This is a genomic window from Streptomyces sp. NPDC111507, assembly GCF_055638955.1.
In genome coordinates this window covers 354,756-411,974 of sequence record NZ_JBVKBU010000008.1, presented here as the reverse complement: position 1 = coordinate 411,974, position 57,219 = coordinate 354,756, and the positions used below count along the sequence as shown (strand labels likewise).

47 protein-coding genes and 4 pseudogenes (2 of these 51 running past the window's edge) are annotated in these 57,219 nt (G+C 68.6%); 27 read left to right on the top strand and 24 right to left on the bottom strand.

Annotated features, from left to right (window positions below):
* From ACZ7M2_RS31245 to ACZ7M2_RS31225, 5 genes are all read left to right on the top strand, one after another.
* Positions 1-12 carry the 3' portion of an FAD-dependent oxidoreductase gene (locus ACZ7M2_RS31245; RefSeq protein ID WP_471598147.1) on the top strand. 1,137 nt of this gene lie to the left of the window's left edge, so 12 of the gene's 1,149 nt are visible here — the last part of the coding sequence; its start codon lies beyond the left edge, outside the window; the stop codon is at positions 10-12.
* 425 nt (positions 13-437) lie between these two features.
* Positions 438-1,664, top strand: a complete 1,227-nt coding sequence (locus ACZ7M2_RS31240; protein WP_471598146.1) for an acyl-CoA dehydrogenase family protein — start codon at positions 438-440, stop codon at positions 1,662-1,664.
* A gap of 5 nt (positions 1,665-1,669) precedes the next feature.
* On the top strand, positions 1,670-2,902 hold the full coding sequence (locus ACZ7M2_RS31235) for a CaiB/BaiF CoA transferase family protein (RefSeq protein ID WP_471598145.1): 1,233 nt from the start codon (positions 1,670-1,672) through the stop codon (positions 2,900-2,902).
* Between the two features lie 402 nt (positions 2,903-3,304).
* Positions 3,305-4,294, top strand: a complete 990-nt coding sequence (locus ACZ7M2_RS31230) for a 3-hydroxyacyl-CoA dehydrogenase NAD-binding domain-containing protein (protein ID WP_471598144.1) — start codon at positions 3,305-3,307, stop codon at positions 4,292-4,294.
* Positions 4,291-5,196, top strand: a complete 906-nt coding sequence (locus ACZ7M2_RS31225; protein ID WP_471598143.1) for a YncE family protein — start codon at positions 4,291-4,293, stop codon at positions 5,194-5,196. The genes ACZ7M2_RS31230 and ACZ7M2_RS31225 overlap by 4 nt, the downstream gene beginning before the upstream one ends.
* 278 nt (positions 5,197-5,474) lie before the next feature.
* Here the strand turns inward: ACZ7M2_RS31225 and ACZ7M2_RS31220 are convergent.
* Together ACZ7M2_RS31220 and ACZ7M2_RS31215 are read right to left on the bottom strand one after the other, a co-directional pair.
* Positions 5,475-5,834, bottom strand: a pseudogene (locus tag ACZ7M2_RS31220) (sigma factor); the annotation flags it as partial.
* On the bottom strand, positions 5,831-6,763 hold the full coding sequence (locus ACZ7M2_RS31215) for an NAD-dependent epimerase/dehydratase family protein (RefSeq protein WP_471598142.1): 933 nt from the start codon (positions 6,761-6,763) through the stop codon (positions 5,831-5,833). The pseudogene ACZ7M2_RS31220 and the gene ACZ7M2_RS31215, both read right to left, overlap by 4 nt.
* Before the next feature lie 824 nt (positions 6,764-7,587).
* Here ACZ7M2_RS31215 and ACZ7M2_RS31210 point away from each other — a divergent pair.
* Both ACZ7M2_RS31210 and ACZ7M2_RS31205 read left to right on the top strand, forming a co-directional pair.
* Entirely contained in the window at positions 7,588-7,854 is a 267-nt protein-coding gene (locus ACZ7M2_RS31210; protein ID WP_471598141.1) for a hypothetical protein, read from the top strand.
* A gap of 452 nt (positions 7,855-8,306) precedes the next feature.
* The gene (locus tag ACZ7M2_RS31205) at positions 8,307-9,710 is read left to right on the top strand and encodes an SLAC1 family transporter (RefSeq protein ID WP_471598140.1); all 1,404 of its coding nucleotides are present in this window, start codon (positions 8,307-8,309) and stop codon (positions 9,708-9,710) included.
* Positions 9,711-9,841: 131 nt separating this feature from the next.
* Here ACZ7M2_RS31205 and ACZ7M2_RS31200 read toward each other — a convergent pair whose 3' ends face one another.
* The gene (locus ACZ7M2_RS31200) at positions 9,842-10,297 is read right to left on the bottom strand and encodes a DUF6884 domain-containing protein (RefSeq protein ID WP_471598139.1); all 456 of its coding nucleotides are present in this window, start codon (positions 10,295-10,297) and stop codon (positions 9,842-9,844) included.
* Positions 10,298-10,709: 412 nt separating this feature from the next.
* Here ACZ7M2_RS31200 and ACZ7M2_RS31195 point away from each other — a divergent pair, with 412 nt between their 5' ends.
* Positions 10,710-13,484: a multifunctional oxoglutarate decarboxylase/oxoglutarate dehydrogenase thiamine pyrophosphate-binding subunit/dihydrolipoyllysine-residue succinyltransferase subunit gene (locus tag ACZ7M2_RS31195; protein ID WP_471598138.1), complete on the top strand. Its 2,775-nt coding sequence runs from the start codon at positions 10,710-10,712 to the stop codon at positions 13,482-13,484.
* Positions 13,485-13,694: 210 nt separating this feature from the next.
* Here the strand turns inward: ACZ7M2_RS31195 and ACZ7M2_RS31190 are convergent, their stop codons facing one another.
* Positions 13,695-14,489, bottom strand: coding sequence for an SDR family NAD(P)-dependent oxidoreductase (locus tag ACZ7M2_RS31190; RefSeq protein WP_471598137.1), 795 nt, complete (start codon positions 14,487-14,489; stop codon positions 13,695-13,697).
* Between the two features lie 244 nt (positions 14,490-14,733).
* On the opposite strand from ACZ7M2_RS31190, the gene ACZ7M2_RS31185 reads away from it, so the two are divergent.
* Positions 14,734-15,036, top strand: coding sequence for a hypothetical protein (locus ACZ7M2_RS31185; protein WP_471598136.1), 303 nt, complete (start codon positions 14,734-14,736; stop codon positions 15,034-15,036).
* Here ACZ7M2_RS31185 and ACZ7M2_RS31180 read toward each other — a convergent pair.
* Together ACZ7M2_RS31180 and ACZ7M2_RS31175 are read right to left on the bottom strand one after the other, a co-directional pair.
* Positions 15,018-15,548 carry a GNAT family N-acetyltransferase gene (locus tag ACZ7M2_RS31180; RefSeq protein WP_471598135.1) on the bottom strand — a complete coding sequence of 177 codons (531 nt, stop codon included), beginning with the start codon at positions 15,546-15,548 and terminating at the stop codon, positions 15,018-15,020. The two genes, ACZ7M2_RS31185 and ACZ7M2_RS31180, sit on opposite strands and share 19 nt — an antisense overlap.
* Positions 15,549-16,102: 554 nt before the next feature.
* Positions 16,103-17,350 carry an MFS transporter gene (locus tag ACZ7M2_RS31175; protein WP_471598168.1) on the bottom strand — a complete coding sequence of 416 codons (1,248 nt, stop codon included), beginning with the start codon at positions 17,348-17,350 and terminating at the stop codon, positions 16,103-16,105.
* 205 nt (positions 17,351-17,555) lie between these two features.
* Here ACZ7M2_RS31175 and ACZ7M2_RS31170 point away from each other — a divergent pair, with 205 nt between their 5' ends.
* Both ACZ7M2_RS31170 and ACZ7M2_RS31165 read left to right on the top strand, forming a co-directional pair.
* Positions 17,556-17,690, top strand: a complete 135-nt coding sequence (locus ACZ7M2_RS31170; protein WP_471598134.1) for a hypothetical protein — start codon at positions 17,556-17,558, stop codon at positions 17,688-17,690.
* 96 nt (positions 17,691-17,786) lie between these two features.
* On the top strand, positions 17,787-19,304 hold the full coding sequence (locus ACZ7M2_RS31165; protein ID WP_471598133.1) for an aKG-HExxH-type peptide beta-hydroxylase: 1,518 nt from the start codon (positions 17,787-17,789) through the stop codon (positions 19,302-19,304).
* 55 nt (positions 19,305-19,359) lie between these two features.
* On the opposite strand, the gene ACZ7M2_RS31160 is transcribed toward ACZ7M2_RS31165, so the two are convergent.
* On the bottom strand, positions 19,360-20,076 hold the full coding sequence (locus ACZ7M2_RS31160; RefSeq protein ID WP_471598132.1) for a LuxR C-terminal-related transcriptional regulator: 717 nt from the start codon (positions 20,074-20,076) through the stop codon (positions 19,360-19,362).
* Between the two features lie 509 nt (positions 20,077-20,585).
* On the opposite strand from ACZ7M2_RS31160, the gene ACZ7M2_RS31155 reads away from it, so the two are divergent.
* Complete coding sequence (locus ACZ7M2_RS31155; RefSeq protein WP_471598131.1) at positions 20,586-21,698, top strand: ABC transporter substrate-binding protein; 1,113 nt, start codon at positions 20,586-20,588, stop codon at positions 21,696-21,698.
* A 537-nt stretch (positions 21,699-22,235) separates the two neighbouring features.
* On the opposite strand, the gene ACZ7M2_RS31150 is transcribed toward ACZ7M2_RS31155, so the two are convergent.
* From ACZ7M2_RS31150 to ACZ7M2_RS31125, 6 genes and pseudogenes are all read right to left on the bottom strand, one after another.
* On the bottom strand, positions 22,236-23,480 hold the full coding sequence (locus tag ACZ7M2_RS31150) for a ricin-type beta-trefoil lectin domain protein (protein WP_471598130.1): 1,245 nt from the start codon (positions 23,478-23,480) through the stop codon (positions 22,236-22,238).
* A 315-nt stretch (positions 23,481-23,795) separates the two neighbouring features.
* Positions 23,796-24,875, bottom strand: a complete 1,080-nt coding sequence (locus ACZ7M2_RS31145; protein ID WP_471598129.1) for a sensor histidine kinase — start codon at positions 24,873-24,875, stop codon at positions 23,796-23,798.
* Positions 24,868-25,596 (bottom strand): response regulator transcription factor, encoded by a 729-nt coding sequence (locus tag ACZ7M2_RS31140; protein ID WP_471598128.1) that lies wholly within the window; start codon positions 25,594-25,596, stop codon positions 24,868-24,870. The genes ACZ7M2_RS31145 and ACZ7M2_RS31140 overlap by 8 nt, the downstream gene beginning before the upstream one ends.
* A gap of 92 nt (positions 25,597-25,688) precedes the next feature.
* Positions 25,689-26,393 carry a VanZ family protein gene (locus ACZ7M2_RS31135; RefSeq protein ID WP_471598127.1) on the bottom strand — a complete coding sequence of 235 codons (705 nt, stop codon included), beginning with the start codon at positions 26,391-26,393 and terminating at the stop codon, positions 25,689-25,691.
* A 219-nt stretch (positions 26,394-26,612) separates the two neighbouring features.
* Positions 26,613-27,008, bottom strand: a pseudogene (locus ACZ7M2_RS31130) (IS5/IS1182 family transposase); the annotation flags it as partial.
* Positions 27,009-27,099: 91 nt separating this feature from the next.
* Complete coding sequence (locus ACZ7M2_RS31125; protein ID WP_471598126.1) at positions 27,100-27,942, bottom strand: hypothetical protein; 843 nt, start codon at positions 27,940-27,942, stop codon at positions 27,100-27,102.
* A 539-nt stretch (positions 27,943-28,481) separates the two neighbouring features.
* Between ACZ7M2_RS31125 and ACZ7M2_RS31120 the strand changes: the two genes are divergently transcribed.
* Positions 28,482-29,072 carry a hypothetical protein gene (locus tag ACZ7M2_RS31120; RefSeq protein ID WP_471598125.1) on the top strand — a complete coding sequence of 197 codons (591 nt, stop codon included), beginning with the start codon at positions 28,482-28,484 and terminating at the stop codon, positions 29,070-29,072.
* 191 nt (positions 29,073-29,263) lie between these two features.
* Here the strand turns inward: ACZ7M2_RS31120 and ACZ7M2_RS31115 are convergent.
* Positions 29,264-29,393: pseudogene (locus tag ACZ7M2_RS31115) on the bottom strand (IS5-like element IS4811 family transposase); the annotation flags it as partial.
* A 232-nt stretch (positions 29,394-29,625) separates the two neighbouring features.
* Here ACZ7M2_RS31115 and ACZ7M2_RS31110 point away from each other — a divergent pair.
* From ACZ7M2_RS31110 to ACZ7M2_RS31100, 3 genes are all read left to right on the top strand, one after another.
* Positions 29,626-30,735: a protein kinase family protein gene (locus ACZ7M2_RS31110; protein WP_471598124.1), complete on the top strand. Its 1,110-nt coding sequence runs from the start codon at positions 29,626-29,628 to the stop codon at positions 30,733-30,735.
* Between the two features lie 90 nt (positions 30,736-30,825).
* On the top strand, positions 30,826-31,236 hold the full coding sequence (locus ACZ7M2_RS31105; RefSeq protein ID WP_471598123.1) for a DUF5958 family protein: 411 nt from the start codon (positions 30,826-30,828) through the stop codon (positions 31,234-31,236).
* Positions 31,237-31,347: 111 nt separating this feature from the next.
* On the top strand, positions 31,348-31,866 hold the full coding sequence (locus ACZ7M2_RS31100) for a S1 RNA-binding domain-containing protein (RefSeq protein ID WP_471598122.1): 519 nt from the start codon (positions 31,348-31,350) through the stop codon (positions 31,864-31,866).
* Between the two features lie 347 nt (positions 31,867-32,213).
* Here ACZ7M2_RS31100 and ACZ7M2_RS31095 read toward each other — a convergent pair whose 3' ends face one another.
* The 3 genes from ACZ7M2_RS31095 to ACZ7M2_RS31085 all read right to left on the bottom strand — a co-directional run bounded on the left by ACZ7M2_RS31095 (position 32,214) and on the right by ACZ7M2_RS31085 (position 33,729).
* Positions 32,214-32,390, bottom strand: a complete 177-nt coding sequence (locus ACZ7M2_RS31095) for a hypothetical protein (RefSeq protein ID WP_352049713.1) — start codon at positions 32,388-32,390, stop codon at positions 32,214-32,216.
* Positions 32,391-32,494: 104 nt separating this feature from the next.
* On the bottom strand, positions 32,495-32,833 hold the full coding sequence (locus tag ACZ7M2_RS31090) for a cupin domain-containing protein (RefSeq protein WP_471598121.1): 339 nt from the start codon (positions 32,831-32,833) through the stop codon (positions 32,495-32,497).
* Positions 32,830-33,729, bottom strand: coding sequence for a hypothetical protein (locus ACZ7M2_RS31085; protein ID WP_471598120.1), 900 nt, complete (start codon positions 33,727-33,729; stop codon positions 32,830-32,832). Before ACZ7M2_RS31085 ends, ACZ7M2_RS31090 begins: the two co-directional genes overlap by 4 nt.
* 651 nt (positions 33,730-34,380) lie before the next feature.
* On the opposite strand from ACZ7M2_RS31085, the gene ACZ7M2_RS31080 reads away from it, so the two are divergent.
* Entirely contained in the window at positions 34,381-35,160 is a 780-nt protein-coding gene (locus tag ACZ7M2_RS31080) for a hypothetical protein (RefSeq protein WP_471598119.1), read from the top strand.
* Positions 35,161-35,737: 577 nt separating this feature from the next.
* Positions 35,738-36,613 carry a DUF3592 domain-containing protein gene (locus ACZ7M2_RS31075; protein ID WP_471598118.1) on the top strand — a complete coding sequence of 292 codons (876 nt, stop codon included), beginning with the start codon at positions 35,738-35,740 and terminating at the stop codon, positions 36,611-36,613.
* Here the strand turns inward: ACZ7M2_RS31075 and ACZ7M2_RS31070 are convergent.
* Positions 36,606-37,025, bottom strand: coding sequence for a hypothetical protein (locus ACZ7M2_RS31070; protein WP_471598117.1), 420 nt, complete (start codon positions 37,023-37,025; stop codon positions 36,606-36,608). The genes ACZ7M2_RS31075 and ACZ7M2_RS31070 overlap by 8 nt on opposite strands.
* An 18-nt stretch (positions 37,026-37,043) precedes the next feature.
* On the opposite strand from ACZ7M2_RS31070, the pseudogene ACZ7M2_RS31065 reads away from it, so the two are divergent.
* From ACZ7M2_RS31065 to ACZ7M2_RS31055, 3 genes and pseudogenes are all read left to right on the top strand, one after another.
* A pseudogene (locus tag ACZ7M2_RS31065) lies at positions 37,044-37,402 on the top strand (transposase); the annotation flags it as partial.
* A gap of 50 nt (positions 37,403-37,452) precedes the next feature.
* Positions 37,453-37,935: a WapI family immunity protein gene (locus tag ACZ7M2_RS31060; protein WP_471598116.1), complete on the top strand. Its 483-nt coding sequence runs from the start codon at positions 37,453-37,455 to the stop codon at positions 37,933-37,935.
* Between the two features lie 231 nt (positions 37,936-38,166).
* Positions 38,167-38,907 carry a DUF1963 domain-containing protein gene (locus ACZ7M2_RS31055; RefSeq protein ID WP_471598115.1) on the top strand — a complete coding sequence of 247 codons (741 nt, stop codon included), beginning with the start codon at positions 38,167-38,169 and terminating at the stop codon, positions 38,905-38,907.
* Between the two features lie 274 nt (positions 38,908-39,181).
* On the opposite strand, the gene ACZ7M2_RS31050 is transcribed toward ACZ7M2_RS31055, so the two are convergent.
* The 6 genes from ACZ7M2_RS31050 to ACZ7M2_RS31025 all read right to left on the bottom strand — a co-directional run bounded on the left by ACZ7M2_RS31050 (position 39,182) and on the right by ACZ7M2_RS31025 (position 47,218).
* The gene (locus ACZ7M2_RS31050; protein WP_471598114.1) at positions 39,182-39,751 is read right to left on the bottom strand and encodes a YrhB domain-containing protein; all 570 of its coding nucleotides are present in this window, start codon (positions 39,749-39,751) and stop codon (positions 39,182-39,184) included.
* 962 nt (positions 39,752-40,713) lie between these two features.
* Positions 40,714-41,235, bottom strand: coding sequence for an adenylyl-sulfate kinase (locus tag ACZ7M2_RS31045; protein WP_471598113.1), 522 nt, complete (start codon positions 41,233-41,235; stop codon positions 40,714-40,716).
* A gap of 115 nt (positions 41,236-41,350) precedes the next feature.
* Entirely contained in the window at positions 41,351-42,910 is a 1,560-nt protein-coding gene (locus tag ACZ7M2_RS31040) for an MFS transporter (protein ID WP_471598112.1), read from the bottom strand.
* Positions 42,911-42,967: 57 nt separating this feature from the next.
* Entirely contained in the window at positions 42,968-44,320 is a 1,353-nt protein-coding gene (locus tag ACZ7M2_RS31035; protein ID WP_471598111.1) for an alpha/beta fold hydrolase, read from the bottom strand.
* 151 nt (positions 44,321-44,471) lie between these two features.
* On the bottom strand, positions 44,472-45,332 hold the full coding sequence (locus ACZ7M2_RS31030; RefSeq protein WP_471598110.1) for a PaaX family transcriptional regulator: 861 nt from the start codon (positions 45,330-45,332) through the stop codon (positions 44,472-44,474).
* An 842-nt stretch (positions 45,333-46,174) separates the two neighbouring features.
* Positions 46,175-47,218 carry a LacI family DNA-binding transcriptional regulator gene (locus ACZ7M2_RS31025; RefSeq protein ID WP_471598109.1) on the bottom strand — a complete coding sequence of 348 codons (1,044 nt, stop codon included), beginning with the start codon at positions 47,216-47,218 and terminating at the stop codon, positions 46,175-46,177.
* Between the two features lie 332 nt (positions 47,219-47,550).
* Between ACZ7M2_RS31025 and ACZ7M2_RS31020 the strand changes: the two genes are divergently transcribed.
* The 6 genes from ACZ7M2_RS31020 to ACZ7M2_RS30995 form a co-directional block, all read left to right on the top strand.
* Positions 47,551-48,498, top strand: a complete 948-nt coding sequence (locus ACZ7M2_RS31020) for a carbohydrate ABC transporter permease (protein WP_471598108.1) — start codon at positions 47,551-47,553, stop codon at positions 48,496-48,498.
* Complete coding sequence (locus ACZ7M2_RS31015) at positions 48,495-49,316, top strand: carbohydrate ABC transporter permease (RefSeq protein ID WP_471598107.1); 822 nt, start codon at positions 48,495-48,497, stop codon at positions 49,314-49,316. The genes ACZ7M2_RS31020 and ACZ7M2_RS31015 overlap by 4 nt, the downstream gene beginning before the upstream one ends.
* Before the next feature lie 31 nt (positions 49,317-49,347).
* Positions 49,348-50,610 carry an ABC transporter substrate-binding protein gene (locus tag ACZ7M2_RS31010; protein WP_471598106.1) on the top strand — a complete coding sequence of 421 codons (1,263 nt, stop codon included), beginning with the start codon at positions 49,348-49,350 and terminating at the stop codon, positions 50,608-50,610.
* A gap of 172 nt (positions 50,611-50,782) precedes the next feature.
* On the top strand, positions 50,783-53,821 hold the full coding sequence (locus ACZ7M2_RS31005) for an alpha-L-rhamnosidase (protein ID WP_471598167.1): 3,039 nt from the start codon (positions 50,783-50,785) through the stop codon (positions 53,819-53,821).
* A 91-nt stretch (positions 53,822-53,912) separates the two neighbouring features.
* Entirely contained in the window at positions 53,913-56,726 is a 2,814-nt protein-coding gene (locus tag ACZ7M2_RS31000; protein WP_471598105.1) for a family 78 glycoside hydrolase catalytic domain, read from the top strand.
* A gap of 235 nt (positions 56,727-56,961) precedes the next feature.
* Positions 56,962-57,219: the 5' end (the start) of a glycoside hydrolase family 43 protein gene (locus ACZ7M2_RS30995; RefSeq protein WP_471598104.1), read on the top strand. The gene runs 1,254 nt beyond the window's last position; only the first 258 of its 1,512 coding nucleotides appear in the window; its start codon is at positions 56,962-56,964; the stop codon falls past the right edge of the window.

The following is a 57,219-nucleotide window of genomic DNA, read 5'->3' as shown; positions in this document are numbered from 1 at the left end:
TCCCAGCCCTGACATCGCGGGCGCGGCTCCGTCAACCGGCCGAACGGTCAATCCTTGGGCCCTGACCTTCTCTCAGGTCTGCCGTGGCGACCGGCCGCCGCTCCGGCGCGCTTGTCCGTCTCCTCCCTGGCCCGGGCCAGACGCCTGTAGCGACCCTGCGTTGACCCGCCGTGACGGCGGTGAAGTGGACCAGGATCCAGCGCACTCGATGCGCTGGATCCCGTATGCGGCGCCTGGTCAGGGCGTGGATGTCCCCGGGTGGGGACGGGCCACTGGAGTGGTCCGTGGCGACAACGGCACTCGTGCGCGGCGCGGGTCCGGGGGACCAGCCCGGGATCCGCGTTTAATCACGCCGGAGAACCGAGACGTCAGGAGCGGAGAGCGCTGACGGGCGTGGATCTCCGGGTGACGCCCCACAGCGCTTGAGGGAGATTGCAATGACTGGCACAACGACCTTGCCGACACCGTCCGGTCCCTGCCTGGACAAGGGGCTGCTGCCCGCCGACTTCTACGCCTACGAGGACCTGCTGTCGGGCGGGGAGCGGGAGAAGCTCGAGTCCGTCCGCGAATTCCTCCGCACGCAGGTCGCACCCATCGTCGACGACCACTGGGCCCGGGCCGAGTTCCCCTTCCAGCTGATCAGGGGCTTCGGGGGGCTCGGTCTGATGGACTGGGCCGACCCGGACTCCCCGGAATCCAAGCCGAGCAACCTCCTCGCGGGCTTCCTCGCGCTGGAGTTGGCGCATGTCGACGCGTCCGTGGCCACGTTCGTGGGCGTGCACACGGGTCTGGCCATGGGCACCATCGTGACCTGCGGCTCCGACGAACAGAAGCGTCGGTGGCTGCCGGAGATGAGCCGCTTCGAGAAGATCGGCGCCTTCGGGCTGACCGAGCCGCACGGCGGCTCCGACGTGGCCGGGGGACTGCAGACGACCGCGCGCCGTGACGGCGACGAATGGATCCTCGACGGCGCGAAGCGGTGGATCGGAAACGCGACGTTCGCGGACCTGGTGGTCGTCTGGGCCCGCGATGTCGAGACCCGTCATGTGCTGGGTTTCGTCGTGGAGAAGGACACTCCAGGGTTCACCGCGACGAAGATCGAGAACAAGATGGCGCTGCGGATCGTGCAGAACGCCGACATCGTGCTTGACGGCTGCCGTGTTCCGGAGGCCAACCGGCTCCAGAACGCGAACTCGTTCAAGGACACCGCCAAGATCCTGCGCCAGACGCGCAGCGGTGTGGCGTGGCAGGCGGTGGGAGTGATGTTCGCCGCCTACGAGATCGCCCTGCAGTACGCGAAAGAGCGCGAGCAGTTCGGGCGCCCGATCGGGGCCTTCCAGCTCGTGCAGGACCTGCTAGTGAAGATGCTCGGCAACGCCACGGCCTCGTGCGGGATGATGACGCGCCTGGCCCAGTTGCAGGACGCCGGGGTTTTCCGCGATGAACAGTCCGCCTTGGCGAAGGCCTACTGCACCGTGCGGATGCGCGAGAGCGTGGGGTGGGCGCGGGAACTGCTGGCAGGCAACGGCATCCTTCTCGACTACAAGGTCGGCCGCTTCGTCGCCGACGCCGAGGCCATCTACTCGTACGAGGGCACGCGGGAGATCCAGACCCTCATCGTCGGACGCGCCGTCACCGACGGCCTGAGCGCCTTCGTGAGGTGACGACGATGACCACCGAATCAGTCTTCACCGGCCTGAAGGTCCTCGACGCGTCGAGCTTCATCGCGGGACCGGCCGCGGCCACCGTGCTCTCCGACTTCGGAGCGGACGTCATCAAGATCGAGCCACCGGGAAAGGGCGACCCCCAGCGGAAGCTCAGCTCCGTGCCGCCCAGCCCCCAGGCACGGGCCAACTACAGCTGGCACCTCGCCAACCGCAACAAGCGGGGCATGGTCATCGACCTGAAGGCGCCGGCGGCCACCAAGATTCTCAAACGCCTGGTCGAGTGGGCCGATGTGGTGATCACCAACTTCCCGCACGGCACGCGCGAGAAGCTGCACCTCGGCTACGACGAGGTAGCGGGCTGGAACCCGCGGGTCGTCTACGCCGACATCACGGGCTTCGGGGACGCCGGTCCCGACGCCGGGCAGCCGGGCTTCGACCTGACCGCGTACTGGTCGCGCAGCGGGCTGTTGGCCTCCACCCGGGACGCGGGGGCCCCGCCGACGGTCCCGGTCTGGGGCAGCGGCGATTACATGTCGGCGATCGGGATCTACGCGGCGATCGTGACCGCCCTCTACCGTCGCGAGCGGACGGGACAAGGGGCCAGCGTCGGGACGTCACTGCTCGCCGAGGGGGTCTGGGCCACGGGAACGCTCGTGGCCGGAGCGCTCGCCGACGGCACCCCGTTCGAGCTGCACGACCGGAAGGCGCCGGCGAACCCGCTGATCAATCCCTACCGGACCGCGGACGGCGAGTGGTTCATGCTCGTCACCTCAGCTCCGCACTGGCCGGGACTGACCCGGGCCATCGGGCACCCCGAGCTGCTCGAGGATCCCCGTTTCGCGGACATCGAGGGCTTCGTCAAGAACTCCACCGCGCTGACCGAGCTGCTCGACGCCGAGTTCCGCTCCCGGCCCTTCGCCCACTGGAAGGAGGCACTGACCCGGGAACGTGTCACTTACAGCCTCATCCAGACACCGGAGGAGGCCGCGCGGGATCCGCAGCTGCGCGCGAACGACATCGTCGTACCGCTGGAAGGAGTCAGCGGGCTGGAGTACACCGTCAACAGCCCGGTCAACCTGCGAGGCGTCGCGAAAGTCCCGGCGAAGCGGGCACCGGACCTGGGCGAGCACAATGACGAGGTCCTCGCCGAGCTGGGATTCAGCCCTGCGGAGATTGCCGAGCTGCGCGCCGAGGGAGTGATTCCCGGCCCGGCGGAAGCCGAGGGGGCGCGATGAGCGCGGCGCCCGACGCGTCCGGCGTAGTACTCCACGAGCGCCGCGGCAGGCGTGGGCCGAGGTCGTACGTGGTCCCGTGACGGCAGAGGGCGAGCTGGTCAGACCGCGGTGCCTACGTCCGCTCCACGTGGCCGCCGGCACTGCTCACGGGTGAGCCGCTGAACGCCGCCGAAGGCGGCCGTCAAGGAGGTCCTGCGCGAAACGCAGGGCCCGAAGGCGAGCGACGTGTTCAGACACCAGGACGAGCTCACGCGCGGGTCGGCCGCCGACTAGGACGCGCGGGAAGGGGCACGGGCGTTCGCTGAGAAATGTGCCCCCACCCGGCGCGGCCGCCTGATGCCGGCCACCTGAGCCGCATTCCCCCGCAGCCCGTGTCCGACCTTCAGGAGCAGTGAACCAGCCATGAACGCACACAAGCCCGTCCACCGCGTAGCGATCGTCGGCACCGGCACGATCGGCGCGAGCTGGGCGACGCACTACCTCGTCCGAGGCTTCGACGTCACGGCGACGGACCCCGCCCCCACCGCGGAGACGGCCCTGCGGTCGTATGTGGAGGCGGCATGGGACACGGCAGCTTCGATCGGCCTCGCGCCCGAAGCGTCGCCCGATCGCCTGGGCTTCACCACGGACATGCGTCAAGCCGTCGCGGACGCCGATTTCGTACAGGAGAACGCGCCGGAGCGTCCGGAACTCAAGGTGAAACTGTTCGCCGACATCGACGACGCCACGCCGCCGGACGCGATCATCGCGTCGAGTTCCTCGGGCATCACGATGAGCGTCATCCAGGCCGAATGCCGGCGTCCGGAGCGGACCGTCATCGGCCATCCCTTCAATCCGCCGCACGTCGTTCCGCTGGTCGAGGTCGTGGGCGGGACGAAGACCGCCCCGGAGACGGTCCGGGACGTCATGTCGTTCTACGCCGCGATCGGCAAGAAACCGATTCACCTCAAGAAGGAGCTTCCCGGGCACGTCGCCAACCGTATCCAGGCCGCGTTGTACCGAGAGGTCGTGTACCTGGTCCAGGAGGGAGTGCTCGACGTGGCGGACTCCGACGACGCGGTGTCCTGGGGGCCGGGGCTCAGATGGGGCGTCATGGGTCCCCATCTGCTGTGGCATCTCGGCGGAGGAGAGGGCGGCATTCAGCACTTCATGGACACTCTTATGCCGCGGATGGTGGCGTCCTGGCAGGACCTGGGCATCCCCGAGTTCACGCCCGAACTCAAGGAGAAGATCGTGGGCGGCGTCCTGCAGGAGGCGCACGGCGACTCGGTCGATGAGCTGGCCGCCCGGCGCGACGCGATGCTGTCCGCCCTGCTGGCCGTGCGGGCCGAGCACGACCCGCTCGGCCCGCGGAGCGCCGCAGCAGGTCGCCCGGCGAAGGAGGAGTCGTGACGCGGCCTCAGGAAAGACTGTTCGTGCTCGAGGCCAGCAGCGGCGGTCGCCTGTTCTCCGTGAACCCCGACGGCTCCGACAAGAAGGTGATCGTCACCGGGTGCAGGATCCCCGACGGGGTCGCCGTCGATGTCACGGCCGGGCACATCTACTGGACGAACATGGGCCGTCCGCCGGAGAACGACGGCTCGATCGAACGCGTGGACCTGGACGGAGGCAACCGGACGACGATCGTCCCGAGCGGTGGCACCCATACGCCGAAGCAACTCCACTTCGAGGCCGCCGGCCGGAAGCTGTACTGGGGTGATCGCGAAGGCATGCGCGTGATGCGCTGCGACCTCGACGGCCACAACGTCGAGACCCTCGTACAGACGGGACAGGGAGAGGACGACCGCCGCGACGAGACCAAGTGGTGCGTGGGAGTCGCCGTCGACCCGGTCGGCGGACACCTCTACTGGACACAGAAGGGTCCGAGCGACGCGGGACTCGGCAAGATCCTGCGAGCCGGAATCGACCTGCCCGTTGGGGAAAGCGCGGCCGAACGCGGCGACATCGAGGTGCTGTTCGACGGGCTGCCCGAGCCGATCGACCTCGAGCTCGACCTCACGAAGCGCATGCTGTACTGGACGGATCGCGGGGACCCGCCGCGAGGCAACAGTGTGAACCGCTCGCCGGTGGACGCGTCGGAAGGGCGGCGGACACCCGAGATCTTGGTGACCCACCTCATGGAAGGCATCGGCCTCGCCCTCGATCCGGACGAAGGTCGCATGTACGTGACCGACCTCGCCGGGAACGTCTACGCGGCCGACCTCAACGGATCGAACCGGAGCGAGATCCTCATGCTGCAGGGCAACCTCACCGGCATCGCCCGTGCCGTGCTGCCGACCGGAGCGAAGGGATAGGCCGTGTCTGACTGATCGCGCCCGAATCACGCCCAATTCCCGCCCGGCGTCCTCCGGGCGGACGGCGCTCCTTGCCAGACACGGCCGAGCCAGGGGTGGAACTCGACGCCTGCGGTGCTCAGCCTGGCGCCTCGACGCCGTCAGTGAGGAGGCGCAGCACATGCCGCATCAGTAGCGCCAGGCGGCCGGGCGCGCGAAAAGGCCGCAGGCCCCGGGCGCGACTCAGCTCACCGCCCGCTTCACGAGCGCACTGATCCGCGCCTCCACCTCGGGCGTCAGACCGCACGTTCCAGCGGGCTGAGCCGTTCCAGCAGCAACAGGGATGCCATCGACAACGTGTCGGCCAGTTCCGCCGAGTGCTCCGGGTCCTCGTACGGGTCGGTGAGCAGCGGCTCGGGGAACCACGGCCCGACGTACTCCTCCCGCCGCAGGCGGGCCGAGCGCAGCACGTCGATCGAAATCCGGGTGACCACGGCCGAGAGGAACGCCTTGGCCGACGTGGGCCGGGTCGCGGAGAGCTCGTAACGCAGCCAGGTCTCCTGGACCGCGTCCTCGGCCTCGCTCACGCTGCCCAGGATCCGGTAGGCGATCGAGAACAGCAGGGGCCGCAGCTGTTCGAACTCCTCGGTCCGGGTCACGCCAGGCCTTCTTTGAAGCCCTGTCGCCACGACGGATAGCGCGGCTCCCAGCCGAGCTCACGCTTGGCCTTCGCATTGGAGAAGCCGCGCCCGTCGGTCATCATCGTCACCACTACCTGTCCGGCCAGCAGCCGGGCCAGCCACGGGGGGATGCGCACCGGCCGCTTCGCCCCCGCGCACGCCGCGAGATGGGGCAGCCACTCGCCGGCCGGGGCCGGGTCGTCGTCGACGATGTTGAACACGCCCCTCGCTTTCTGCTCGACGGCCAGGACGGTGGCGCTCGCCGCGTCGTCGAGATGGATCCAGGAGGCATAGCCGGTGCCCTTGCCGACCAGCGGGAACTGCCGCTTGCGCACGAGTACGACCTGGTCGTCGGTGGCGTCGGGCCCGTAGAACGCGCCGTATCGCAGCACCGCGCCGCCGGTGCTGGTGACGGCATCCTCGACGTGGCGCAGCGCTGCCATCGCCGGGTGCGCGGGAGTTTTCTCGTGCAGGTCCAGCGGGTCCTCCTCGGTCTTCACCCAGCCGCCCTCGCGGATCCCGTTCCAGTTGGCGTAGCCCTGCGCGACGAAGTGCGGCACGCCGGTCGCCTCGGCGGCGGCCAGCAGGTGATCGGTTCCCTCGGTGCGCAGCCTGATGGTGGGCAGGGACCAGCGGTCGAAGTGCTTGAGGTCGGGCTTGCCGGCGTGAGCCATGCTGATCCCGGTCATCTGGTGCACGATCACGTCCGGGCGGGCGGCCGCCACCGCTTCGCCGACGGACATCGGGTCCAGTCCGTCCATCACGACGCCGTCCGCGCCCAGTTGCTCTACGAAGCCGAGCTTGGCCGTGCTCGTAGTCGTGGCCGTCACCCGGTGACCACGAGCCACGAGCTGCGGCACCAGCCGCCGCCCCAGCACTCCACTGCCGCCTGCCACGAACACCCGCATGACCATCACCTTTCTGCTTGCGGATTGTGTCTTCGACGATCTGAGACGAGACAGCCCCGCCGTTCTGTGACATCGGAGGGCGCGGGAGGGAAATAGCGAGGAGGAGGCCGCCGGTGCCGCCCGGGCACGGGTCGAGGCGGGGTCGGGCCCGCCGCACGTCGGCCGGCCGTCAAGCCGTCATGAAGGGCCCGGGCTGCCGACCCGGCGATCAGCCGATGAGCGCGGTTGACGAGCCACCGGCCGACTGAGTCAGGGCCCCTGCCCTTCCCTGGCGAGAGGGGCGTGCGCACGGTCGCGACCTGGTTCGTCATCGACGGCGCGGCGCCGGCAACGGCTGTGTCAGCTGCACCGAGCGCAAGGTGGTGACGCGGCTCGCCAGTGGCGGTGATCCCGATCAGTACACCGTCCCCCTGCCCGAGGCACTGCGGATCATCAGCCACATCCCCGGCACGGGCCTCCCACCCCCTCACGCGACCTGGCCGGTCGGCCGCGAGTCAGGCCAGTGCCTGGGACATCACCTGGCCACAGCCCCTGGGGAATGACGTGAGCGTCGGCGTACGGGCGCCGGGATCGTCGGTCCGGGAGTGCGGGCGCGTACGGAGTGCTCTAGCGTCGTATGAGCGAGGGTGGCCGACGCCGGGCCGATCGGGTCTCGGAGGAAACGCACACCACCCGCACGACTGGCACGGCACACCGCCTGCTCGACCCCTGTGGTGCTCGATCCCCGGGGGATTCCGTCTCGCGCGTTCGCTCGCCGCCGCCCCCGCCCGCGGTTCGGCGCGCCCAGGACCGCGTGATCCGACCCAGAGAGCAGGTGCATCCTCATGCGTCGTTCGGCTTGTATTCCCAGTGTTCTCGCCGGCCTGGCCCTCGCCCTGGGCGGTACCGTCATCGCCGCACCAGCCGCCCACGCGGACATCGCGGCCTGCGAGAACCTTGTCCAGAACCAGGGCACCGAGGTCACGGACGCCGTCCGGATGGGGTGTTACGTCGGCCTGGTGGGCGACCAGAACGGCTGTGCCGGCGATCTGGCCCGGGCCGGGGTGGCGGACGCCGTCGCCACCGAGGCGTGCCGCCTGGCCCCGCAGTAGTTCGCTGCACTCGAGGAATGGGCCGCGTGCTCCGGAGACCGTCGCGGGCCTCAGGACGGACGGTGCTCGGTGGCCGGGTTCGAAGAACCGCCGCCCGTCTACGCAAAAGGCTCCGATCGGCGACCGCCGCGCTGCCGGCCCTCGCCGCCGCCGGTGCCGACAGCCGCTCAGCACCAGAACATGCCCCGCATTGCGAGCCATCAGCGCCGCAGTCACTGAACAATGACGAACTGTCAGGTGAGGGTGTCTTCACGGGCAAGTCGAGGTCTCCGGAATCACGGTCGGCAGTCGGCCGACCGAGGTGCCGCCATCCCGGCCGGTACACGGTCGCGGCCGGCAGGGTCGGTCCCGCGGGACTGCCGCACTGTGGCGGTCGCTCGATATGTGCTGCAAGCCCCTCGCATCTGGACATGACCGGCGGTGCCGCCCCAGCCCCGCCATAGGTTCGGGTCATGAATTCCTCCTCGTCCGCCCGTCCCTTGCCGCCTGCCGCAGACACACCCACGCGTGCGGTATTCGGTCCCAGCTGGTTCGCGGCGGTCATGGGCACGGGCATCGTCGCCAACGCGGCGGTCACGCTGCCCCGGAGCTTTCCCGGGCTGCGGACCTTCGCCACGGCCGTCTGGCTGGGTGCCGCGCTGCTCCTGATCCTGCTGGCCGTCGGTTACCTCAGGCAGCGGGCGCTGCGGGTACACGCGGCTGATCCGGTGGCGGCCCAGTTCTTCGGCGCGCCGCCGGTGGCGCTGCTCACGGTGGGCGCCGGGGCGCTGGTGTTGGGGCGGCGGCTGATCGGGCTCGAGGCGGCGCTGAGTGTGGACTGGGTGCTCTGGTCACTCGGTACGGTGCTCGGCCTTGTCACCGCGTGCACGGTGCCGTATCTGATGGTCACCCGGCACCGACACGCGCCGGACGCGGCGTTCGGCGGCTGGCTGATGCCCGTGGTGCCGCCGATGGTCTCCGCCGCGACGGGCGCGCTGCTGGTGCCCCACGCACCGGCCGGGCAACTGCGGCTCGCCCTGCTGCTGGGGTGTTACGCGATGCTGGGGCTCGGCTTCGTTGCGGCGCTGCTGGTGCTGGCCATGATCTACGGGCGCCTGGTGCACCACGACGTACCTGCCGCAACAGTGGTGCCCACGGTGTGGATCGGCCTGGGGGCGTTGAGCCAGGCGGTGACGGCGCTCGGCGCGCTGGCCGCGGTGGTGCCGAGCGCGTTGCCCGCGCCCTACGCGCGAGGCGCCGCGGTCGCCGCGTTGCTGGGGGGAGTGTCGGTATGGGGCTTCGCCATGTTGTGGCTCGCGCTCGCCGCGGGGCTGACGGCACGGACGGTCCGGGGCGGGCTGCCCTTCGCACCCACGTGGTGGTCTTTCATCTTCCCGGTGGGCGCCTGTGTGACGGCCACGAGCGCTCTCGCGGCGCGGACCGGTTCGCAGCTGTTCACATGGGTGGCTGTCGTGCTCTACGTGCTGGTGGTCCTTGCCTGGATGGTGGTGGTGAGCCGCTCCCTGCGTTACGCCGCCGGACACGTGCGCCGCCGACCCGTCATCGAGCACCGGCACCGCCGGCCGGCCGAGCCCGACGCGCGCCGGGGCGTGGCGTCCGTGCTCAAGGGCACCGTCCGCAGCAGCACCACGGACGGCGGCCCGGTTTCCGAGGCCCGAGTCACCCTCCTGGACCCGGCGGGCGACGTCGTCGGCATCGCGCTCACCGCCGAGGACGGCTCGTACGCCTTCACCGGTCTCGAAGCCGACCAATACACCGTGGTCGCTGCGGGGTACCCGGCCCGGGCAGCATCCCTCACCCTGGATGCGGCCGGCCAGGACGCCTTTGATCTGACGCTGGCACACGACGAGGGATGAACGGCTCTGTCACGGACGGGCCTGCTCCGTGCGTTCGGAGCGGGCCCGCCGTGGCATTCGCGTGATCATGGGCGCAGGGCCGCGCGGCTGCCGGCCGCGGCCGGGCCCCCTTCTCGCAGCGGCACGTGGTGTCACATCAACTGCTGGTCATTTGCCTTGCGCAGTACGGTGAGCCGGGCCATTTGCTCACCCATGCCGCGTGTCCCGGCCAGTGGTGTGCGGGCGTGTGGCCAGATGGCGTGGACGAGGGCGGCATGCCGTGCGCCGCCGAGGGCCACAACGGGGTCGAGGAGCAGGATGTCACGCACCCTGGCCTGCTGCAGGAGGGCTTGGGTCGTGATGGCGTCGGCAGCGCCATGAGGGGTGTCGTACGGGTCGATGACGTCGTCGAGGTCGAGCAGGCCGTAGCGCGCGGAGAGGATGAGCAGCCGGTCGGGCCGCAGCGCATCAGCCGCCTTGCGGCACGCACGGTGATAGGAGCCGACATACAGGTCTGCCGCTCGTGCGCGCTGGCCCAGTTTGCGGCTGCCGCACGGGATGACGACGAGTTCGGGTTGGAAGCAGTCGAGGTAGTCGTTCGCTGTCATGCCTGTTGTCCTGCCTGTTCATGTGTGACGTCTGCGGTGCCGGCGCTGGATGTGCGTGGTGCGGGTCTCTGGGGGAGGGGGTCGCGGTGTGACGACGGAGTGTGCCGCAATCACTTTTCACCTCAGGGCGCGCGGCGGCCGATGATCAGGGTTCGGCTGTGCGCGGAAGCATTCCACGCGGAGGCCGCCTTACTGCCGCGATGTCCTGATGTGACGGCGTTATGGCATTCCCGGGTGTATTGCTCGGATCTCGCTATGCCATAGCGTCGGTGCTGCGAAACGGTCAGACGGTTTCGCCCCACGACGGATACCCAGCGGACGGGAAGTCCGCAGGCACGATGAATGACGACCGGGCGGTCCGGCCGTGTCCGTCATCGGTCACTCCGAATGAGGAAAGAAGGCGATCCACCCAGTGGCATCGCAATCACGCGCCGGACAGCCGGCACTCCACGGGCTGGAATTCGGCATCAACGAATGGCTCGTGGACGAACAGTACGAGCGATACCTGCACGACCCCGGCTCGGTCGACCGGACCTGGAGGGAGTTGTTCGCCTCCCCGATCCCCGCGGCCCGCCGAGAGACGCGCAACGGCCCGACGACCGTGCAGGAGAGCACGGACGAGGCGGCCGTCAAGGCCGTCAAAGCGGTCCGCGTTGCCGCGCTCATCGAGGCGTATCGAGTCCGCGGACATCTGGTGGCCGATACCGACCCGCTCACGGCAGGACGGGGGGCCGCGCATCCGGAGCTCGAACTCACGGCATTCGGGCTCCGGGACGATGACCTGCAAAGAGAGTTCGTCGTCGACGGGTTCTCGGGGCAGGCCACCATGACGCTTCGCGATGTGCTGAATGCGCTGCAGGAGTCGTACTGCCGTACCGTCGGCACCGAGTACATGCACATCCAGAGCTCCCAGGAACGCCGCTGGATACAGCAGAGGATCGAATCACCTCAGCCCCCGCCGGACGTCGCCGAACAATTGCAGATTCTCTACCGGTTGGGTGCGGCCGAGGCTTTCGAGACGTTCCTGCAAACCAAGTACGTGGGACAGAAACGGTATTCACTCGAAGGCGGCGAGTCGGCGATCGTGCTGCTCGACGCGCTGCTGCTCCGCTCCATCGGACACGGCGTGAGGGAAGCCGTCATCGGTATGGCACACCGGGGTCGGCTCAATGTGCTGGCCAACATCATCGGCAAGTCCTACGCGGAGATCTTCCATGAGTTCGAGGATGCGGGGGACATCCGGTCGGTCCAGGGATCCGGCGACGTGAAGTACCACCTCGGTGCGGAAGGGACCTACCGTGCGCTGGACGGTGGCATGATCGCCGTGTGCGTGGTGGCGAACCCCTCGCACCTGGAGCTCGTGGGGCCGGTGGCCCAGGGGGTGGTGCGCGCCAAGCAGGACAAGGCAGCAGACGGTGGCGAAGCCTTCCCCGTCCTGCCGATCGCCGTCCACGGCGATGCCGCGTTCGCCGGTCAGGGCGTGGTCTTCGAGACGCTGAACATGTCCCAGCTGCCCGGCTACCGCACCGGCGGGACGGTCCACATCGTCATCAACAACCAACTCGGCTTCACCACCTCGCCCGCCAACGGCCGTTCGAGCGCCTACGCCACCGACGTGGCACAGACCGTCCAGGCCCCCATCTTCCACGTCAACGCAGACGACCCCGAGGCCGTGGTCCGGGTCGCGCGCCTGGCCTTCGACTATCGTCAGGCGTTCCACAAGGACGTCGTCGTCGATCTGATCTGCTACCGGCGCCACGGGCACAGCGAGGTCGATGATCCTTCCATCACGCAGCCGGCGATGTACGACCGCATCGACGCCAGGGCTTCGGTGCGCAAGCTGTACGCCGAGGCGCTCGTCCGTCGGGGAGACATCACCGAGCGGCAGGTGGAAGGCGCCCTGCGGGACTATCAGTGCCACCTTGAACGGGCCTTCACCCAGACCCGGGCGCGTCCGGTGCCCCCCTCCGTGAAGCCCGTGAACCCCGTGAACGCCACGACCGCCGTGAACGCTCAGCATTCGGCCGCCTCCCAGGCGGCGACGGCGATCACGGAGGCCACCGCTCGCCAGGTGATCGCTTCCCAGACCGCTCTGCCGGGAGGTTTCACCGTGCACCCGCGTGTTCTTCCGCAGCTCCAGAGGCGGACCACGATGCTGGATGCGGGAACCATCGACTGGGCCACCGCGGAAACACTGGCCATCGGCTCCCTGTTGCTGGACGGGGTTGCGGTGCGGCTGGCCGGGCAGGACTCCCGCCGTGGCACGTTCGGCCAACGACACGCCGTGCTCACCGACCGGCGCACCGGCGTGGAGCACACGCCACTGAGCTCCCTCGGCTCGCGGGCCGCCGACTTCGCACCCTACGACTCGATGTTGTCCGAACTGGGCGCGCTGTCCTTCGAGTACGGCTACTCACTGGCGCGGCCCGACGCGCTGGTGCTGTGGGAGGCCCAGTTCGGCGACTTCGCCAACGGAGCGCAGGCCGTGATCGACGAGTACATCGCGTCATCCGAACAGAAATGGGGCCAGCGCTCCGGGGTAACGCTGTTGCTGCCGCACGGCCTGGAAGGGCAGGGACCCGACCACTCCTCCGGGAGGATCGAGCGTTTCCTCCAGCTCTGCGCGCAGGGGAACATGACCGTCGCCATGCCCTCCCTGCCGGGCAACTACTTCCATCTGCTCAGGCAGCAAGCGCTCGACGAGCGCAGAAGGCCACTGGTCGTCTTCACCCCGAAGTCGATGCTGCGCTCGAAGGTGGCTACCTCCGGGCTGACGGAGCTCACGATGGGCGCGTTCCGCGCGGTCCTACCGGATGAGACGGCGGACACCGCCCGGATCAGGCGTGTGCTCGTGTGCTCGGGCAAGGTCTTCTACGACCTCGACGCCCATCGACGAAGCGCCGGCCTGTCGGACACCGCGATCGTCCGCCTTGAGCGTCTCCACCCGTTCCCCACGGAGGAGCTGGGCGCGGAACTCGCCCGCTTCCCCGCCGGGGCCGAGGTGCGATGGGTGCAGGAAGAGCCGGAGAACCAAGGCGCCTGGTCCTTCGTGGGGCCCCATGTGCACCGGCTCGCCGGCCGTCCGGTCGTATGCGTCAGCCGCCCGCAGGCGCCGGCTCCCGCCGTGGGTTCTGCGCGCCGGCATGTCGGCGAACAGCAGGACCTCGTGACGTCGGCCTTTCACTGACCGTGCCGCGCCCAACGGTTCGGATGACGGGTTCCCTGCCGTGCCGGGTACCCCGCCATCGCGGGGGCACCAACGGCCGGAACACGGAGCGCCTCACGGGACGAGTGCCTCCGGTAGGTGGACATACCGCTTCGATGGCTAGGAGCAGCGAGGCGAGTACAGGGCCTCGACCAGACCGCGGACTCATGGGTGATGGGGTTCGGGCCATCCCTAGGGGAGGATGGAATCGACGTACCCTCCATCGACCCGCAGTGCGCCGCCTGTGGTGGCGGACGCCAGGTCGGAGCTCAGGTACACCACCATGTTGGCGATCTCCTCAGGCTCGATCAGGCGCTGCAACAGCGACTGCGGGCGGTGCTCTCGCATGAAGGCTCGCTGTGCCTCGTCCCAAGGAAGGTCACGGTCGACGAGTTGGTACACGAAATCCTCCACACCAGCGGTGTGGGTAGGGCCGGCGATGACGGAGTTCACGGTGACGCGGGTCCCTGAGGCGTGCTTGGCGAAGCCACGGCTGACGGCGAGCAGGGCGGTCTTCGACATGCCGTAGTGGATCATCTCGGCGGGAATCACCACCGCAGAGTCACTCGCGATGAACTGGACGCGGCCCCACCCCCGTTGGATCATCTGCGGCAGATAGGTACGGGTGAGACGGACGGCGGCCAGCACGTTCACTTCGAAGTAGCGACGCCATTCGTCGTCCGTGATCTCCAACGGGTCCTTGGCGCCGAAGATGCCGAGATTGTTGATGAGGATGTCGACGTCCGGCAGGGCTTCCCGAGCGGCGACGGCGCCCTCCTCGGATGCGACATCGGCGGTGACCGGACGGAAGTCGCCGTCCGGCACGTCGGCCTTGAGCTGTTTGACGGACTCCTCGACCCTGCCCCGGTCGCGGCCATTGACTCCGACCCGCGCGCCGGCCCGCGCGAGTCCGGCCGCGATTGCGGCTCCGATGCCTTGGGTGGATCCCGTCACCAACGCGGTCCGTCCCGTGAGGTCCAGGCGCATGTCTTTTCCTTCCCGACGTAGGCTCGGCGGCTGTCAGCCGTCATGGCACTTCTTCTCCTCGGAGGGCCCGATCATGTTCGGAAGCCCTGGGATGGGGCAGTACGGGTGACTGCCGACGACGCGTTCTCGTCTTCGCTGATGACGAACTTCCTGTCACCTCTGGGCCCGCTCGGACCATGCCGGCGGCCTCGTCCGCGTCGGAGTCACCGACTTCGCCAACACCGATTCCTATGGCCAGGGCTGGATGGTCGAGACTGACATCGACCCATCGGCGTGGGACGAGCAAGTCACTGTCCTGATGGACTTCGAAGCCGCACACCGTCCACTCACCGAACGCGGTGTCAAGGTCAGTGGCATCCGGCACAAGTCACCGATCGACGACTGGAAAGGCGACTGGGCGTCGGGCCCCGACCCCGACCGCCGGGACGACACCCTCTTCGCCGACTTCGCCGTCCCGGACGGCAACCCCTGGACGCTCCCGGAAATCGGCCGAATCAGCGACAGCACCAGACCTGTTGCGCACGTTGGCTACAGAGTGATCCAGTAGCGGCGCTTGATGCCCGCATTGGTTGTGCGGACATCTTCCAGGAGGCCACCGTTGCGTTCGATGCTGCGCGCCGACGCGACGTTGTCGTCGTCGCACGTGACGAGGACTCGATCCAGGCCGAGCGCACGGGCCTCTGGTAGAACCGCCCCGAGAGCCCAGGTGGCCAAGCCGCGTCTGCGGAAGGAAGGCCGGATGCTGTACCCGATGTGACCGCCGATGTCGAGCAGAAGGGCGTTCAGGTAGTGCCGTAGATCAACGGCCCCCAGATAGCTCTCGCCCTCGACGATCCACCAATGGGTCGCATGGACGCGCTCCTCCCCGACGGCAACCGAGCTGTCCGACTGCTGTCGCAGTCGTTCGACCCACTCCGAGAAAACCTCGGGGTTGTCGAGGTCGGCATCAGGAGCGAGACGCAGGCCCGTCCCGTCCTGATGGGCACCCGGAGACCACTCGTCACGCGCCGTGAGCCATGACGAATGCAGCCGACCTGTGGGTGCGATCAGTTCAGGCATACGGGCGACGCTAGCACTCGTTCGTCTCCCGTGATCACGGTTTTTCCCGCTGGGCTGCGGGCGTGTGCCGGCCATGCGGCGAGGGCGGGGTTGCGCAGGTGGGTCACCGCCTGGACCGCGCGCTGGAGGCCAGTGCCGCGTTGCCGACGGCAGTCGCGGTAGATGGTGTAGTGCCGCATGCGGGCGAAGACACGCTCGACGCGGGCCCCATACCCGGAGATGCTCCGCGTTGTCTGCTTCCTGGCCGGTGCACGTAGAAGATGCCGCCCCTGGCCGTAGTGCGGCAGTTCCAGCCGTGGGTGATGGTGCGCCGCTCGCAGGCGATCGTGCCGTGCCTGTCCGGTCGGTGTCGCTGCCATGCGCAAGAGCGCCGCGCTCCTGCACCGGCTTCCACGGGCCGGCTTCGGCATCCGTACCTGATCGTTCCTCGAGCACCGTCCGTCGCCGACACCGTAGCCTCGTCCCGCCAACGCCTCGGTGTGCAGGTGGAGTTGTGGCTCGCTGTACAGCTGAGCCCCTGGTTGCCATGGCGTCAGGCCCACAAGGGTCCGGCCCTACTGGCCGCCTCCCGTGCGCCACGGGGTGACACACCTTGCCACGCACACCGTTGCGAGACCGGCGAGCGCCATGGCCACGCCGACGCCGGTGAGCTCGGCGACAGCCCCGAACACGACCGGTCCGGCTCCCTGCACGGTCATCAGCCCGGCGGTGAGCAGACCGAACGCCTGGCCGCGGCTGACCTCCGGGACCGCGTCGAGGAAGGGGCGTTGGAGTCCGAGTGCGTAGGCGAACCCGGTTCCGGTGACCAGCAGGAGGCCCGCGCACACCACCCATGGCGGATCCAGCGCGAAGCCGGCCAGCGGCAGGCCGACGACCACCACCAGCGCGGCGACCAGGCGTTCCCGTACGGCGGGACGGACGGAGCGGCCGACGGCCAGGTCACCGGCGAGCATGCCGACCGGCAGACAGGCCAGCAGCAGTCCGGCCGAACCAGCGGGCATGCCGCGACCGCCCGCGAACGGGACGATCAGGCTCTCGGCGCCGGCGACAAACGCGGGCGGCAGCCACTGGGCGAGCAGGAGCGTGCGGACCCTTCGCTCGGCGAGCAGCTTCGTGTTGCCGGACCAACTATGGCGCAGTACCGAGCTGACGCCCTGCCGCGGTCCGTGCTGTACGGCCTGCTCGGGTGCGGGCAGGTCGGGCAGCCGGAAGCGGACGACGACCGCGGCGGCCAGGTAGGCGCCCGCGCTGAGCAGGAGTGAGGTCCGCGGGCCAAGGAGCTCGACCGCGGCACCGCCGCCGGCCAGGCCGAGCAGTTGTGCCGCGGACGCGGACATGTTGGACAACGAGCGTCCCAGGACGTAGGCGTCACCCGTGAGCGTCTCGGCGATGAGTCGGTTGGTCACGCCGCTGAAGGTGGGGGTCACGCAGGCCACGGCGGCGATGACGACCAGGATCGCCACCACCGGTAAGTGGGCCATCCCCATGACAGCGGCCGCCGCACACTGGAGGCCGTATCCCGCGGTGACGAGCCGGCGCGGTCGGGCGCGGTCGGCGAGCGAGCCGAGGAAGAGCGAACCGGCGAGCTGCGGCAGGAAGCCGACACCGAACGTCAGGGCGCCCAGCAGGGGTGAGCCGGTCGTCGCGAAGACGAGCACCGAAAGGGTCATGATCCGCAGCGAGTCGGCCGTGACCGTCAGGGTCCGGGTCACGAACAGCAGCCGGAAGCGCCGGTTGGCCAGTACTTCCCGATACGTGGCGCGTCGTTCCGGGGTGAGGGCGGGGGCGGAGGTCACGGGCAGCAGCGTGCCGGGCGCCCCGCGACCCGGTCCGCCGTTACACCTGAGGCGTAAGCCCATCAGCGTGCCTGCCGGGGCTTGGGACAAAATTCAGGACATCAGTCCCATCGGTACGGGACGCGGGGTGCCGGAGAATGACACGTCCGGGCAGGATGCCGTCCGCCCTGCCCGGTCCTGCTCCGTCCACGGACGACCGAAGGGACCGGACATGCTGGTAGACCACATCGAGACGCCCGACCTGGCTCCGCAGACCTACCTTGATGACGAAGTCCCGGAGGTTGCCGTCGACGCACCGGAGGAGCGCGCCTGGCTCCCGTCGTACCAGGCGGTCCGGACCGCCTGACGCACAGCGCGTCCCGTCGGCACCGGGCCCGAGACAGGGCCCGGTGCCGATGCCTTACGTCCATGTCCGCCGCCCGACCACGAAGGACGGTCCTCGTTGCCCGCTTCACCTTCCGCCGCCGAGCCGCTCACCGACCGGGTGGCGCAGGCCGACACCATGCTCTGCGCCGATCGGCAGTTCGGCGACTCCGCCGCCATCGGCGAGCGCAACCTCGCCCGGTTCCGGCTGGGCCTGACCATGCTGGCGCGGCATGACGGCGAAGCAGCGGACGTGCTGCGGACAACGGCCGCGGCGGCCGACGAACATCTTCGCCCGCTGCTGTACGACCCGGTGCTGCGCAACTGCTTCGAGGTCGACCTCGCGCGACTGGAGAGCGGCGGACTCGGACACAGCTCGTTCGGCGCCTACGTGAGCGGTTACGTGCCGGCCTCGGCGGCGGACGCCCCGACCTCCACGGGGCCCTGCGAAGCCCTCATCCGTCCGCACCGGAGTGCCTGGCCCGGTCTCGGGGACGCCTGGGTGCTGACCGAGCCGACGCCACACGGCAGTTCGCAGGAGATGCTGGCCGGGCGCCTCATGGAGTTGTACCGTGGCGCGCTCGGCGACAGCCGGGCGGCAGCCCCGGTCGATCCGGCGGACAGCGTCAGCGCCGTCCTGCGGGAGGGCGCGGAACTCCTCGCGACTCTGCTGCCCGCCGCGGGAGCCGGTGTACTCAGCCACGTCACCATGGTGGGCTTCACCCACAGGGAGAGCGAAGAGGGCCCCCTGCAGTCCATGTCCGGCGGCGACCCGCTTCCCTCGACGGTGCTGCTGGCGCCCGAACGCTGTACGTCTCCATGGCTCGCCGCAGAGAGCCTGCTGCACGAGGGCGCCCACCTCAAACTCTTCGACGCGCTCCGTACGGGCTCCGTGGTCAGGAATGCCACCGAGCGTGTCCCGATCCCGTGGCGGATCGGTTCGTGGACGGTCATCCGGGTGTTCGTAGCCCTGCATTTCTACGTGCACCTGCTTGTCTTCCGGGCCGCGGCGGTCGCCGCGGGTGAAGCGGTCAGGGAGAGGTTCGGGCCGCCCCCGTCGGTCGAGGACCTCGACGAGCCCAGCCCCGGGACCCCGGCCGCCCGCAGCGGGCAGTACCGGACCAGTGCGGAACGGGCCCGCTACCTCGCCGAGTGCGTGCTGTCGCTGCCGGAGCAGGCGCTCACCGAGAACGGGCACCGGTTCGCCCGCTGGCTCCTCACCGCGCTCCGTCTGGTGGACGACGACGCGCCGCTGCCCCATGACCGTGCCGCGGCGGCGACCCGGCGGGCGGAACCGTGGCAGCCGCCGGAGCATCCCTCAGGAGGCGTCCTCCAGCGGATCACCCCGGTGGACGCATGCGCCCTGCCCGGCCTGGGACAACTCGTCGTGAGTCCCACGCGGTCGGCCCGAATGCACTGGCTGAACGCGCGCTCGTGGACGGTCTACTCCTTGTGCGACGGGCGTGACCTCGGCTCGATACGCACGGCCTACGCCCGAGCGGTCGATCTCCCGGCCGACTCGGACGAGGTCAACCGGCAGGTGAGTGACAGCGTGCGCCGACTCGTGGCAGCCGACCTCATCACCCACGACATGTGACGCTCCATGCTCCGCGCACCGGTTCCGTCGGCAATGGCTGTTCCGCTGCTGCGCGTTACATACATGCGGAGCCGGAGCCGGAGCCGGAGCCGGAGCTGGGGGCGGCCGTTTCCAGGCCGGCCAACCGTGCGGACACAATGGCCTCCAGCCGACTGGAGACATGAATTTTCGGCAGGATGGCCGAGACGTAATTGCGTACGGTCTTCTCCGATATGAACAGCTCCTGCGCTATTCGGCGGTTTCCGTAGCCGAGCGAGACCAATCGCAGCACTTCTCGTTCCCGGTTCGTAAGCGCTGGGAACGGGAGCGTGCCGTCGGCTTCCGCCAGACGCACCAAGAGGGCGGAGAGTTCGCCGCCGGCCCGCGGGCCCAGCGTGACGTACCCCCGCTGCACGGCCCGCACGGTGCGCAGCACGTCCACCGTCTCCGTGTTCTTGAGCAGGTAGCCCGTGGCCCCCGCCATCAGTGTGGTCAGCAGCAGGCTGTCGTCGTCGTGCTCAGGGGACACCGCGGCGACCAATCGCGGCGCCGGGTAGTGCCGACGCAGTTGCTGGAGCAGCCCGATGCCCGCGCGGCCAGGCAGGTCGAGGTCGACGATGACCACATCGGGCTTCTCCTCCCGGACCGCCCGCACGCCGGCGCGCGGGTCGTGGGTCCCTGCGGCAACGGTGATCCCGCCATCTTCTAACGCGGACCGTAAGCCGCCCAGAATCAGGGGAATGCTCTCTATTACCACTACACGCGTACCGAAATGTCGGACCGCATTGGCCATTTTGGCCCTTCCTCACACCCGGGCCGGCGTGAGGCGCAACGAAGCGTCTTCCCCACACCGCCATGATCAACGTTCGGGTGAAAGCGTAGAACCCCCGTTGATCGGCGGCCGGTACAGCGCATGTGTGGATCCGGCGGAGCGTCGGAGGACGCCATCGGAGCGGTGTGGTGTGGCCCTCTATCCGCTGCCCAGGAGAGCCGACCGGCCGTACGTTGGGCAAGGGGCGGCAATCCAGCAGGAACGTTCGCCCGGTGATTGCAGGTTTCTCCGCGTGGATCGCGTGGATCGCGTAGGCCGCGTGGTGAGCCTGGGAGAGGCCTGGCGGACCTGCTACGGCAGAGCCGCCCAAAGCCCTTCGGGCTCGATCGACGCCGCGAGGGCCGACTGACAGCCACAGAACCGGCCGCCGAAGTCGGCCATTCTCGGCTCGGCTACTCTCGGCGCTCCTGACGTTCACTCTGCGATCCGGGCAAACTACGACCGAATCGTCACTCGGGAGACGCCAACGCATGTATACGCCACCATCGCCGCCTGCAGCGGAGCGGACTGACGGAACAACCGTCCGGATCGGCGCTCTCGTTCCGCTGACTCGGCCCGGCTGGGTCGAGGCAGGCCAACACTTGCTCGCTGGACTCGAGCTGGCCGTTCGCGAAGTCAACGACGCCGGCGGGATCGTAGGAAGACCACTCGAGCTGGTGGTCCGAGACACCGCGGCCGATCCACAGAGGGCCGCGGCGGCCGTGGATGAATTGGCTCGCCTGGGCGTGGCTGCCTTGGCGGGGGAGTATCACAGCGTCGTCGCTCGTGCCGCTGCCGCCAGGGCCGACGCCCTCGGCCTGCCGTTCCTCTGCTCGTCAGCGGTTCTCGACGCGCTCACCGAGGAGCCGACGGAATGGGTCGCGCGTCTCGCCCCGGCACAGTCCCACGGCTGGCGGATCTATGCAGACTTCCTCCTCAGCACGGGCCACAGCCGCATCGCCGTAGCAGCCGAGCCGAGTGTCTACTGGGCATCCGGGGCCCGCATTCTGCGGGACTACCTCGCTCCACGCGGCGGCACCGTCATCGAACTCGACATGCGCACGCTCGCCCCCACGGCCGTGTGCGACGAACTCGTCGACCATCGTGCGACAGCCCTCCTTCTTCTGGTCGGCCACCCGGAGCCGGCAGTGTCGATCGTCAAGTCCGTCCGCCGCGACCAGCGCCTCGCCGAAATCATGATTGGTGCTCCGGCCGGGCAACCGGAGTTCGCCGAATGGGCGACGTTGCTGGGCGACGACAGCGCGGCGATCCCGTTCTTGCGCTACCTGCCCGAGCGCCTCAGCCCACTCGGTGCACGAGTCGAGACGGCCCTCCGTGAACGGCTCGTCGTAGCGCCTTCGTTCGTCGCCTTCGAGGGCTACGACACGGTCGCCGTCCTCGCCGATGTGCTGCGTTCTCACGGCGCGGACCGGACGCGCACGGCCGAATCCTGGCCGCGTGTCGCAGTCGAAGGCACTCGCGGGCAGATCCAGTTCTCCCGCACGCCAGGCGTCAGCGTCTGGCAATGGGCCTGGACGCCAGTCCAAGTCGTTGATCGAGATCCGGCGCAACCTGATCGTTTTCGGATCCTCCACGCCGGCTGAGAGAGCACGGCAGTCCGACTGCCCAGATCTGTCCGAAAGGACATCCTGCGGCGGCCCTGCAAGAAGCGCAGGGCCTCCCGGCCGATCGTGATCGGCCGGGAGGTGTTCCGACGTCGGTGATCCGTGAGCTTGCGGATCGACCAGCGGGTGAAGGGCTTGCCCAGAACTCCTGCTCGGTCAGCCTGCGGATCCTGACCGGTGGTGCCGTTCCGCCTCCTGGTTGGAGATGCACGTCCAACCAGCACAACGAGCAACCCGGCCAACCTTTGCGGTCACAGCACTGGCTGAGGATGCGTCAGTTCTTGAACAATGATCTCAGTGGTTGACGAAGTCCGGGCCGACGGGTCCGCATGCGGACCGCACACCTGGTCCATGGGCTGCTGACCGGCCGTCGACCGGTGCTGTCCGCCCGTGGTGGGAGGTCGTGGGCGAACAGCCGGCGGTGCGGGCGCACCGGGCGACATGTACGGGGGTCCGGCGGGGGCGAACCCCACCGGACCCCCGTCCCCCGTTCCCCCCGTCCCCCGTGGCGGAATCTCAGCTCACGGTCCACTTCTGGTTGGCGCCGCCCGAGCACGACCAGATCTGCAGCCGGGTGCCGTTGGCCGAGCTGTTGCCCGTCGCGTCCAGACACTTGTTGGCCTGCGGATTCACGATGTCGTGGGCCGCGCTGACGGCCCACTTCTGGTTGGGCCCGCCCGTGCAGTCCCACAGCTGTACGGTCGAGCCGTCCGCCGTGCCGTTGTTGGTGACATCGAGGCACTTGCCCAGCGCGCGTATGGTGCCGTCGGAGGAGACCGTCCACTGCTGGGCCGTGGTGCCGTTGCAGTCGTAGAGCTGTACGGGCGTGCCGTTGGCTGCGTTCGCCCCCGCCACGTCCACGCACTTGCCGGCGAGGCCGGTGATCGGGCCGCCGGTGGGCCCCGAACCGTCGCTCGTCGTCACCTTCACCTCGTCCACCACCAGCTGCTGGGGGAAGACGGTGGAGCCGTCGGGGTCGCCCGGCCAGTAGCCGCCGACCGCGAGGTTGAGGATCATGAAGAACGGCTTGTTGAACACCCAGGTCTTGCCGCCCAGATCGGCGGGCGTGCGCCGCTGGTACACCGTGCCGTCCACCGACCAACTGATCGAGTCGGGGGCCCAGTCGACGGCGAAGGTGTGGAAGGCGTCGGCGAAGGCCTGGCCACCCGGCAGGGAGTAGGCGGCTCCGATGCCCCCGGATCCCGAGTACCCGGGCCCGTGGATGGTGCCGTGCACGGTCGAGGGTTCGAAGCCGACGTTCTCCATGATGTCGATCTCGCCCGAGTTCGGCCAGCCGACCTGCCCGATGTCGCTGCCGAGCATCCAGAAGGCAGGCCACATGCCCTGCCCGCGCGGGATCTTCATCCGCGCCTCGACATGGCCGTAGGTTCCGGTGAACTTCCCGGAGGTGTTCATCCGGGCCGAGGTGTACTCGCAACGCCCGTACCAGCACTGGTAGTTGCCAGGATTCTCGCGGCGAGCGGTGATCACCAGGTGACCCTGGCCGTCCAGCGTCGCGTTGTTGGTTCCGGACGTGTAGTACTGCCGCTCGTGGTTGTTGACGTTGTCTCCGGTCTCGATCTGCCATTTCGAGGTGTCGACGCCCGTGCCCGCGGCACCGTCGAACGTGTCGGAGAAGGTGGTGACGGCCGCGGCCGCCGTGGGGGGATCCGCCTGGGCGGGAACGATGGCGGCAGCGGTGACGAGCGCTGCGGACAACGCTGCCAAGAGGCATCTGCGGAGGAGACGTGGGGAGTCCAAGACTCTCCCTTCCGTACGGTGCCCGGAGAAGGGGGCGCCGACTGAGGTGGGGGGTGCGTGCATCGCCTCTTGATTTAAGGAGTGAGGTAAGGGGGTGTCAATACTTTGGTACGGACCAGCCCTTCGGGTTCGCCTCAGGCCTCCGGGGAGTCGCGCCGGTTGCGGAATCGACGGTGTGGGCGCACCGCCCGGCCGAGCCGTCGTCCCGGCGGCAGAACCGAGCTTCCGTTCTGAAGGTTGACCCATAAGGGGCGGGCCCCAGGCCTGCACCGAATTTCCAGTCAACGATCCAGTGGCCCCGCTCGGGGACGATGCCTACGGCGTGCCAGGAAGCCGGACCGTGACGAGGAGACCGCCGGCGGGGCGGGGGACGAGGTCGAGGGTCCCGTCGTGGGCGCGGACGATGCTGTGCACGATGGCCAGCCCGAGGCCGACGCCGGCATGCTCATCGGTGCGTACGCGTTCCGTTCCGCGCTGGAAGGGTTCTGTGAGGGTCGGTACCAGTTCCGGTGGGAGCCGGCGACCCGTGTTCTCGACCCGCAGCACGCTCGTGTCGCCGTGTGCCTCGGTGTGGACCGTCACGGTGCCGTCGGCGGGGAGGTTGTGGACGATGGCGTTCTGGACGAGGTTCGTCACCATCCGCAGCAAAAGCTCCGCGGAGCCGCTGGCCTGGGCCGCCCCTCCGGTGACGTCGAGCATGATCCGGCGCTGTTCGGCGAGGGGAAGCAGCGTTTCGGCGGCTTCTTCGGCGATGAGGGAGAGGTCGACGCTCTCCCGCGTGAAGTTTCCGCGGTCGCCGCGGCTGAGTAGCAGGAGAGCCTCGGTGAGGTCGATCGCCCGCGTATTAACAGTGTGCAGGCGTTCGATGAGTTCACCCCGGTCGCGCGTGGGGTCCTTGCGGGCGACGTCGAGGAGCGTCCGCGAGATCGCCAGCGGGGTGCGCAGTTCGTGGGAGGCATTCGCGGCGAACCTCTGCTGCTCGGCGACATGGGACTCGAGTTGTTGGAGCATGGAGTCGAACGCGTCGGAGAGTTCCCGGAATTCGTCCTGGCGGCCCTTCATGCGGATCCGGTGGGACAACGATCCGTTCCCGGCCACCCGTGCCGCATGCGTGATCTGTGCGAGTGGTGCGAGCATCCGACCGGCGAGGAGCCATCCCCCGACGAGGCCGAACACGAGCAGGAAGGCCATCGCCACGGCCGCGGCGGGGGCGAAGGTGTGCACAAGGAGGTAGCGGTTGGGCGAGATCCCGAGAAGGCCCTGGGAGTTGTCGGGTACGTAGCGCAGCAGGAACCCCCACACCACGGCCAGCAGGAGAGCGCCGGCGACGGCGAGGAATCCGGCGTAGCTGAGGGTGAGTTTCAGTCGGACGCTGAGCCCTGGGCGTCTATGCATGTGTACTGCCGGGGTCAGTGGTGTCTCTGCTGGGGGCGATGGTGTCCATACGGCTGTCCATACCGGTGTCGATCCGGTAGCCGACGCCGGGCACTGTGGCGATGATCCATGGTTCGCCGAGCCGTTTGCGCAGTGCGGAGACGGTGATGCGGACGGCGTTGGTGAGGGGGTCGGCGTTCTCGTCCCAGGCCCGTTCCAGCAGTTCTTCGGCACTGACGACCCCACCCTCGGCGGCGACGAGGACTTCCAGTACGGCGAACTGTTTGCGGGTGAGCGCGACGTAGCGTCCGTCGCGGAAGACCTCCCGGCGGAAGGGATCGAGCCGCAGGCCCGCGATCTCGCGGACCGGAGGCCGGGCGTACGCGCGTCTGCGGTCGAGCGCCCTCAGCCGCAGGACGAGCTCCCGCAGTTCGAACGGTTTGGTGAGGTAGTCGTCGGCGCCGAGCTCGAACCCGGAAGCCTTGTCGTCGATCCGGTCGGCAGCGGTGAGCATGAGGATCGGGATGCCGCTGCCGGAGGCGACGATGCGCCGGGCGACCTCGTCGCCGGAGGGGCCGGGGATGTCGCGGTCGAGGACCGCGAGGTCGTAGGAGTTGACGCTGAGCAGTTCCAGGGCGGAGTCGCCGTCGCCGGCGATGTCGGCGGCGATCGCCTCCAGCCGCAGCCCATCACGGACGGCTTCTGCCAGGTAGGGCTCGTCCTCCACGATCAGTACGCGCATGACTGAAGCCTAAGCAGCACAACATATCGCCGACGTATGCAAGGACGTGTGAAGTGACGTGGGCAATGACGTGTGCACACCGCGCACGCGACTCAGCCTGCCGGTGCCGGCGCGGGGCGAGGCTGGTCCGACGGCGCTTGCGCCGTGGTGCGCCACCAGCGGCGCGACGCCAGCGCGGCCAGCGTGGCGCCGATGGCGTTGACCAGTACGTCGTCCACGGAGGACACCCGGTCGAGGCGCAGGACGTACTGTGCGGTTTCGACCAGGACCGAGCAGCCCGCCCCGAGCGCCAGGATCCGCGGCACGGACGCCAGCGCCGCGAACCGCATCGGGGCGAAGAACCCCAGCGCCGCGAAGATCAGCAGGTTGCCGACGATCTGGCCCGTCCCCATCGTGACCAGGTCCCGCAGCGGTACGAGGCTCACCCGGGCGGGGACGGTGCCGGCCCCGGCGCCCGGCATCATGGTCATCCATATGAACGGCACCGTCCCGTGGACTATGCCCACCTCGGCCAGCGACAACCGCCACGCCGATGTGACGCCGGCGGCACGTCGACGGCACGCCAGAGCCCACACCACCAGCGCCGCCAACGGCAGCGCGACCAACGTCATGAGCACCACACCGTTGAACGTATCGAAGCAGCCGTGCCACCGCCCGGCCATGCACATCGGAGCGGACATCATGAGCGGCCGCCGCACGACGAACGCGGCGCTCATCATGCCTAGGGTCGCCAGGCTGAGGAGCACGATCCGGCGCGCGCGGCGGGGCGGCGCTGACAGGGATGTGTTGTGGTTCATGCCCCTCATTGGAGACGGAGGGCCGTTGCGGTGGGGTATGCGATTTTCGATACGCCCGCGATACACGAAATCCCCGGTATCAAGGAACTGGCGCAAGCCGGCAGAGATATGGTCCCGTCACTGGTGATCGCGCCGGCCCAGCCAGTGCAGGTGCTGGACGACTCGTCCGTGAACATCGCGCTACCGAGCATCCAGGACGAGCTCGCGGCCACGCCCGCATATCTGCCAGCTTTTCAGGCGGGACAGCGCCGTGCTCGACGCGGGCGCTTGCTGTGCGGTGAACCCGGTTCTCGGCCTCCTGCTCGGCACTCAGGTGGCGTTGGCCTCTCGGTCGGCGATGATCGGAGCTCCGCGACAGGACCGGTCAACGCCGGATGCGTCAGCGTCGATGACGATCTGCCGGTTCGTTGAGTGCCGATAGTTCTTGCTCGATGCGGAGATGCTGCGGTCGCGGGTTGGCACCAGCGTTCCGTCCACGATGTACACGGTGCCCTTGCGTGGCCGGTTGGTCGGCGAGATCGACATCCGTAGGGCGAGATGGTCCAGGATCCGATCGGCCGCGGACTCCGAGATCCTGAACAGCGGCGCGATCTGCCGCAACGTGAGCTTCGTCCGCTAGTACGTCAGCCGCGAGTACCTCGGCCGCGTCGCTCCAGGCGCTCGTCGTCATGCGGACACCCCGGCCTCGCCCATGATCACGGCCGGCTCACCCGGGAGAAGGGCGGGGGTTGGCACCCGCGCTGGAGGCCAGCTCGGGCAGGGCGAGGGCATCGAGGAGCCGGGGGAGCGGTAGGCGCGGGTCGCGTGCCGCCGCCTGGCGCGTCCAGACATCCGGGTCGTGGCTGAGTCGCTCGATCAGGTCGGGGTCGGCGGCGGGGTCGCGGACCACCAGTTGTCGGTGGATCCCGTCCGGATGGTCCGCGTAGCGGGCGGCGAGCCCCTCGCGGGGGAAAAAGCGGGGGTGGCCGGTCGCCATCCAGGCGGAGAACGTCCCGCCGAGCCGTGCGTACACACTCATCAGGACCTCCTCAGGGGTGTCGGGGTGATAGATGGCCAGGTGGGTGCGCACGAGAACGTCCGTGTCCTCGGCCGGCAGCCGCAGGAGATCGGGTGGCAGATGGGGGCTGCGGGCCGCGGCGCGACGCAGCAGAGGATGGGTGGAGGTCGCGGCCCGGCGCAGTACGTCCTGATCGGCGATGCTGGCCGCCACCCAGTCCACGTCATCCCGTGCGTGCGGGGCCACTGTGAAGTCGATGGCGGCGCGTCGGGCTTCGGCAAGCTCGGGCCGGAGGGAGACGGCGAGCCGCACCCCTTCGTCGGGGTCGATGGCGCGACGGTCCACGAGGTCGGTCGGCAGGGACGGATTACTGGCGAGTTCGACCAGGTGGACGCCCTCGGCGAGGAACCGCTCGGCGTCCGCGCGGTCGAGAAGACCACGGCGCAGCGCCTCAGGCCGGGCGGCGGGGCCGACGAGCAGCGCCGCCGTGAGCCGTGAGCCGTGAGCCGTGCGTCGTGAGGAGTGCTCCTGTCCGGGTCTGGAACTCCGCATGCTCGCAACCACACCGACGCCACGGCCGTCTCCGCCTCGTTCGGACAATCGCACGACGACACTCGGGAGTAAGTTCGGCTCGGTGCCCTAGCGGATACGCGGTCGCTTGAACTGGTGCGGCCAGGCGAAAGTGGCGATGCGTCCCAGGTCAGAGCCGTGGGTGACAACACGTCAGGCGATGAAGAGTTTGACGTTCCCCTTTCGCTTCCTTAGCAGGCGACGGTGCTTGTCATGGTCGTAGCCCGGGTCGACGAACAGCCGCCTGGGGCTCGCGGCTGCAGCGCCACCGGGCACCGTAGGCGGTCGCGTTTCCCGGGGCTGCAGGCCGGGGATGAGGCGCCGGCCGGTGCCCGAGGCCGACCATCAACGATCCGGCGGCTTTACATTTCACCTACACATCGTCAATGCGCTTTGTACTTGTGATAGTTGTGACGCCTCGGTCGGATGTTCCGGCCGAGGGACTAACGATCCCGGGGGGGGGACCTGTGACTTTCATTCGCCGTGCCGTTACGGCGGCCGCTGCCGCCGTTGTCGTGCTCGTGGCGACGTCTGCGGACTTCGCGTCGGCCACCGGCGGGGAGCAGTCGTACATCGCCGCGGACGGCACGATCCAGGGATGTGTGAACTCGAGCGGTCACCTGCGCCTCGTCGAGGTGGGCTCCGCGTGCCGGTCCCACGAGCAGTCCGTCACCTGGGCGCAGACCGGCCAGCAGGGGCCCGCTGGACCGAAGGGGGACACCGGGGCGCAGGGGGACACCGGAGCGCAGGGGGCGACGGGACCGACCGGTCAACAGGGAGACACCGGGCCGCAGGGCCCGGCCGGATCCACGGGTCCGCAGGGGCCCGCCGGAACCCCCGGTCTGGCGGGCGTGCACGTGGTCACCGTGTCGAAGAACGTCGGCGTCCTGGACGTGGTCGACGTGGACGCCACGTGCCCGGACGGCGAGATCGCCACCGGGGGCGGCTGGTACCTGCCCAGCTCTGACGCCCAATCGTATGGCTCGGAATTGCACTCCAACCCGCTCCTCTCCGGCACTACGCCCGTCGGCTGGACCGCCGGGTTCCTGAACGGCGGCTACGAGCCGTACTACACGGCCTCCGTCTACGCGATCTGCGCCAAGACCGGCTGAGGCCTCAGAGGCGAGGGGCCCGGGTCCTTGCGCCTCTACTGATCGTTTGAGAGCGAGGACGTCTCGCACAGGGGGCCGGTGAGGACGACGGGATGCAAGCCTGAGAGCCCCGGCGTGGAGGGTGCCTGGCGACAGACTGGGCAGCTCAGGAGGCCTGTGCGGCAGGTAAGGGGCCAGGCTTTTCTGGCCCCGGTCAGCCGACGGGTCATCAGCGTGATCGCCGCCCAGGGTGATCAGGCCCTCAGAATGCTGGACCAGCGGTTCGAAGTCGCGGGCATGCCGACGTGCGTGCGTGATCCAGTCGAGCGAGCGTTCGGCGACTCATGTGACGTACGGATCGGGGCGTGGCCGCAAGCGAGGGCGGATCCGCCCGAGAGACGAGACACGGGAGTGCAACTGTCGGACGATGGCGCGTCGTCACCACCACGGCGACCACGACCGATCTCCTCATCGACCTTCAACTACAGTGCAGAGGCAGCAGTTGGTGGACACTCGTGGGCATGGTGGAAACGAGGTCGGCATTCCGATGCACGTAGCGGTTGAGCATCCCGATATGTCGGAAGACGCGCGCTTGGCTGCCTACAGCTCGGTCTCCACCTCACTCGCTCTGCGAAGTGATCACCGGCTGGGCGAGCTTGTGGATGCCGCCGTGCCGCTCGGCTCCGGTATCGGCGGGAAGTCCGCGCTGCTGGAGGTTGACGGGAAGCCGGTCTTCGTGAAGCGGGTGCCGCTCACGGATTTGGAGCGGCTGCCGGAACATGTACGGTCCACGGCCAACCTGTTCGGGCTTCCCACCTTCTGCCAGTACGGCGTCGGCGGGCCTAGTTTCGGAGCGTGGCGAGAGCTCGCCGTTCACACCATGACGACGAACTGGGTGCTCGGAGGTCAGTACCAGGGGTTCCCGATGATGTACCACTGGCGCGTGCTGCCGGACACGGCCGCGCTTCCGCAAGAACTCGCGGACGTGGAGCGGGCCGTGGCCTATTGGGGAGGCAGGCCGGAGGTACGCCGTCGTATCGAGGCCCTTCAACAGTCCTCTGCGAGCCTCGCACTGTTCCTGGAGTACATCCCACAGACCCTGCATGAGTGGTTCGCCGAGCAGGTACAGGCTGGTGAAGAGCCCGCTGACCGGGCTTGCTCCATGGTGGAGAGCGAGCTGGAGGCTGGCACATCCTTCATGAATGTTCGCGGGCTCCTGCACTTCGACGCCCACTTTCAGAACATCCTGACCGACGGCCGACGCCTCTACTTCGCCGACTATGGCCTCGCCCTCTCCTCCCAATTCGATCTTTCACCGTCCGAGACCAGCTTCTTCGAACTGCACAAAACCTACGATCGCTGCTACACGCTCAGCTGGCTGGTGAACTGGCTGATCACGGCTCTATACGGATACGACCGGAAAGAACGCGTGGCGCTTATTCGCGCATGCGCGGAAGGGGAGAACCCACCGGACGGACCGCAGGAGGCCAGGGCGATCCTCTCCCATCATGCACCGCTCGCCGCAGTACTGACGGACTTCTACCTCAAGATCCAGGACGAGAACAGGGAAACCCCGTACCCGTTGAAGGCGCTCCGCAGGGCCCTCGATTCCACTGGTCTCGGAGGCTCCGGCGTCCCCAGCGGGCCCAGCACTCCAGTCATACTTCGCGATCTGCGTCGATAGCTTGCAGAGGTGCTGGTCTGAGCTGAGGGTGGCTGGACGGGCCAGCGCACGGTCAGGTTGACCGAGCTCGCGCAATGACTGCGTCTGCTCGTGCGGGGCGAGTGGTTCCAGGGCCTTGCCGCCGACGAGCAGTTCGAGGTCCTGGGGGACCCGAGCGGGTTGTGCATCCAGGCCCGCGCGACGGTGGAGGACGGGCCCGCGAGCGTGCGTCCGGCCGGCATCCGGCCGACACATACTCCGGCGGTCCTGAGCACGCGCGGGCAGATGCCCGCGCAGCTGACAAAGATCATCAATCCGCCGCAGGACGAGCGAGTGAACGCATTTCGGCTGCTGGTAGCCCTGCTTGGAGTGGCCGACAAGCGCCGTCCGGAGCCGTTCTGCGCCGCCGGGTGCACCCATGCCTGGCACCAGCCAGTCCGGAATCAGGCCGGTGGATTCGGGCTGAACCGCAGGGCGTTGAGCCGTAGAATCCGGCCGACGGGTCTTGGCCCCACTCGCTGATCTTTATGGCCGGGGGTAACGACGAGACACGGCCCCGCCTTCAGCCGCGATACCGCCTGCCTCGCGCTGGACTGCCATGGGAGTCTTGGCCGTTGGAGAAGGGACGGCGGTATGGGGGAGACGGCAGACCGAGATGGCCGGGCGGTTCTGGAGTCGCTGGAGCGGGGCCAGGTCTGCAAAGGGGTGGTGTCGTCCATCGAGCGGTTCGGCGCGTTCGTCGACATCGGGGGCTTCCATGGACTGGTGAACGCTGCCGAGTTGACCTGGGCTCACCACTTCGACGCGGTGTCGGACATCGTAGAGATCGGGCAGGAGGTCACCATCGTCGTCCTGGACGTCGAACGGGAACGGGCTTCCTTCTCACTGAAGGCGCTTTATCCGGATCCGCTTGAGGAGTTCGCTCGTGTTCAGTTCGGTCGGGTGATCACGGGCCGAGTGGAGGGGGTTGTGAGGATCGGAGCGTTCATCCGTGTCCATGAGAATTTCGCGGGACTGCTTTCGATGCATGAGCTCGCAGAGCGCGATGCGGATGAGCCTGAGAGCGCCTTGCAGAATGGTGACGAGGTCATGGTCGAAGTCGTCGGCATCAACCTGTATAGGCGCCGGATCCTGCTGTCCCTCCGCTCGTGAAGGAGATATCGGCTCACGGCGGGGCTGGGAATTCCGGCACGGAGCCCCGAGCAGTGGAGGCATCTGAAGTGCGGCGATGTGATCACCATGCACGAACCCCGACCTGTTGTCGGCACGGTCACGGTGATCGAGGTCTTGCCGCCGCGCTCCTGAGCTCATTGCGTTGTCCCAGGCACGCCGCGAGCGACGGACGACCGACAGCCGTTGTCAGGGCTCGGGGTCAGCCAACCGCGCTGGTGCGGAAACGTCTTCCAGGTCACCGTCACCGTAGCGTCGATCCGCTTCTGGCTCGCGTCATGGACATCGCGTCCCAACTCAGCCGGCTGCCAGGGCATCTGCCCGCCTCGTCAGGTCCGCTGCGACGCGATGACAATCCGGTCGTGCAGCCACAGGTGCTCGGCGGCTTCACGCATGAGCGCCGGCTCGTCAGGTCGCTGCGGGAGCACCAACCGGTAGGACACGCGAACCCAGACCGGCAGACGACCATCGAAAAGGTCAAGGAGCGGCGCGGACTCGGTGAGCACCCTCTACAACAAGCCCCCGACCGGCTACCTCGCAGGACTCCACCTACGCGGCGCGATCATCTGGCTCCGTAGCCTCCGTGGAAGACCGGAACTCGGCACACGCTCTACGGCCGGTAGCGGATCTCCAACATCAAGCAGCCTCCGGTTGTCCGGTACGGGCCGTGTTCCATGCCCGGGGGCCGGGCGGCGAAGTCTCCGGCGCAGAAGGTCCGATCCAGGGTCAGGTCGTGCAGGTCGCCTTCGAGCAGATAGACCTCCTCGACCCACTCGTGCCGGATCACGCCGGAGAGCGAGGTGTCGAGGCCGGGCTCCCAGCGCACCAGCCGGGTCAGCACCTCCGGATCAGCGTCGTCCCTGCTCAGAATCCTCTCGGCGGTTCCGGGCTGCGGCCCGGTGTGCCACTGCATGGCGTCCGGTGAAAAGAATTCCCGCTCGTTCTTCATGTCAGTGACCTTCTGTGAGGAGTGAGGAGTAAGGAGCCGGGGTTGGCCAGGGCCCGCTGGAAACGTGACATATGCGGTCGGCGGTGTCGATGTCGTTGTCCAGAGTGGCCGGCAGACTCGGCAGCGCGCGCGTGTCGCCGAGGCGCGCCAGGGTCCGGACGGCCTCCTGGTGGCTTCCGCGCACCGGCGTCTGTGGCGATGGGGTGGCAGGACGCCAGGACGGCTGCGGCCTCGGCGGCGACCTCCTGATCGGCCGTGGTGAGCCGGTCGGTGACCAGCGGGAGGAGCAGGGTGCGGTCCCCGCGCCAGGTCCGCATCAGCTCCCCGCTCATACGGACCGCGTCCAGGCGTGAGCCGCGGTCGGGGCTGCGCAGCTGTTCGGCCGGCACCGCGGTGCGCTCTAGCACCCGGCCTTCAAGGGCTTCGTGGAACGTGCGCAGCAGGACCGTGGTCGGCGGGTGCACGCGCGTGCGGTGGTCGAGGTCCTCGAAGGCGGCGACGATCTGGGGTGCAGCTGTGTCGGTGGATACAGCCGGGCCGCTCGGGGCCGGTGCTGTCCGTCGCACGGGTATGGCGTGGGTGCTCTCGCGCAGCAGGCCGACCGTGGCCGGCACGACGTCCTCGCCGATCTCGTCCGGAGAGCAGCGGGCCCGATGGACCATGGCCGCGAGCCGGGTCACCGGGCCCTGGGCCGGGTCAGCGGCGAGCCCGGAGAGCCAGTCCATCACCTGGTGCCTGGCCGCCGGCATACGCAGTGCCACGGTGGCCGCCGCCTCCACGATCCGCATCCGCGCCGCGATGCCGCGCTCGGCGAGCAGCCGCACACGCACCATGGCGGTGGCCCGGTCGGCGTCGTCGAGGAAGAGGCCAAGCCCTCCGATCGCGGCCAGGCACACGTCCGGGTCGGGGTTACGGGCAAGTTCGGCGAACTCCGCACCCCGCGCACGTAGGAAAGCGACGGCCTGCCCATAGCCCGTCGGGGGTAGTACTCGATCTCGGTGCCGTCGTCCTCGGATCCCCGGTCGAGGGACTCCCGGCCGACACTGACCAGCAGCGCGACGACGGCAGCCCGGCCGGCCGTGGAGCCGTCTTCAGCCAGGTCGAACAGGAAGGGCAGGCCGACTGCGGTGGCCGGGTACACGTCGCCCTGGCGGTGGACCGCGCCGTAGAAGCGGTCGAGGGCCTCGCCGCGTTCCCCGGCGTCCGGTGAGCGCAGCGCCCACAGCAGCGTCGGTACCTCCTCAGCCGGGCCGTACTCGTGCTCCATCGACGCCCAGTCGATGTCGTGAAGTCCGTCGAACATGATCAGAACCATGCCACACGGCACTGACGACAACGGCCGTTCCGGACAAGGCTGTAGGACACCATCGGCTGCTGTCAGAGCTGCCGAGCCAGAGGCCTTGGACGAGCAGGCACGGCGCACGGCCAAGCACTTCGCCGTCGAGCAGCAGCATCGTGAGGAAGCCTGCCGTAGCCGGGAAACCGAACACCGTGGCAGGTCCATGATCACGTACCTCTCCTGGCACGCACACGACAAGGGGAGGACTATGAGAGGCAGAACGGCCTGGGCCCCGGCCGGTGGGGCGGTGGCCTTGGTGCTGACGACGGCGACCGGGGCGCACGCGGAGGGGCGGGGTGATGTCCAGGTGGTGAAGACCGTCGTCAACGGCGGTGGCAACGTCATCGTGGGGACGTCGAAGACGATCCGGTACCCGGTCGACATCACCGTCAAGGACAACTCGGGGGTGAAGGGGCTCACGAACGTCAGCACGTTCAACAGGGCGAGCGCCTACACCTTCGCGACCTGGAACGATGACTCGTCGTGCACGAAGAAGAGCGCGACGACCTCGGTGTGCCGGGCCACGCTCACGATCGACCCCGCCTGGATCGCCGACAGCGACGACATCGACACCAACAAGGTCGCCGGCGTCTGGCAGGTCAACGCGACCGTCAAGGCGAACGACGGCGACTACTGGATCTCCGACCACATCGCCGAGTACAAGGTCAAGCGCGCCGCCCAGCTCACCACGGTGATCACGCCCGAGAAGGTCGCCAAGGGCGCCAAGGCGACCGTCACCGGCAAGCTGTCGCGGGCCAACTGGGAGGACCGCAAGTACCACGGGTTCCCCGGGCAGCAGGTCAAGCTCCAGTTCAGGAAGAAGGGCGCAGCCCACTACAGCACCGTCAAGACCGTCACGACGGGCAACATCGGGCAACTGGCCGCCAGGGTGACCGTCACTTCGGCAGGCAGCTGGCGCTGGTACTTCCCCGGCACCACGACCACCTCACTGAAGGCATCGGCCGGGGACACCCTCAACCTCAAGTAGTCGGCGAACAGCGCCCCAGAGTTCTCGCCATGGTGCATCCCGTGGGCTGCACAGGCCCACAGGATGCACCCCTGGGTGCGAGCGGCACGGCCTCGGTGCGCGTACCGCCGGAGTCCGCAACCCGAACGTTCCGGCGTGCCGCCGCGGCTCGCCGTCCCGCGGCGGCACCACGACTGGCCGCCGATCTTGCTGGCTACGGCAACTGGGTATCGGGGGAGCGGGTGTGCGCACAGGGAGGCTTGGAAACGTCCTGGTCCGCCCACGTGTTTACGCGCTTCGAACCCAGTGCCACGCCTCTGCCACGCTGCTCCCCGCGCACGCACCGCCTGGCCGGAGCCGGGGTGGTCGACGGGGTGGCGCTGGTCTCCTCGCTCGCCGCCGGGCGGTGCCCGACGAACTCCCACTGAAACTGCGGGACCTGTTGCGCGATGCCGTTGACCGAACGGAACAACGAAGCCTTGGTGGGCGGCTTCTGTGCTGTTCAACCCCGCAGCGGGAGTTCAAGCAGATGGGGACTGGAAGTTGGTCCAGGTGAACCTGGGATCGGTAGGGGTCCCGGCAGAGAGAGTCTCGTCGGATGGACGTGCAGGGGATACTCGGGCTGTGGTGGACGTTGCCCACGGGGCTGGCGTTGGTCGGATATGCGTGTTCGCTGGCCGGGCTGACCCGGCCGCAGCGGGCGGTGTGGGTGATGGCGCGGGTCGTGGAGGTGCATCCGCCGGGGCACGGTGAGTCCGGTAAGCACGCGATACCGGTGACGATCGCGTACCAGGACCCGGGCACCGGGCGGGAGTTCAGACTGCGGCATGAGAACAGGCGCGGCGACCGGGTACAAGTGGCATGGGTGGGGCAGGAGTTCCCGGTGCGGTTTCCGCGGCGGCGGCCGGAGCGGTTCTACCTGATGCTGGACAGCGAGGGGCGGACCTCGGGGGTGGGCATCCCGAACTGCATGGTGTTCCTGCTGGTGCTGGGGCTGGTCGTCCAGTCGTTCTTCGTGTGGGGCTGGCAGTGGGGGCTGATCTGTGTCGGTGGGCTTCTGCTTCTCGTCGTCGCGTTGAGTCGGGACGACGAGTCCACGCGCGCCCGGGCCGCTCAGCTGGCGGTAGGCGTCACCGTCCAGGGTCGGGTGGTCGCCGTCACCAGGGATGTCTGTACCGACGGCGAGAGCAGCGAGAGCATCAGCCATGCTTCCGTCGTTGCCTTCACCACCCACGAGGGCGTCGAGGTCACCGCGCTGTGCACGCAGGGCATTCGGGACATCGCCGAGTCCCTCGGCCGCGACGTTCCCCTCCGTTATGCGCCCGCCGACCCGTCCCTCCTCACTGCCGACCCCGACCACGAACGCCGTGAGCGCGCATCGGACATCAAGTTCGTCGTCTCCCTGTTGCTCACCGGGATCGCCGCGATCGGGGTGGGCGGGTACTGCCTCCACCACCCCTGGTCCTTCACCTGACGATGCAGGTCAGGGCCGCCCAGAGGAGGGGCGAGTGCTGAATAGGGCCGCCGGTGCGCCACAGGTCGAGCCGCTCTCGCTGCCAGGCGCCGAGATGGTGGAGCGGGTCGTGGCCCTCGTGGGCCGCGTCCACGGCGACCACGGCCTCGGTGAGCGGCCGTACCGACTCCGGCAGACCGGCCAGGCGGTGGAAGGTGAAGCTGGTGGGGAGCACCCAGCAGGTGGCTGTCACCAGCTCCGTGCCGTTGTGGACCATCGTCGTCGCCAGACCGAACGACTCGGCGAAGCGTAGATCGCCGTCGCTCTCGCAGACGATCAGGGCGACGCGCGGCGGCGCGGGCCAGAGTTGAGCGCCAGGGACGCCGTCCGCGCGCAGCGGGAGCGTGCCCAGGACGAGGTCCTTCGCCGACAACGGGAGGTGGGTGGAGATGCCGAGTTCCTCGCCTTGATCGGCAACGACCTCACGGACTTCGCGAGCCCGGACGCGCTCGCCGCCTTCGCCGGCCCGGCTCCGGCACCGGCACCGAACGATTCAGGAAAGTGGAACGGCAACCTGCACCGCCCCCGCCACCACCATCGAGGTGTCCAACGCGTGTTCTGCATGTCCGCACTGATGAGCGCCCGCTACGACCTCAACTCCCGGACGTTTTATGACCATAAGTGTGCCGAGGGGAAATGTCGTACCCATGCGGTGATCGCACTCGCCCGCCGGAGAGTCAACGTCCTGTGGGCTCTGGTCCGGGACCGGAGTCTTACGAAGTCGCGGTGCCTGCCGCAACGGCACCCTGATCATCCGCACGCGCCGTGGAGTGCATCGAGGGCCATGACATCCTGTTGCCGTGCTTTTGAGTGATCACGCAAACAGTGCCGAACTCCGCCCGCTGCGTTATGAGTTCGCCGCGGCCCGAGGCAACCGCTACGACGACAACTGGCTGGTCGTCGGCGGCACGGTAGCAACTTCCGAAGGAGGATGGTCCTTTGCTGATCCGTCTCTGCTGACCCACGAAGCGCGCCAGGTCGCCGTCTGGCTGCGGGGGGTGGCCGAGGGGACAGTGGCCGTCACCCGACCCGAAGCCGATGGCTATGTGTCCCCGGACACGTGGTTCAACGAGCCAGTCCTGGCCTTCAGCCTTGCAGACCGAAGCGAGGCCGGGGCGGTGATTCGCGTGCACCTCTCCCTGGAGGCGGCGCCCCCATGGCAGCAGGGAGATCACAGGGCGGACATCTACCAGTACTTCGTGAAGGTGCACGTGGATGCAGTTGCACTTCTTCATGCAGCTGAGCAGTGGGATCTTGCCCTGGCATCCTTTCCCACTCGCTGATCGGCGTCAGTCCCACCTGGACTCCCATCGATCGCCTGACACAGGCCCCCAAGCTTCACTTGGCCATGGGGAAGCCACTGTGCGTCCCAGTTGGTCACTCCGGTGCTCGGCTTGGTGACAGCGCCCGCCGTCGCCGGCCGGGTCGGTCAGGGCGGCGTCGGCCGTCAGGCCCGTGACCGGTTCACTTCATCGTGGTAGGCGGTCATGATCGACCTTGGCATACTTTGCGAAATGAGGTCCATGGATCCGTTCCGCGACGAAGCCCGCAGCCGGGGCTTGCCGGAGGACGAGGTCGAGCGGTGGCTCGGCACCGTCCGTCTCTGCGCGATGCTGAGCCCCGCTGGTCAGGCGCCACCCGACGGCCCGGTGGCCGGACGGCTCGGCGGGCTGCCGCCGATGCCCGAGGACGAGCCAGTTCCGGACCTGCCGTTCCTCGCCTCGGTCAACCTCGCAGCCATCCCACCGGGCGCGACGGACCTCCCGCTGCCGAAGGACGGCACGCTGCTCTTCTTCGCGGACACGGAGGACCCGTGGAGCGGCGACGACTGGTTCCGGCTCGTCTACCTCCCGACCGGCACGTCCGTCTCCGAACGCGGTCCGGGCGGCGAGTGGCCGCCGCAGGTCCACCCGGCCCAAGACCTACATCTGACGATCGAGCCCTCGCTGCCCAACCGCGGCTGGGACACCGAGGAGTTCCCGCACGGCAGCGAGCTGGGCTCGGTGTGGTGGAAGACCTGCGGCGAGATGCAGACGGACGGACCGGTGCAGATGGGCGGCTACCCCTGGGTCTGGAACGGGGATCCCATCACGGAGCACGACCACGGCCCGGGCGACTGGGTGCTGCTCGCAGAGGTCGGTGGCGACGACCTGACCGAAGGCGAACTGGGCATCGTCTACTGGGTGATTCGCCGGGACGACCTGGCCGGCTGCCGCTTCACCCGGGCCCGGGCCTGCTTCGACATGGTCGGCTGACGCAGCCCCGGGCGAGACGCGTACCCTCACGGAGGCCACGCAGCCCGGCTCCACCCGCGCGCCCGGGGCGATCAGCTCATCCAGCCCGCACATGTGCGACCACACCTGGCCCGCAATGCTTGAGCGCACCCTCCATGAGCCCAGCACAGCGGTCGCCCCCGGCATCGCGCCCGACTTCACCAGAACCGACATCAGCACCATGAACGCGTCGCTGTTCTCCGGCCAACCGTGATGCTCAAAGCGGCTTCCCCACGGAGAAGTCAACCCGCGAGAGTCAGGTCGTCTGGGAGGGCTTTCCCTGGCGGATGGTCTTGACGGCAAGCACTGGATTGATGGGTTCGACGAGTTGCTCGGCAGCGACGGCCACGAGGTGGGCCGGGGCATCGCCGTCCAGCAACCCGCTCACGTACTGGAGGGCCTGGGCAGGAGACAGCACCGGCAGCCCCTGCCGCAGAGTGCGCACGGCCTGCATGCGCCCGCGTGTGGCGGCAACTTCGCATATCTCATCGTGTAGATCGTCTACCGGGGTACGGACAGCAAGGCCCCGTATGCGAACGCGGTAGTCGGCCTCCCACTCCCCGCCCATCGAGGACACGACTCCGATCGTGTGCAGCCCCCCGTCGATGCGGTCGACCAGGTACGGCCCGTTGCCGATCAGCATGGCGCTGGGGTTCCCTGTGCGTATGAACTCCACGGACTGCCAGTAGATGATCCACACCAGCTCGTGCTTCTCGACACGCACCACAGCCGTGCGTATCGAGTCCACGCCCGCAGCCGACCACTTTTGATACTTGCGGTCGAGTTCTTCCTCAGCGATCCGAACTGCGGCTTCTCGCTCAATCACGTGTGCAGCATGCCCCATCAACCCCGAGCCGACCAGCAAGTTTCGCGACCCAGAGAGCGCGGTGAGCGCCCATGCCCACGGGAATGTCCCTGAACGCTCCGCCTCTGCGGGCGACGGCTAGAGATCTTTAACGGTGCGGGTTACGGCGGTTGGATGTGACTGAGCGCTTCAGCGGGTGGGCGGGTGAGTCGGCGACCAGAGTGTTCTGCTCCGACGGCGCGGGTGGGGCGGTTGACCTCGGCGTCGTGTGTCGGCTCTGGGCTTTGGTATGTCAGTGGCGCCGGTTATGTTGCCGAGCATGACAAGTTGGATCGGCTGCGGCGTCGTAGCGTGGATGGAAGAAAAGCGGTACCGGGAAGACGAAACCGTCCTGGTCTACTTCAAGGGGACCAGTCTGGCTGCCATGGCCGATCGTCTGTCCGCTCGGCACCGGCCGCCGTTCGCCTACAGCAGCGACACAGCAGCCGGCGACTGGGGCGTGATCGTGCACCACATGTTCAACAGCGACGACTACGACGAGTTCGACTACCGCGAGCTGTGCCCCCAGGGCGTTGAGCTGATGGTGTTCGTTCCCAACCCGTGCGTTGCCAAGGCCCACGGGCCCAAGGCGTACCACTACAGGGATGGCCGGATATCGTCCTGCATCGACTACGAGGATCCCGACTACGTCGGAGAGTACTGGCCCAACAAGATGGCCCCCCTCATTACGGCGGCCGGACTTGACCATCAGAACGAGTCCTACGAGGAGCAGCTGACCCAGCTGATCTGTGACCACCTGGGGTTGCCCGCACTGGATCGCGACACCATCACGGTGGACCGTGCGGTGAGCTGGTCGAGGCTGTGTGTGGCGAGGTTGGCCAGTGACCTCTTCAGGTGCGCCCACACACCTTCGACCGGATTGAACTCTCCGGGACGTCACGCCACGGGACGCCGGTGCGGGTCCGAAAACCGTATGCCGTCGATCAGCTGCCGCCTCGTCCCGGTCGGTGGACGTCCAGGCTTCTTGTTCCGTCGACCCAGGTTCCCTGCTGCCCGAGCTCGGAGCGCATCGCCTCATCCAGCGGCGACCAGTCCGTGGCCAGGACCTTCTCCCGAGCCTGATTGCAGCGCCACGCCACTGTCGGTCCGGGAGCCAGGATGGCGAGGTGGAGCGGCACGGCCGCCAGTGTCGAGCGATGAAAGTCGGGGTGGGAACGGCGGACCGCGACATCATCGAGTACGGGGATGAAACCGGCCCGCGCGAAGCTGTCCGCCAGAAGGCACGCATAGCGGGCCCGCAGGAAGATCTGCCGGTCGGCTTCCGGGTTCGCGGTCGGCGAGGGCCATTGCCCACCGCTGACGATCATCCCCTGGAGTGCGTCCACCTCAATGTGGGCCGACATTCGCAGGCGGGTGGCCAGCGCAGCGGCCACCGTGGACTTCCCGCTCCCGGGGATGCCGGCCAGCAGAACAGCCCCGGCGGCCGGCGCGCGGTCGACGGACACCAGATCCAAGCTCACACGAGCTCTCCAGGCACAGATGATCAGCGCCTTGAGAGGGTACGCGCTGCCCCATGACTCGCCGAGTCGGGCACTGCTTGACCCACTATCGGCACACGTCCTAGTGCTCTGAGGAATGGTCACGGGGAGCGGCTCGGCCGCGGAGTGTGACGAGGGCCAGTAGCGCGGAGAGCAGTGCGGCTGAGCCGCAGACGACGAAGCCGATGGAGTAGCCGTGGCCGAGGGCGTCCAGGGCGAGTGGGTGCAGGTCGGCCAGTTTTGGTGACGCTGCGGAGGCGCCGTTGACCGCGAGTGGGCCGCCCTCTTGGAGTACGGCGGTGCCTGCGCCTTTCAGCGCCCCGGGCAGGGCGGAGTCGTGCAGGGAGTCGGAGAAGGTGCTCGCCGCGCGGCTCAGGGCCACGGCGCCGATGACGGCCGGGCCGAGGGTGAAGCCGAAGTCTCGCAGCAGGTTGGTGGTGGCGCTGGCCATGCCTGCCAGGTGAACTGGCACGGTGTTGACGGCTGTTGCCGTGATCGACGAGACGGTGATCGCGAAGCCCAGGCCGACGAGCCCGAGCGGCAGGATCAGTGAGGTGAAGGCGCTGTCGGTGATCGGCAGCGTGGCCGCCCAGTAGTCTCCCGCCGCGATCAGCAGCAGCCCCGCGCCGAGCAGCAGCCCGGGTGCCACGGTTCTCAGCAGCCGCTCGGTCAGTGGCAGCATCACCAGTGTGATGCCGTTGAGCAGGACGAATGCCAGGGCTGTCCGCATCGGTGCCTGGTCCTGTACCGGGCCGAGCCGGATGCTGACGGAGTAGGCGGTGCCCAGGAAGGCGAACATGCCCACCACGGCCACGACCGAGGCCACCGCGAAGGCGCGGTTGCGGAACAGGTCCAGGCGAAGGAGCGGGGACTTGGCGCGCTTCTCGGCCAGGACGAAGGCGGCGAGGAACACGGCCGCCAGGACGAAGGCGATGACGATCGAGGGTGAGGCCCAGCCGTCCGTCGGGCCCTGGATGATGGCGTAGAGCAGAGAGAACAGGCCGAGGCCGATGGTCAGTTGGCCCGCTATGTCGAGTGAACGTCCTGCGGGTGCGCTGGAGTTGACTACGAACAGGGTGCTGACGGCGGCGCTTGCCGCGGCGATGGCGGTGACCACGACGAAGGACCATCGCCACGAGCCGTAGGTGGCGGTGATGCCTCCGAGCAGCGGGGCGAGGAATCCGCCGGTGGAGAGCAGGGCCGCCCACATCGCGATGACCCGGGCCCGCTGTGCGGGTGTGGTGGTGCCGGCGGCCAGGATGGCCAGTGACGTCGGGAAGAGGGCGGCGGCGCCCAGGCCTGCCAGGGCCTGTCCGGCCCAGAGTTGGTGGATGCCGGGGGCGGTGGCGCTGACCAGCTCGCCCACGGCCAGCAGTGAAGCGCCGCCGACCAGCAGCCGCTTGCGGCCGAAGAGGTCGCCGAGCAGGCCGAACGTCAGCTCCAGTACGGCGACCGGGAGCAGGAAGGCGTCGGAGATCCAGGTGAGCTGTGAGCCGACCGGGTGCAGGTCGGACTGGAACAGCCCGTTGAGGGTGGCCGGTATGGCTAGACCGATCTGGGCGAGGCAGACGGCGAGGAGACCGGCGACCAGGGTGCCGGTGGTCAGGCCGGTCGCGGTTCTGGCGGAGGTTTCGGTCGTCATTGACACGGAGGGCTCCTGAGGCGCGCAAGCTTGAGGTGGGGTAGGGACGCTTCGGGGTCAGCGGGTACCGGTCAGACGATTCGGCCGGTAGTCGGTGAAGGCGGCGCCGTCGAGGCCCAGTTCGTCGGCGCTGTGCTGGAGTTCGGCGGTGGTGGCGGAGTTGGCCCAGTGCCCGGTGTCCAGCCGGTGCTCCACGGCGTGCAGCCCGGCGAGCGCTTCGGCGGTGGTGAAGTTGCAGTGGCTCTGACGTGCCACATAGGCCTGTCGCAGCAGTGCGGAGTCTCCGGCCCTGCGCACCCGTCCGGCGAAGGCCGATTCCTGCTCGACGGGCACCAACTGGTCGGCGGTGGTGTGGATGTCCAGCAGCGGCATGTCCAGGCCCTGTCCGGCGGTGGAGGTCCGCTTCAGATGAGCCACCGCCGCCGGGTCGGCTGTGATGTCCGCACCGCGGGTGAGTTGGTTCAGGTCGGTGCGCAGGTCGAGTCCGGCGTCGCGGTAGAGCGCTTCGACCTGCTTGGCGTGGGCGGACTTGCGCAGCAGCCCGGCGTAGTCGACGCCCTTGTTCCAGGACGTGTTGCCGCCGGCGGACTGCTCCACCGACCAGCGTGCCGGGACGATGAACCCGAGCAGGCCCTGAGCGAGCCATGCGTATTGCTGCTCCTCCTGGCCCGCGAAGTCGTCGCGCGCGGGAGGCTGCTGGCCGGGAGCCCAGTCGGCCAGGTTGAGGTAGGCGGCGGCCAGGGCGATCCGGGCGCGTCCCGACGGGGTCTGCTGCGCCGATTCCACCGCCTTCGTGAGCCGGTCGGCGAGGGCGCCGGCGTCGGTCTGGCTGTCCAGGTTCACGAGCTTGTCGGCATCGGCAGGGTCGAAGAGCGTGGCCAGGGTGTACTCGGCGTCCAACTGGTAGTTGTCCAGATCCACGCCGCCCGCGACCAGGCCGCACAGGCCGAGCGCACCGTCGACGCGGCCCGCGCCGTCGCGGGCGATCTGGGCGTTGATGAGGCCGCCCATGGACTGGCCCACCGAGATGACCCGGGTGGGTGTGCCGACCTGTCGACGGAAGGCGGTGAGCGCGGCGAGCTGATCCCGCTCGGCCGAATCGAGCGCCCACATCGAGCCGTTCGGGTCGTAGGAGGAGCCGACGAGGGCGTAGCCGGCGTTCAGCAGGGCCTGGCGCACCGCGGTCGACGGGGCGTCGGCGGCGGTGGTCGGTCCGAAGCCATGGCTGAACAGCAGCAGGCTGCCGTTCCACTGCGCGGGCTTGTCCGCGATCCAGGTGGCGCCGTCGGACAGGGTGCCGGAGTAGTGATCGGCGGTCGTGGCCCGGGCGGCGGTCGCCGGCCCGATCAGGGCGGTCGCGAGGGCGGTTGCGCAGGCGGCGGCGAGGGTCGAAAAACGGGGTCGGGGCATGGCGGCGGCTCCGCGAGTCGAGGGGGACCGAGTGGGGGAGCGAGCTGGACGAGCGCTGCGAATGTAGGGCTCTTTTTTCATTGCCGTCAATACACTGCCCAATAATGAGACAGGCCGGTCCGCGTCTGGATGCGCGGGGCCCGGGTGCGGATCAGTCCAGCGTCAGGGTGTCGAGCAGTCGGGCGGCCGCGCGTGCGGCCGGGCGTTCCCAGCGGCTGGCCAGGCCGCGGAAGACGGTCTCCGCCTGAGCGGCGGGCCAGTCCCCCGGAAGGTGCTCGGCGGGCAGATGCGGGTCCCGTCGCACCAGGTCCAGCCAGTCGGTGTGCAGCAGGAGCTGGCCGGCGAGTTCGTCGCCGGAGACCGCTTCGGGCAGCGGGTCGGTGCGGTCCCAGCGCTCCAGGAACGCCCGGTACCGTGCACCGATGGCCGGCACGTCGAACGCCTGCTCCAGCACCTCGCGGACGTCGGTCGGTGTCTCCACTTCCGCCCGGAACACCCGCAGATACGGTTCCAGGCCGAGGCCCGCCACCATCTCGCGGACGTCGACGCGCGCAGGGGCCACCCACAGGCCGTTCTGCAGCGGGCCGAAGCCCGCCCAGATGAGCCGGGAGCGCAGGTCGTGCCGTTCGCGACTCCATGCCTCGGGCAGCGAGAAGCCCACCATCGTCCACCGGCCGTCCCAGTCCCGGTTCACCGCGCCGGTCTGCCAGATACGGTCTCTTCCGTCCGTCAGCACCTGGACGGCGTGCGGCGTCAGGCCGAAGTAGGTCTTCCGGCCCTGGCGGCGACGCTCCAGCAGACCGCGTTTGACCATCCGGTTCAAGGTGGTCCGCACCGCCTCCTCGGTACTGCCCAACCTCCCGAGAGCAGCGATCACGCTCCCCGACGACACGGCGATGGGCCGCCCCAGCACGTGAGCGCCGAAGAAGGTCAGCATCACGGACTGGGTGCGCGGCTCGGGACCGCTCTCGGCGGTCGGTCCTGCGGCGACATCGACACTGGTCACCGGCACAGCGTAGGCCCCGGGCGAACGGGTGCTGCCTTCCGGACGCAAAATGTGTCATTTCTGTGACGGCGATCGAGGAATGGCCCGATGTCGGCGATCGGGGCCGAGGGTGGAAGGCAAGGATGGAGCCACAGCCCGGCAGACGGCCGTGAGGTCGGCCTTGTTCGGCGACGCGCGAGCCGCGAACCGTGAGCACGATGGCGTCGAGCAGGCCACGAAGCTCTCCGCCGACGCCGGATACCGGCCGGCCGACATCCGTCAAGCCGCAGAAGACGAGAAGGGGGCAGGGAATCCGGCCCGATGAGCGACCACTCACCTGGAGCCGTCAGGGAACCGCACCACGGTGATGCGGACCCTCACGCATGAGCGCGGCCACAGCAGTCCGAACAGACTCTGTCTGACGCGGGTACGACGCCGGCAAGAAGGTGCCGGGCCGCGAGTGGCATGTGGCGGCGGACTGCCTGGGCCTGCTGCTGGTCGTGCTCGTCACCTCGGCGAGCGCGCAGAACCGTCACGCGGCCGTGCCAGTGCCAGTGCCAGTGCCGGTGCCGGAGCGCGTGCGCCGAGGTACGTGCTCGACCCCCAGATGCGGATGCTCGTGAACGAGCGCGGTCACCTGAGCCGGGTCGGGTCGGGTCGAGTTGCGCCGCGAAAGAAGCCGACGCCGTCCGTCCGCAGTACCTCGTTCGCCCGCTTGAGCTGGGCGTTCTCCCTGCGCAGGACCGTGAGTTCGTCGGTGATGAGGCGGTCGTCGCGCTTGCCCGGCGCAACGCGACAGCCTCCGAGCGACAGAGGCGGGCGGCACGTGGGGGAGACGCTCCACCGGCGCCTTGGCCCTCACATCGGGTTCATCCGGGGCCGGGCGGCGCAGCCGTGGTGCGCCGTGCCACCAGCGTGGGGGAGAGCTTGACCTGGACCGACGGCTTGACGCGGTCCGCGATCCGTTCCAGGAGCAGACGGGCGGCGTTCCTGCCGATCTCACGACCCGCCTGGTCGACGCTCGTCAGGGAGATCGGGCCGAACGCGGCGAAGGTCGTGTTGTCGTAGCCGGCCACCGAGATGTCACCAGGCACCGACAGCCCGGCTTCCGCGACCGCGTCCAGTACGCCCATGGCGACGATATCCGCGCCCGCGAAGACGGCCGTGGGCCTGTGGGGACGTACGAGCAGCTCCTTTGCGCCCTCGTACCCGCCCTGCTGGGTGTAGCTGGTGGAGACGACGTCGATCCCCTCGTCCAGGCCGAGGGTCCGCATGGCCCGCCGGTACCCGTCGGCGCGCTGGGCGTTCGGCATCTCGGCGATGCGGGTCGGGTCGGTCTCGTGGTGCTCGATGTGGGCGATCCGGCGGTGCCCGAGTTCGGCGAGGTGGCCAACCACCAGGGCCGCGCCCGCCACGTCGTCGTCCGCGACGGTGTCGTAGACCGGGGAGTGCCCGTGGCGGCCGACCACGACGGTCGGCACGACGGACGCGACATGGTCGAGATGGGCGCGCGGCGACACCGGGGCGACCAGTACGAGGCCGTCCATCCCGCGATCGGTCATGGCCTCGGTGACGCGGGCCTCCTCCTTCTCCCCGTTGCAGCCCGGGCCCAGGAGGACCTGGTAGTCGGTTTCGTCCAGGAAGCCGGTGATGCCGTCGAGGATCTCGGGGAAGAAGGGGTTGCGGATGTCGGGCAGCATCACGCCGATCGTGTACGTCTGACCGCGCAGCCCCCGCGCGGCCGCCAATGGCCGGTAGCCCAGTTCGTCGATCGCACGGCGCACCTTGGCCCGCATCGTCGGGCTGGCTCCGTAGGCGTTGCGCAGCACCTTGGACACGGCGGTCGTGGAGACCTGGGCGTGACGGGCGACGTCGACGATGGTGACGCGGCGGGGCGATGCGGGCGGCTCCATGTGGCTTCCTCCGATGCCGTGGGCAACGTTGGCGAAAGTGTACGGACAAACCCCCCGCCGGGTAAGAGCGATCACCGTTGATCCGGCCGGGTGGCCGGGAGAGTCCTCGTAACAATTGTGCAGCGTGCACGGCATCTTGACGTCATGCGAGGCGCTCTCTATGGTCTGGCAGCACCCCGTGGGAAACGTTACCCATTGACTCATCAGGGACACGCCTCCTGGCGTCGCCCGCACTCCACAACCCGAGGAGTCGGCAGGTACTTCACTCCGTCGAGCCGGTGCACCCCCTCGCCAGGCTCTGTTTGAAACGTTTCAAGAAAGCAGGTCCGCCTGTGGCCCCAGCCCCGAACGCCCAACTTCCGGATCGCGACCACGCTCCGGACGGCGTCCCCGCCGCCTCTGCCCGTCATGCACGCACCGCGCCGCCCTGGTGGTTCATGGCGCCGGCGCTGCTGCTGTTCGCCTTCGTCGTTCTCGTGCCGAGCGCCCGTGGTCTGTCCTACGCGTTCACCGACTGGGACGGGCTCGATCCGCACTACTCCTTCGTGGGGCTGGGCAACTTCGCCGACATGTTCCGCGACGGCGATGCGGTCCAGGCCATCTGGCACACCCTGCTGATCGCCGTGTCGATCACGGTCGTACAGAACGCGGTGGGGCTGCTGCTGGCGCTCGGCGTCAACTCGGCCATCAAGTCCCGCAACGTACTGAGGGTGTTGCTGTTCGCCCCGGCCGTGATCACCCCCATCGTCACCGCCTACCTGTGGCGCAACCTTCTGGGTCCGCAAGGGGCGGTCAACAGTCTGCTCGGCGCCTTGGGGCTCGATTCCTGGCGGCAGGACTGGCTGGGCAGTCCGCGCCTTGCGCTGTGGGCGGTGGTCGGAGTGATCGTGTGGCAGTTCGCGGGCTACTCGATGGTCATCTTCCTGGCGGGGATGCAGTCGGTGCCTCAGGAGATCCATGAGGCGGCAGCGCTCGACGGAGCCGGTTCCGTACGGCGCTTCTGGTCGGTGACCAGGCCACTGCTGGCCCCGGCGTTCACCATCAACCTGATGCTGTCGATCATCGGCGGGATCAAACTCTTCGACCAGGTGTACGCGTTGACCGGCGGCGGCCCCGGCCACGCCACCGACACCCTGTCGACCCTGATCTACAAAGACGCCTTCACGCTCGGCGAGTTCGGCTACAGCATCGCCCTGGCGGTGGTCCTGACGATCATCGTGGCGGTCGCCTCCACCGGGCAGTACGTCGTGCTGTCCCGCAGCGAGAGGGCCGCGTCGTGAACCGCTACCGCCCCCGCACCCTCGCGCTGGAACTCTCGATGATCGCCGTCGCCCTGGTCGTCGGCTTTCCGGTGTACGTCCTGGTCAACCTCGCCCTGCGGCCGGCGTCGGACACGTCGTCCCCCATCCGCCCGACCGGTTCGCCGACCCTGGAGAACTTCACCCGCGCCTGGCAGCAGGGCGCGCTGGGCGGTGCCCTGGCCAACAGCGTCCTGGTGACCGTGTGCAGCGTCGTGATCGTGCTGGCTGTCTCCTCCCTCGCGGCCTGTCCGCTGGCGCGCGTCACGGCCCGCTGGTCACGGGGCACGTACCTGCTCGTCCTCCTCGGACTGGTGCTGCCCTTCCAGCTCGCGTCGCTCCCGATGTACCAGACCATGCGCGACCTCGGCCTGCTCGGCACCCCCTGGGCACTGGTCCTGTTCTACTCCGGTCTCCAGGTTCCGTTCACCGTCTTCCTGTACGTCGGCTTCCTGCGCGCCCTGCCCCGCGACTTCGAGGACGCGGCACTGATCGACGGCTGTACCCCACTGCAGAGCTTCCGCTACGTGGTCCTGCCGATGCTCAAACCCGTCACCGTGACGGCTCTCGTGCTCAACACGGTCGCCGTGTGGAACGACTTCTTCACCCCGTTGCTGTACCTCAGCGGCAGCGCTCAGCAGACCATGCCGGTCGCGATAGCCGGTTTCGTCGGCCAGTACGTCACCGACTGGAACCTCATCTTCGCCGCACTGGTGATCAGCATCCTGCCCGTGCTGTTCGTCTACTTCCTCCTGCAACGCAGCATCATCAACGGCTTCGCCGGAGGGCTGCGGGGATGACACCCGCCTTCTTCTCCTCAAGGGAGACATCATGAAGACACGCACACTCACGGCCCTGGTCGCCGCGACGACAGCCGCCGCCCTCCTGGCCGCCTGCAGCGGCGGGACCGAGGCCGGCTCCGGCGGTGGCTCTCGGACGCTGACCCTCGCCTCGGTCGACCAGGGCTCCGTCGAGGACGTCGTCAAGGCGTTCGAGACGGCCAACCCGGGCGTCAAGGTCCGCTACACCACCAGCGGAGCAGACCAGTACCAGCAGCAGATCCGCACTCAACTCTCCTCGGGCACCGCACCCGACGTGATGTCGGTCTGGCCGGGCAACGGAAACCCCGGCGCCACCTACGTCCTGGCCAAGCCGGGCTACCTGCGTGATCTCTCCGACCAGCCCTGGGCCGCCAGGATGCCCGACGCGATCAAGAGCGTCGCCCAGTACCAGGGGAAGACGTACAACGCGATCTTCGGCCAGAACGGCATCGGCGCCGTCTACAACCAGCAGGCCGTGGCCAAGGCCGGACTCACCCCGCCGGACACCTGGACGAAGCTGCTGGCTTTCTGCCGAGCGGCCAAGGCCAAGGGAACTCCCGCCTTCGCGCTGGGCATCCAGGACAACTGGGTGACCCAGCTCGTGCTGTACGCACTGGTCGCCACCACCGTCTACGGCCCGGACCGCGACTTCGACAAGAAGATGCGGGCCGGACAGGCCACATTCGCGCAGTCGCCGTGGACCACCGCCCTCGACAAGTACCTGACGATGCAGAAGACCGGCTGCTTCCAGCAGAACCCCCTGGGCACCAACTACGAGGCCAGCCAGCAACTCGCCGCCACCGGCAGGACACTCGGCATCATCCAGGGCAACTGGGTCATCGCCCTCCTCAAGCAGAAGAACCCGCAGGGCACCTTCACGCTCAAGGCACTCCCGGCGACCGACACCCCGTCCCAGACCCTCGTCCCGGCCGCGGCGGGCGCCGGATACGGCATCAACGCCAAGGCGAAGAACCCGCAACTGGCCCTGAAGTTCCTGAACTTCGTGATGTCACCCAAGGGCATGAACCTGTTCGTCAAGAAGCAGGGCGGCCTGCCTTCCCTCCCGGACACGGGTTTCGTGGTCGACCCCTCGCTCACCGAACTGTCGCAGTTCATCCGGACGAACCGCACCGTGCCGTTCATGGACCAACGCTGGCCCGACGCCAAGGTGCAGCAGACCATGCTCAGCGGCCTCCAGGAGATCTTCAGCGGGCAGTCCACACCCCAGAAGCTCCTCAAGGAGATGGACATCGACTACAAGGCCGGCTCGTGAGCGCGATGCCGGGAACTGACGGGACGACGGAGTGAGCGATGACATACATGACACGGACGGCGTGGAGCCGGAGTACGAAGGCGGCAGCGATGCCGGCGGACAGCGGACGGGGCCTCGCCGCCGAACCGTGCTCGCCGCCGCTGCCGGCGCGGTGCCGGTCGTGGCCGGTGTGATGGGTGGCGGCGCGAGCGCGCAGGCAGCACCGACTCGCTCCATGGAGGGCGGCGCAGTGTACGGACTGACCGTGGAACACCGCACCGACCCGCTGGGTATGGACGCCGCGCACCCCCGCTTCGGTTGGCGCATGCGGTCCGCCGGGCGCGGGCGAAGCCAGGGCGCCTACGAAATCCTCGTGGCCGGCTCGCCGGGCAGGTTGACCGGTGGCCGCGCGGACGTCTGGAGCAGCGGCCGCGTCGACTCCTGCGAGTCGGTGGCCATCCGTTACGGAGGCAAGCCCCTCAAAGCCTCGACCCGCTACTACTGGACCGTCACCGTCTGGGACACCGCGGGCCGCCAGGTCGGCAGCGGACCCGTGGGCTGGTTCGAGACGGGCCTCATGAGCACCGACGGCGTCACCGGCTGGGACGACGCGCACTGGATCGGGATGAAGGGGAGGGTACCGAACTCGCCTGGCGCGCCGATGCTGCGCACGGAGGCACCGTTGAGGGGCCGGGTCCGCGAGGCGCGGCTGTACGTCTCCGCCCTCGGGGTCTACGACGCCTACGTCAGTGGCCACCACGTGACCGTCCCGCAGGACGGCGGAACCACCCTCGAACTGCTGCCCCCGGGCTGGACGAACTACGACGTGCGCGTCAACTACCTCACCTACGACGTCACGCAGCTCGTGGCCCGAGAACAGGCCGTCGTCACCCTGGCGGCCGTCCTGGGCAACGGGTGGTACAACGGCCGGATCTCCGACGGCAGCACCTACTACTCCGAGCACGGCAATGCCCTCGCCCTCAAGGCCAAGCTGCTGATCCGCTACTTCGACGGGACGACCCAGACCGTCGTCACCCGGCCGGACGGCCCATGGAAGGCCACCGACACCGGCCCTTTCCGTATCGACGACATCTACGACGGGCAGACCTACGACGCCCGCAGGGAGCTGCCGGGCTGGACGTCGTCCGGCTTCGACGACTCCGGTTGGTCGGACACCGAACACGTCCCCTTCGAGACCACGTACCCGGACGCCCGACTCCTCGGCTACCCGGCCGAGACCGCCCGGCTGATCAGCCGCTGGGACCGCCGCCCCCAGTCGATCACCGTCGCCACCGGGGTGACCGGACAGGACGAAAGCCCCCACGGCAGAGGCCGTGTCGTCGTGGACCCCGACCGCACAGTGACCGACCCGCACAGGGCGGCCTCCACCCCGGTCACCATCGGAGCCGGCGACACCGCCATCTTCGACCTGGGCCAGAACATGGTCGGCGTACCCCGCTACAGCCTGCACGGCCCGGCCGGCGCCCAAGTTACCTTCCGCTTCGGTGAGATGCTCAACGACGACAGTGCCGGCGCGGACGGCCCCGAAGGCTCCGTCTACCGGGCCAACCTCCGCAGCGCCAAGGCCACCAGCACCTACATCCTCAAGGGCGACCGCCACGGGGAGACCCACCAGGACTCCCTGACCTTCTACGGTTTCCGCTACGCATCCGTCACCGCGACGGAAACGGTCACGATCACCGGCCTGACCGGCAAGGTCGCCACCTCCGCGATCCACGAGACCGGCACCGTCACCACCAACGATCCCGACACCAACCAGCTGATCAGCAACATCCGTTGGGGCCAGCGCGGCAACTACCTCTGGGTGCCCACCGACTGCCCGCAGCGCGACGAACGCCTTGGCTGGACGGGGGACACCCAGGTCTTCTCCGCCACCGGCTTGTACAACGCGGACGCCGGAGCGTTCCTCAGCCATTTCCAGGGCACCGTCGTCGACTCCCAGACCATCTACGGCATGGACAAGGACCAGTTCACCGGAGTCGCACCCGGCGGACGCTACAACTTCCCAGGCGGCGGCAGTGGTTGGGCGGACTGCGGGGTCGTCCTCCCGTGGACCCTTTGGCAGATGACCGGCGACCCGGGCGCCGTCGAGAGCAGCTGGCCCGCCATGACCCGCTATCTCGACTGGATCCGGCAGCAGACCGGCGACACCTACGCCGGGCAGGGCTCCCTCACCGGCGACTGGCTCGCGCCGCAGAAGACCAGTGCCCAGCTCATGAGCGACGTCTACTACGGCTATGTCGCCCGCCTGATGGCACAGATGGCCCGAGCCATCGGCCGCCCGGCGGAGGCCGCGACGTACGAGCAGCTCTTCGGCAACATCAAGAAGGCGTTCACAAAGAAGTACCTCAGCACCGACGGCGGCACGGTCACGCTGAGGTCCAGCCTCGGCGACGCCTCCCCGATCGAGCCGGGCTCCGATCCCCAGCAGAAGACCGAGGACAACAGCCAGACCGCCCTGCTGTGGGTGCTGAAACTCGGCTTCTACGACACCGAGGCCCAACGCCGCACTCTGGTCGGCCTGTTGGCGGACAACGTCGGCAACGACGCGGCCTACAAAGCGGCGCACCCGAACAGCAGCCGGGTGAAGTACGCCGAGAACACGCTGTCCGTCGGCTTCCTGGGCGTCAACGTGCTCGCCCCGGTCCTCAGCGACGAGGGTCGCGCGGACCTGGCGTACGACCTGCTGCACCAGGACGCGCTGCCGTCGTGGCTGTACTCGGTGAAGAACGGCGCCACCACGGTCTGGGAGCGCTGGAACTCCTACTCCAGGGAAGCCGGTTTCGGCCCGGTCAGCATGAACTCCTTCAACCACTACGCCTACGGCGCCGTCATGGAGTGGATGTACGCCTACATGGCGGGCATCGCCCGCGACCCGGCCCACCCGGGCTTCAAGCACTTCGTCCTCCAGCCGCACATCGATCCCACGGGAAGGATCACGCACGTCACGGGCTCGCACGAGTCGCCGTACGGCGAGATCAGGAGCGAGTGGAGGGTCGGTGACGGGGGCAAGACCCTCTCGTACGACGTGCTGGTGCCGGCCAACAGCGAGGCCACTCTGCGCCTTCCGGCCGTCTCGGCCGATTCCGTCCGCGAGGGGCACTCTCCGCTGGCCCTGGTGGACGGCGTGCGGTTCCTCGGGCATACGGACGGCGTGGCCTCGTACCGGCTGCCGTCCGGCTCGTACCGCCTGACGAGCAGGCTTCGCTGACCCCGTTCGAGTGTGCATGGGGGCCTGCACGGCCAGCTCTGAAACGTTTCAATAGCCTCACCGAAACTGATCTCCTCCGAAGGGAATCCCTGTGAGAACTCCCCACGCCGGTGCTGCCGCGGCGGTCGCGGCCCTGCTGGTACTCGCCCTCCCCGGTGTGGCACGGGCCGCGCCACAGCCGTCCAGAACCGCTCTGTCACGCGCCGTGGACCTGAAGACGGACAACAAGGTCGACCCGGTCGGCGTCGACGACCGTGCGCCCCTGCTCTCCTGGCGGCTGGACGGCTCGAGTCGTTCCGTGGGGCGGCAGGTCGCCTATGAGATCAGGGCAGCCCACTCGGCGGACGCGCTACGGCGAGGCGAGGCAGACATCTGGCGGACGGGCAAGGTCGCGTCCGGGTCATCCGCCAACATCCCCTTCGCCGGCGCGCTCACGGCACGGGAGACGGTCGCCTGGCAGGTCCGTGTGTGGGACGACGTCGGTCGCGCCTCGGAGTGGAGCTCTCCGGCCACCTTCGAGATGGGCCTGCTGAACGCTTCGGACTGGTCTGCCCGCTGGATCGAGAACTCCTCCTACGACTACACGCGACCCGACGGCGCCGTGTCGCCGTTGCCTGTCTTCGGCAAGTCGTTCAGCCTGCACCGCAAGGTGGCGAAGGCCCGGCTGTACATGACCGGTCTGGGCATGTACGCCACCACGCTCAACGGGAAGCCTGTCAGCGCGAACGTGCTGGAGCCCGGACAGACAACGTACTCGGCCGAGGTCGACTACCGCACCTACGACCTCACCCGCCAACTGCGGCAAGGCACCAACACGTTGGGGATCGAGACGGGCAGCGGCGCCTACCAGCGCGTCAAGACGCCCGGTCACTACTTCTTCGGCGGCAGCCTGGAGACGTACACCGTCTACGGTGAGCCGAAGGCGATCGCCCAGCTGGAGATCACCTACACCGACGGGCACCGCGAGACCATCAAGACGGACACCTCCTGGCACACGGCCCTCGGGCCGACCACCTATTCGTCCTGGTGGAGCGGCGAGGAGTACGACGCACGCCGGTCCGCGACCGCTCCCACCGCCGCGGCCGAGCTGGACGGGCCGGACTGGCGGAACGCGTCTCTGGTCGAGCTCACCGCCACCACGACCCCACGGGACACCACGCCATTGCGGGCCGACCCGCGGCCCCCGGTCACGGTCGCCCAGACGCTCAAGCCGGTGTCCATCACACCGGACGGCAAGGGGGCGTACATCCTCGACTTCGGTGCCAACCGTTCCGGGTGGCCGAACGCGAGAGTGTCCGGTCCCGCCGGGACCACGATCTCCATGATTCCGGCGGAGAAGCTCAACGCCGACGGGACACTGGACATCTCCTCCACCGGGGCGACGGCGACGAATCAGATCGCCTACCGCTACACCCTCTCCGGCCACGGCACGGAGACCTGGCACCCGCGCTTCACCTACAGCGGATTCCGCTACCTGAAGGTCGACGGCCTGCCCGCAGCCCCGAAGGCCGACACCGTCACCATGCAGGTGGTCCACGCCTCCAACCCCCGCGCCAGCGACTTCACCTCGTCGAGCCAGATCATCAACGAGATCCACGCCATCACCCTGCGGGCGACGCAGAGCAACATGATGTCGGTGCTCACCGACTGCCCGGACCGTGAGAAGGGCCCCTACACCGGTGACAACCTCCACAACATCGACGCCCTGCTCACCGACTACGACCTGTCCTCCTACGAGCCGCAGTTGGTGCGCAACATGGCCACCGCGCAGCGGCAACCCGGCGATGACTCACCGGGGCTGATCGCGAACATCGCACCAGAGTTCCACCGGGTCGCCCCCGTCAAGATCCCACGTCCGCAGGGGACCATCGAGTTCCTCGACGAGGTCAACTGGGGCGGAGCCGTCATCCGCATCCCCTGGCAGCTCTACAAGACCTATGGCGACACCCGGACCATGGCGCTGTACTACGACAACATGGTCAAGTGGCTCGACTACGAGGCGGCCAACAAGGCCGCGAACAATGGTGACATCCCGGGCCTCGGCGACTGGTCCGCCACCGACAACTCCACACCCATGCAACTCGCGATCCTCGCAGGCCACTACACCGCCGCCCACGACATGGCTCAGATCGCGGGAGTACTGGGCAAGAAGGCGGACCAGGACAGGTACAGCGAACTCGCCGCGACCCTGGCTGCCGACTTCACCACGAGGTTCCGCCACGAGGATGCCAAGGGTGTCTTCTACGGCAGCGACAGCGAGACCTCCAACGCGATGGCCCTGGACGCCGGCCTGGTCCCCGCATCCGACCGGCAGCAGGTGCTCGACCGGCTGGTCGCCTCCGTCCGCGCGGCCGGTGACCACATCACCAGCGGTTCGGTCGGTCTCGGGCCGCTCTTCCGGGCCCTGCACGCGGGCGGACGCGACGACGTCATCTTCGACATGGTCGTGAACCCCACCTCGCCCGGTTACGGTTACCTCGTCGCCAGCGGCCACACCACCCTCTCCGAGGCCCTCGACGGCTCCGGCTCGCAGAACCACCACTTCCTCGGCCAGGTCGATGCCTGGCTCATCAACGGGCCCGCCGGCATCAATCAGGCGCCTGGATCGGTCGGCTACCGCCAGTTGGAGATAGCCCCCGCCGTCGTCGGGGACCTCACCCACGCCTCCGGCGTCTACCGAACTCCTCAAGGGCTGGTGGCCAGCGCCTGGCGGAAGGACAGCCGGGGCAGGCTCACCCTGCAGATCACCGTCCCCGTTGGCAGCACGGCAGTTGTCCGAGTGCCCGCACATACGCATGACCGCGTCACCGCCAACGGCTCCCAACGGCCGTCGGCTGAGGACCGGACCGCCTCCACAGCCGTCTATCGAGTCTCCGCGGGCAGTTACACCTTCACCGTACGCTGAGCCTCCGCCTCGCTCGGTGCGTCTGGCGGAGCCTTCCCCAGCCCGGTCGGCGCTGCGTCCCGTGGCGTGACGCCGACCGGGCGGCGCGGAACTCGTCCGGGCCGGGGGACACCCCTTTTCCCTACTCGATCGTGGTCGTACAACTGCACAGATTCCGCCGAGAGTTGACCGACGCCTGCGTGAGACCCCGTGACAGGCTTCGGCATACAGCGGTCAACCGATGAAAGGACTCGATGTGTCGAGCGCGCCCGAGAGGGGCAACACGATCAGCAACCCCGTGATCCCGGGATTCCACCCCGACCCGAGCATCTGCCGGGCGGGCGAGGACTACTACCTCGCATGCTCCAGCTTCGAGTACTTCCCCGGCATACCCGTCTTCCACAGCCGAGACCTGGTGCACTGGACCCAGATCGGCAACGCCCTCGACCGGCCGAGTCAACTGCGCCTGCCGCCCGACACCACCTCTTCCGGCGGGCTCTACGCGCCCACCCTG

What these genes read in the sequence shown, in the direction of transcription:
- ACZ7M2_RS31035 (WP_471598111.1), bottom strand. Translation starts at nt 44,320, where the DNA reads ATGCCCCGACCCCGTTTTTCGACCCTCGCCGCCGCCTGCGCAACCGCC.
- ACZ7M2_RS31080 (WP_471598119.1), top strand. Translation starts at nt 34,381, where the DNA reads ATGAGAGGCAGAACGGCCTGGGCCCCGGCCGGTGGGGCGGTGGCCTTG.
- ACZ7M2_RS31170 (WP_471598134.1), top strand. Translation starts at nt 17,556, where the DNA reads ATGCTGGTAGACCACATCGAGACGCCCGACCTGGCTCCGCAGACCTAC.
- ACZ7M2_RS31140 (WP_471598128.1), bottom strand. Translation starts at nt 25,596, where the DNA reads ATGCGCGTACTGATCGTGGAGGACGAGCCCTACCTGGCAGAAGCCGTC.
- ACZ7M2_RS31235 (WP_471598145.1), top strand. Translation starts at nt 1,670, where the DNA reads ATGACCACCGAATCAGTCTTCACCGGCCTGAAGGTCCTCGACGCGTCG.
- ACZ7M2_RS31240 (WP_471598146.1), top strand. Translation starts at nt 438, where the DNA reads ATGACTGGCACAACGACCTTGCCGACACCGTCCGGTCCCTGCCTGGAC.
- ACZ7M2_RS31010 (WP_471598106.1), top strand. Translation starts at nt 49,348, where the DNA reads ATGAAGACACGCACACTCACGGCCCTGGTCGCCGCGACGACAGCCGCC.
- ACZ7M2_RS31210 (WP_471598141.1), top strand. Translation starts at nt 7,588, where the DNA reads ATGCGTCGTTCGGCTTGTATTCCCAGTGTTCTCGCCGGCCTGGCCCTC.
- ACZ7M2_RS31155 (WP_471598131.1), top strand. Translation starts at nt 20,586, where the DNA reads ATGTATACGCCACCATCGCCGCCTGCAGCGGAGCGGACTGACGGAACA.
- ACZ7M2_RS31125 (WP_471598126.1), bottom strand. Translation starts at nt 27,942, where the DNA reads ATGCGGAGTTCCAGACCCGGACAGGAGCACTCCTCACGACGCACGGCT.
- ACZ7M2_RS31110 (WP_471598124.1), top strand. Translation starts at nt 29,626, where the DNA reads ATGTCGGAAGACGCGCGCTTGGCTGCCTACAGCTCGGTCTCCACCTCA.
- ACZ7M2_RS31075 (WP_471598118.1), top strand. Translation starts at nt 35,738, where the DNA reads ATGGACGTGCAGGGGATACTCGGGCTGTGGTGGACGTTGCCCACGGGG.
- ACZ7M2_RS31090 (WP_471598121.1), bottom strand. Translation starts at nt 32,833, where the DNA reads ATGAAGAACGAGCGGGAATTCTTTTCACCGGACGCCATGCAGTGGCAC.
- ACZ7M2_RS31230 (WP_471598144.1), top strand. Translation starts at nt 3,305, where the DNA reads ATGAACGCACACAAGCCCGTCCACCGCGTAGCGATCGTCGGCACCGGC.
- ACZ7M2_RS31040 (WP_471598112.1), bottom strand. Translation starts at nt 42,910, where the DNA reads ATGACGACCGAAACCTCCGCCAGAACCGCGACCGGCCTGACCACCGGC.
- ACZ7M2_RS31185 (WP_471598136.1), top strand. Translation starts at nt 14,734, where the DNA reads ATGGTCGAGACTGACATCGACCCATCGGCGTGGGACGAGCAAGTCACT.
- ACZ7M2_RS31160 (WP_471598132.1), bottom strand. Translation starts at nt 20,076, where the DNA reads ATGGCCAATGCGGTCCGACATTTCGGTACGCGTGTAGTGGTAATAGAG.
- ACZ7M2_RS31135 (WP_471598127.1), bottom strand. Translation starts at nt 26,393, where the DNA reads ATGAACCACAACACATCCCTGTCAGCGCCGCCCCGCCGCGCGCGCCGG.
- ACZ7M2_RS31005 (WP_471598167.1), top strand. Translation starts at nt 50,783, where the DNA reads ATGGGTGGCGGCGCGAGCGCGCAGGCAGCACCGACTCGCTCCATGGAG.
- ACZ7M2_RS31215 (WP_471598142.1), bottom strand. Translation starts at nt 6,763, where the DNA reads ATGCGGGTGTTCGTGGCAGGCGGCAGTGGAGTGCTGGGGCGGCGGCTG.
- ACZ7M2_RS31180 (WP_471598135.1), bottom strand. Translation starts at nt 15,548, where the DNA reads ATGCCTGAACTGATCGCACCCACAGGTCGGCTGCATTCGTCATGGCTC.
- ACZ7M2_RS31100 (WP_471598122.1), top strand. Translation starts at nt 31,348, where the DNA reads ATGGGGGAGACGGCAGACCGAGATGGCCGGGCGGTTCTGGAGTCGCTG.
- ACZ7M2_RS31025 (WP_471598109.1), bottom strand. Translation starts at nt 47,218, where the DNA reads ATGGAGCCGCCCGCATCGCCCCGCCGCGTCACCATCGTCGACGTCGCC.
- ACZ7M2_RS31205 (WP_471598140.1), top strand. Translation starts at nt 8,307, where the DNA reads ATGAATTCCTCCTCGTCCGCCCGTCCCTTGCCGCCTGCCGCAGACACA.
- ACZ7M2_RS31200 (WP_471598139.1), bottom strand. Translation starts at nt 10,297, where the DNA reads ATGACAGCGAACGACTACCTCGACTGCTTCCAACCCGAACTCGTCGTC.
- ACZ7M2_RS31145 (WP_471598129.1), bottom strand. Translation starts at nt 24,875, where the DNA reads ATGCATAGACGCCCAGGGCTCAGCGTCCGACTGAAACTCACCCTCAGC.
- ACZ7M2_RS31055 (WP_471598115.1), top strand. Translation starts at nt 38,167, where the DNA reads ATGAGGTCCATGGATCCGTTCCGCGACGAAGCCCGCAGCCGGGGCTTG.
- ACZ7M2_RS31190 (WP_471598137.1), bottom strand. Translation starts at nt 14,489, where the DNA reads ATGCGCCTGGACCTCACGGGACGGACCGCGTTGGTGACGGGATCCACC.